General features: G+C 64.9%; 51 protein-coding genes (2 of these 51 only partly in view). 31 read left to right on the top strand and 20 right to left on the bottom strand.

The features are described from left to right. The 8 genes from NLM31_RS41860 to NLM31_RS41895 form a co-directional block, all read left to right on the top strand. Positions 1–380, top strand: the final stretch of a protein-coding gene (locus tag NLM31_RS41860) for a shikimate dehydrogenase (protein WP_254195985.1). 499 nt of this gene lie to the left of the window's left edge; 380 of the gene's 879 nt are visible here — the last part of the coding sequence; its start codon lies off the left edge, out of view; its stop codon occupies positions 378–380. Positions 381–435: 55 nt separating this feature from the next. Continuing rightward, positions 436–1,566, top strand: coding sequence for an ABC transporter substrate-binding protein (locus NLM31_RS41865; RefSeq protein ID WP_254134980.1), 1,131 nt, complete (start codon positions 436–438; stop codon positions 1,564–1,566). Positions 1,567–1,782: 216 nt separating this feature from the next. After that, complete coding sequence (locus tag NLM31_RS41870; RefSeq protein ID WP_254195986.1) at positions 1,783–2,658, top strand: branched-chain amino acid ABC transporter permease; 876 nt, start codon at positions 1,783–1,785, stop codon at positions 2,656–2,658. Further along, on the top strand, positions 2,655–3,653 hold the full coding sequence (locus tag NLM31_RS41875; protein WP_254195987.1) for a branched-chain amino acid ABC transporter permease: 999 nt from the start codon (positions 2,655–2,657) through the stop codon (positions 3,651–3,653). The genes NLM31_RS41870 and NLM31_RS41875 overlap by 4 nt, the downstream gene beginning before the upstream one ends. After that, positions 3,650–4,393 carry an ABC transporter ATP-binding protein gene (locus NLM31_RS41880; protein ID WP_254195988.1) on the top strand — a complete coding sequence of 248 codons (744 nt, stop codon included), beginning with the start codon at positions 3,650–3,652 and terminating at the stop codon, positions 4,391–4,393. Before NLM31_RS41875 ends, NLM31_RS41880 begins: the two co-directional genes overlap by 4 nt. A gap of 12 nt (positions 4,394–4,405) precedes the next feature. Beyond that, the gene (locus tag NLM31_RS41885; RefSeq protein ID WP_254134984.1) at positions 4,406–5,143 is read left to right on the top strand and encodes an ABC transporter ATP-binding protein; all 738 of its coding nucleotides are present in this window, start codon (positions 4,406–4,408) and stop codon (positions 5,141–5,143) included. Beyond that, entirely contained in the window at positions 5,140–6,198 is a 1,059-nt protein-coding gene (locus NLM31_RS41890; protein ID WP_254195989.1) for a Gfo/Idh/MocA family protein, read from the top strand. Before NLM31_RS41885 ends, NLM31_RS41890 begins: the two co-directional genes overlap by 4 nt. Beyond that, positions 6,195–8,066 (top strand): bifunctional sugar phosphate isomerase/epimerase/4-hydroxyphenylpyruvate dioxygenase family protein, encoded by a 1,872-nt coding sequence (locus tag NLM31_RS41895; RefSeq protein WP_254195990.1) that lies wholly within the window; start codon positions 6,195–6,197, stop codon positions 8,064–8,066. The genes NLM31_RS41890 and NLM31_RS41895 overlap by 4 nt, the downstream gene beginning before the upstream one ends. A gap of 42 nt (positions 8,067–8,108) precedes the next feature. On the opposite strand, the gene NLM31_RS41900 is transcribed toward NLM31_RS41895, so the two are convergent. Continuing rightward, positions 8,109–9,281 (bottom strand): ABC transporter substrate-binding protein, encoded by a 1,173-nt coding sequence (locus NLM31_RS41900; RefSeq protein WP_254195991.1) that lies wholly within the window; start codon positions 9,279–9,281, stop codon positions 8,109–8,111. A gap of 298 nt (positions 9,282–9,579) precedes the next feature. Here NLM31_RS41900 and NLM31_RS41905 point away from each other — a divergent pair, with 298 nt between their 5' ends. Further along, complete coding sequence (locus tag NLM31_RS41905) at positions 9,580–10,842, top strand: NAD(P)/FAD-dependent oxidoreductase (protein ID WP_254195992.1); 1,263 nt, start codon at positions 9,580–9,582, stop codon at positions 10,840–10,842. A gap of 241 nt (positions 10,843–11,083) precedes the next feature. On the opposite strand, the gene NLM31_RS41910 is transcribed toward NLM31_RS41905, so the two are convergent. Then, the gene (locus NLM31_RS41910; protein ID WP_254134989.1) at positions 11,084–12,295 is read right to left on the bottom strand and encodes an ABC transporter substrate-binding protein; all 1,212 of its coding nucleotides are present in this window, start codon (positions 12,293–12,295) and stop codon (positions 11,084–11,086) included. 37 nt (positions 12,296–12,332) lie between these two features. Beyond that, entirely contained in the window at positions 12,333–13,541 is a 1,209-nt protein-coding gene (locus NLM31_RS41915) for a cytochrome P450 (protein ID WP_254134990.1), read from the bottom strand. Between the two features lie 83 nt (positions 13,542–13,624). Between NLM31_RS41915 and NLM31_RS41920 the strand changes: the two genes are divergently transcribed. Then, positions 13,625–14,128: a MarR family winged helix-turn-helix transcriptional regulator gene (locus tag NLM31_RS41920; RefSeq protein ID WP_254134991.1), complete on the top strand. Its 504-nt coding sequence runs from the start codon at positions 13,625–13,627 to the stop codon at positions 14,126–14,128. Positions 14,129–14,513: 385 nt separating this feature from the next. Here the strand turns inward: NLM31_RS41920 and NLM31_RS41925 are convergent, their stop codons facing one another. After that, positions 14,514–16,364: a feruloyl-CoA synthase gene (locus NLM31_RS41925; protein ID WP_254195993.1), complete on the bottom strand. Its 1,851-nt coding sequence runs from the start codon at positions 16,362–16,364 to the stop codon at positions 14,514–14,516. Positions 16,365–16,512: 148 nt separating this feature from the next. On the opposite strand from NLM31_RS41925, the gene NLM31_RS41930 reads away from it, so the two are divergent. Both NLM31_RS41930 and atzF read left to right on the top strand, forming a co-directional pair. Then, complete coding sequence (locus NLM31_RS41930; RefSeq protein WP_254134993.1) at positions 16,513–17,007, top strand: MarR family winged helix-turn-helix transcriptional regulator; 495 nt, start codon at positions 16,513–16,515, stop codon at positions 17,005–17,007. A gap of 194 nt (positions 17,008–17,201) precedes the next feature. Continuing rightward, positions 17,202–19,007: an allophanate hydrolase gene (gene atzF, locus NLM31_RS41935; protein ID WP_254195994.1), complete on the top strand. Its 1,806-nt coding sequence runs from the start codon at positions 17,202–17,204 to the stop codon at positions 19,005–19,007. 145 nt (positions 19,008–19,152) lie between these two features. On the opposite strand, the gene NLM31_RS41940 is transcribed toward atzF, so the two are convergent. The 9 genes from NLM31_RS41940 to NLM31_RS41980 all read right to left on the bottom strand — a co-directional run bounded on the left by NLM31_RS41940 (position 19,153) and on the right by NLM31_RS41980 (position 29,088). Next, positions 19,153–19,875 carry a GntR family transcriptional regulator gene (locus tag NLM31_RS41940; protein ID WP_254134995.1) on the bottom strand — a complete coding sequence of 241 codons (723 nt, stop codon included), beginning with the start codon at positions 19,873–19,875 and terminating at the stop codon, positions 19,153–19,155. A 4-nt stretch (positions 19,876–19,879) separates the two neighbouring features. Beyond that, positions 19,880–20,272, bottom strand: a complete 393-nt coding sequence (gene hpxZ, locus NLM31_RS41945; RefSeq protein ID WP_254195995.1) for an oxalurate catabolism protein HpxZ — start codon at positions 20,270–20,272, stop codon at positions 19,880–19,882. A gap of 12 nt (positions 20,273–20,284) precedes the next feature. Next, complete coding sequence (locus NLM31_RS41950; protein ID WP_254195996.1) at positions 20,285–21,679, bottom strand: AtzE family amidohydrolase; 1,395 nt, start codon at positions 21,677–21,679, stop codon at positions 20,285–20,287. A 7-nt stretch (positions 21,680–21,686) separates the two neighbouring features. After that, positions 21,687–21,866: a DUF4089 domain-containing protein gene (locus NLM31_RS41955; RefSeq protein WP_018316853.1), complete on the bottom strand. Its 180-nt coding sequence runs from the start codon at positions 21,864–21,866 to the stop codon at positions 21,687–21,689. Between the two features lie 30 nt (positions 21,867–21,896). After that, a complete protein-coding gene (locus NLM31_RS41960; RefSeq protein WP_254195997.1) occupies positions 21,897–23,615 on the bottom strand; it encodes an ABC transporter ATP-binding protein in 1,719 nt (572 codons plus the stop codon). A gap of 97 nt (positions 23,616–23,712) precedes the next feature. Continuing rightward, on the bottom strand, positions 23,713–24,612 hold the full coding sequence (locus NLM31_RS41965) for an ABC transporter permease (RefSeq protein ID WP_254195998.1): 900 nt from the start codon (positions 24,610–24,612) through the stop codon (positions 23,713–23,715). Between the two features lie 3 nt (positions 24,613–24,615). Further along, the gene (locus tag NLM31_RS41970) at positions 24,616–25,629 is read right to left on the bottom strand and encodes an ABC transporter permease (RefSeq protein ID WP_254195999.1); all 1,014 of its coding nucleotides are present in this window, start codon (positions 25,627–25,629) and stop codon (positions 24,616–24,618) included. A gap of 237 nt (positions 25,630–25,866) precedes the next feature. After that, complete coding sequence (locus tag NLM31_RS41975) at positions 25,867–27,489, bottom strand: ABC transporter substrate-binding protein (RefSeq protein ID WP_254196000.1); 1,623 nt, start codon at positions 27,487–27,489, stop codon at positions 25,867–25,869. Between the two features lie 222 nt (positions 27,490–27,711). Beyond that, positions 27,712–29,088, bottom strand: a complete 1,377-nt coding sequence (locus NLM31_RS41980) for a caspase domain-containing protein (protein WP_254196001.1) — start codon at positions 29,086–29,088, stop codon at positions 27,712–27,714. Between the two features lie 376 nt (positions 29,089–29,464). Here NLM31_RS41980 and NLM31_RS41985 point away from each other — a divergent pair, with 376 nt between their 5' ends. Then, entirely contained in the window at positions 29,465–30,013 is a 549-nt protein-coding gene (locus NLM31_RS41985) for a hypothetical protein (RefSeq protein ID WP_254135003.1), read from the top strand. A 13-nt stretch (positions 30,014–30,026) separates the two neighbouring features. After that, positions 30,027–30,488, top strand: coding sequence for a hypothetical protein (locus NLM31_RS41990; RefSeq protein WP_254135004.1), 462 nt, complete (start codon positions 30,027–30,029; stop codon positions 30,486–30,488). A 170-nt stretch (positions 30,489–30,658) separates the two neighbouring features. On the opposite strand, the gene NLM31_RS41995 is transcribed toward NLM31_RS41990, so the two are convergent. Then, positions 30,659–31,600, bottom strand: a complete 942-nt coding sequence (locus tag NLM31_RS41995; protein ID WP_254196002.1) for a phosphotransferase — start codon at positions 31,598–31,600, stop codon at positions 30,659–30,661. Positions 31,601–31,890: 290 nt separating this feature from the next. Between NLM31_RS41995 and NLM31_RS42000 the strand changes: the two genes are divergently transcribed. After that, positions 31,891–32,823 (top strand): IS110 family transposase, encoded by a 933-nt coding sequence (locus tag NLM31_RS42000; RefSeq protein WP_254130737.1) that lies wholly within the window; start codon positions 31,891–31,893, stop codon positions 32,821–32,823. A gap of 71 nt (positions 32,824–32,894) precedes the next feature. On the opposite strand, the gene ugpB is transcribed toward NLM31_RS42000, so the two are convergent. Beyond that, a complete protein-coding gene (gene ugpB, locus NLM31_RS42005; protein WP_254196003.1) occupies positions 32,895–34,220 on the bottom strand; it encodes a sn-glycerol-3-phosphate ABC transporter substrate-binding protein UgpB in 1,326 nt (441 codons plus the stop codon). 202 nt (positions 34,221–34,422) lie between these two features. On the opposite strand from ugpB, the gene NLM31_RS42010 reads away from it, so the two are divergent. The 10 genes from NLM31_RS42010 to NLM31_RS42055 all read left to right on the top strand — a co-directional run bounded on the left by NLM31_RS42010 (position 34,423) and on the right by NLM31_RS42055 (position 45,683). Next, a complete protein-coding gene (locus NLM31_RS42010; RefSeq protein WP_254196004.1) occupies positions 34,423–35,418 on the top strand; it encodes a TRAP transporter substrate-binding protein in 996 nt (331 codons plus the stop codon). A 6-nt stretch (positions 35,419–35,424) separates the two neighbouring features. Further along, positions 35,425–37,503 carry an ATP-binding protein gene (locus NLM31_RS42015; RefSeq protein WP_254135008.1) on the top strand — a complete coding sequence of 693 codons (2,079 nt, stop codon included), beginning with the start codon at positions 35,425–35,427 and terminating at the stop codon, positions 37,501–37,503. Continuing rightward, positions 37,473–39,218 (top strand): DUF3369 domain-containing protein, encoded by a 1,746-nt coding sequence (locus tag NLM31_RS42020; protein WP_254135009.1) that lies wholly within the window; start codon positions 37,473–37,475, stop codon positions 39,216–39,218. The genes NLM31_RS42015 and NLM31_RS42020 overlap by 31 nt, the downstream gene beginning before the upstream one ends. Before the next feature lie 25 nt (positions 39,219–39,243). Then, the gene (locus tag NLM31_RS42025) at positions 39,244–39,981 is read left to right on the top strand and encodes a response regulator (RefSeq protein WP_254135010.1); all 738 of its coding nucleotides are present in this window, start codon (positions 39,244–39,246) and stop codon (positions 39,979–39,981) included. 326 nt (positions 39,982–40,307) lie between these two features. Continuing rightward, the gene (locus NLM31_RS42030; protein WP_254135011.1) at positions 40,308–40,919 is read left to right on the top strand and encodes a sigma-70 family RNA polymerase sigma factor; all 612 of its coding nucleotides are present in this window, start codon (positions 40,308–40,310) and stop codon (positions 40,917–40,919) included. Between the two features lie 496 nt (positions 40,920–41,415). Next, positions 41,416–42,114 carry a cytochrome c biogenesis CcdA family protein gene (locus NLM31_RS42035; protein WP_254196005.1) on the top strand — a complete coding sequence of 233 codons (699 nt, stop codon included), beginning with the start codon at positions 41,416–41,418 and terminating at the stop codon, positions 42,112–42,114. A gap of 30 nt (positions 42,115–42,144) precedes the next feature. Next, the gene (locus NLM31_RS42040) at positions 42,145–42,711 is read left to right on the top strand and encodes a thioredoxin family protein (protein ID WP_254196006.1); all 567 of its coding nucleotides are present in this window, start codon (positions 42,145–42,147) and stop codon (positions 42,709–42,711) included. A gap of 80 nt (positions 42,712–42,791) precedes the next feature. Beyond that, positions 42,792–43,787 carry a hypothetical protein gene (locus tag NLM31_RS42045; RefSeq protein ID WP_254196007.1) on the top strand — a complete coding sequence of 332 codons (996 nt, stop codon included), beginning with the start codon at positions 42,792–42,794 and terminating at the stop codon, positions 43,785–43,787. A gap of 177 nt (positions 43,788–43,964) precedes the next feature. Further along, positions 43,965–44,558, top strand: coding sequence for a L,D-transpeptidase (locus NLM31_RS42050; RefSeq protein WP_254135015.1), 594 nt, complete (start codon positions 43,965–43,967; stop codon positions 44,556–44,558). An 87-nt stretch (positions 44,559–44,645) separates the two neighbouring features. After that, positions 44,646–45,683, top strand: coding sequence for an amino acid ABC transporter substrate-binding protein (locus tag NLM31_RS42055; protein WP_254196349.1), 1,038 nt, complete (start codon positions 44,646–44,648; stop codon positions 45,681–45,683). A 224-nt stretch (positions 45,684–45,907) separates the two neighbouring features. On the opposite strand, the gene NLM31_RS42060 is transcribed toward NLM31_RS42055, so the two are convergent. Together NLM31_RS42060 and NLM31_RS42065 are read right to left on the bottom strand one after the other, a co-directional pair. After that, positions 45,908–47,047 (bottom strand): acyl-CoA dehydrogenase family protein, encoded by a 1,140-nt coding sequence (locus tag NLM31_RS42060; protein ID WP_254196350.1) that lies wholly within the window; start codon positions 47,045–47,047, stop codon positions 45,908–45,910. 147 nt (positions 47,048–47,194) lie between these two features. Continuing rightward, a complete protein-coding gene (locus NLM31_RS42065; protein WP_254135016.1) occupies positions 47,195–48,394 on the bottom strand; it encodes an acyl-CoA dehydrogenase family protein in 1,200 nt (399 codons plus the stop codon). A gap of 132 nt (positions 48,395–48,526) precedes the next feature. Between NLM31_RS42065 and NLM31_RS42070 the strand changes: the two genes are divergently transcribed. Continuing rightward, the gene (locus tag NLM31_RS42070) at positions 48,527–49,072 is read left to right on the top strand and encodes a carboxymuconolactone decarboxylase family protein (RefSeq protein WP_254196008.1); all 546 of its coding nucleotides are present in this window, start codon (positions 48,527–48,529) and stop codon (positions 49,070–49,072) included. A gap of 91 nt (positions 49,073–49,163) precedes the next feature. Further along, complete coding sequence (locus tag NLM31_RS42075; RefSeq protein ID WP_254196009.1) at positions 49,164–49,655, top strand: VOC family protein; 492 nt, start codon at positions 49,164–49,166, stop codon at positions 49,653–49,655. Positions 49,656–49,747: 92 nt separating this feature from the next. Here the strand turns inward: NLM31_RS42075 and NLM31_RS42080 are convergent, their stop codons facing one another. After that, entirely contained in the window at positions 49,748–50,986 is a 1,239-nt protein-coding gene (locus tag NLM31_RS42080) for an MFS transporter (protein ID WP_254196010.1), read from the bottom strand. A 183-nt stretch (positions 50,987–51,169) separates the two neighbouring features. Further along, positions 51,170–52,417: an MFS transporter gene (locus NLM31_RS42085; RefSeq protein ID WP_254135020.1), complete on the bottom strand. Its 1,248-nt coding sequence runs from the start codon at positions 52,415–52,417 to the stop codon at positions 51,170–51,172. Positions 52,418–52,604: 187 nt separating this feature from the next. Here NLM31_RS42085 and NLM31_RS42090 point away from each other — a divergent pair, with 187 nt between their 5' ends. Further along, positions 52,605–54,680 carry a prolyl oligopeptidase family protein gene (locus NLM31_RS42090; RefSeq protein ID WP_254135021.1) on the top strand — a complete coding sequence of 692 codons (2,076 nt, stop codon included), beginning with the start codon at positions 52,605–52,607 and terminating at the stop codon, positions 54,678–54,680. 241 nt (positions 54,681–54,921) lie between these two features. Here NLM31_RS42090 and NLM31_RS42095 read toward each other — a convergent pair whose 3' ends face one another. Continuing rightward, the gene (locus tag NLM31_RS42095; RefSeq protein WP_254135022.1) at positions 54,922–55,596 is read right to left on the bottom strand and encodes a DUF938 domain-containing protein; all 675 of its coding nucleotides are present in this window, start codon (positions 55,594–55,596) and stop codon (positions 54,922–54,924) included. A gap of 225 nt (positions 55,597–55,821) precedes the next feature. Here NLM31_RS42095 and soxX point away from each other — a divergent pair, with 225 nt between their 5' ends. The 3 genes in view from soxX to soxZ are tightly spaced (at most 51 nt apart) and all read left to right on the top strand, a layout consistent with a single transcriptional unit that may run on beyond the window. Further along, positions 55,822–56,178, top strand: coding sequence for a sulfur oxidation c-type cytochrome SoxX (gene soxX, locus NLM31_RS42100; RefSeq protein WP_254135023.1), 357 nt, complete (start codon positions 55,822–55,824; stop codon positions 56,176–56,178). A 51-nt stretch (positions 56,179–56,229) separates the two neighbouring features. Further along, positions 56,230–56,715, top strand: coding sequence for a thiosulfate oxidation carrier protein SoxY (soxY, locus tag NLM31_RS42105; protein ID WP_254196351.1), 486 nt, complete (start codon positions 56,230–56,232; stop codon positions 56,713–56,715). Positions 56,716–56,734: 19 nt separating this feature from the next. Next, a protein-coding gene (gene soxZ / locus NLM31_RS42110) for a thiosulfate oxidation carrier complex protein SoxZ (protein WP_254135025.1) crosses the window boundary here: on the top strand, positions 56,735–56,878 show its start. Its footprint extends 168 nt past the window's final position; the window shows 144 of its 312 coding nt (coding positions 1–144); the start codon lies at positions 56,735–56,737; the stop codon falls past the right edge of the window.

Raw genomic sequence — 56,878 nt, forward strand, 5'->3', positions numbered from 1 at the left:
CCGAAAAACTCGCCGCGCTGCTGACCAAGCATGGTGGCGCGCGGGTCGCCAGGAGCGTCGAGGACGCGCTCGACGGCGCAACCGGCCTCGTCAACGGCACGCCGGTCGGCATGCTGCCGAACCGCGACACCCCGGTCCCGCCCACGCTGCTGCGCGAAAGCCTGTGGGTCGCCGACGCCGTCTATTCGCCGCTGATCACGCCGCTCCTTGCCGCAGCGCAGGAGAAGGGCGCGCGGATCATGACCGGGCGCGAGCTTGCGATCTACCAGGCTGCCGACGCCTTCGAACTGTTCACAGGCCTTGCCCCGTCGACCGAAGTCATGGGAGAGGCTTTTGACGCCGTGATGGCCGCGCGCAGCGCCGCCTATCAGGCAGCTTGAAGCGAAGCGGCCGGACACAAGGCCGCTTGCAAAATTGAAACGGGAGGAGAGGACGATGAAATCAACGCTACTGGTGGGCGCGCTGCTCACCGCAATCACGACATCGGGCGCCTATGCGCAGGCGATCAAGCTCGCCGACGTCGCCGAACTCTCCGGTGGCGGCGCCACCGTCGGCACCAACTGGAAGAACGGCATCGATCTCGCGATCGAGGAGATCAACGCCAAGGGCGGCGTGCTCGGCCGCAAGCTCGAGGTCACCCATGCCGACTCGCAATCCAACCCCGGCGTCGCCCGCGCTCAGGTGCAGAAGGCGCTCGATGCCGAACCCTATGTACTGCTCGGACCCGGCTATTCCGGCTCGGTGAAGGTCACCGCCCCACTTGCCGCCGAAGCCGGCATCGCCCAGATCATGGGTGGCGAAGCCGCCGAACTGACCCAGGCCGGCAACAAATTCCTGTTCCGCACCTCGTTCGGCCAGCAGTCCTCGATGCCGAAGGTCGCAAAATACATCCACGACGACATGAAGGCGAAGTCGGTCGCGGTGGTCTGGGTCAACAATGACTTCGGCCGCGGCGGACGCGACGTCGTCGTCAAGGAGCTGGAGCGGCTCGGCTCCAAGGTCGTCGCGGATCTCTCCACCGAGGCGGGCCAGGCCGATTTCGCCGCCGACGTCGGCAAGATCAAGGCCGCCAATCCCGACGCCGTGTTCGTCTATCTGAACGAGGAAGAGAGCGCGCGTATTCTCAAGGAGCTGAAGCGCCAGGGCGTCACCGCGCCGCTGATGGGCGAGACCACGCTGATCGGCCAGAAGGTGATCGAGCTCGCCGGCGACGCCGCCAACGGCGCGCGCGGCCATGTCGGCCTCACCACGGATGCGCCGGTCGACCTGATCAAGGGTTTCCGCGACCGCTTCTCGAAGAAGTACAATTACGTGCCCGACCATAACGGCCTGAAGGGCTACCTCGCCGTCTACATGGTGAAGGCCACCACCGAGAAGATGGGCAAGGTCGATTCCAAGGCTTTTGCCGATACGCTGCACGGCCTGACCATCAAGGCCGCGGACGAGCCGGGTATTTTGATGGACGTCACCTTCGATGCAAACGGCGACATCGACCGGCAGAGTTTTCTGGTCGAGGTGGTCGAAGGCAAGCAGGTCGTGAAGCAGGTGCTGCCGAAGGTGAAGTGAGGCGGTCTTCGCCCTTCTCCCTCGCCCCGCCTTTTGCGGGGAGAGATCTCTCTTCCCCTTCTCCCCGTTCTTACGAGGAGAGGGTTGGGGTGAGGGGCCGCTTCCGCAAAAATGGTGAGAGTTAGGCTCGCGGAGAGAGCCCCTCACCCCACCCTCTCCCCGCAAGCGCGGGGCGAGGGAGATGATAGAGCCGGACGTGGGACACGAGAGGGGAAAATGTCCAATCTGTTCGATCTTCTGGTCGCGGGACTGGCCACCGGCGCGATCTATGCGCTGGTCGCGGTCGGCTTCACGCTGCTGTGGCAGACCTCGCAGACCATCAATTTCGCGCAAGGCGAGTTCGTGATGCTGCCGGCATTTTTGATGCTGGCGGCGATGCATGTCGGCGCGCCGTTCTGGCTCGCGATCATTCTCGGCATCCTCTTGTCGATGATCCTGCTTGGGCTGGCCTTCAAGATGCTGCTGGTCGATCCGATGATGCGCCATGGCGTGCTGCCGCTCGCGATCGCGACCATGGCGCTGGCGATCGGGATCAAGGAAGCCGTCAAGCAGTTCTTCAGCGCGGAGGCGTCGCCCTTTCCGTCGATCGTGCCGACCGGCGACATCTCCATCCTCGGCCACGCCGTCTCGCTGCAGAGCATTGGCGTCCTGGTCGTCGCCATCCTCGCCGTGTTCGGCCTGACGACGCTGCTCAACCGCACCTCGTTCGGCCACCAGATGCAGGCGGCAGCCCAAAACCCGACGGTGGCGCGCATCATCGGCGTGCCCGTCGAGCGCATGATCCTGCTGACCTTCCTGATCAACGCCTTCCTGGTCGCCCTTGCCTCGCTGCTGATCACGCCGATCTATCTGGCGAAGTTCTCCTCCGGCGAAGTGCTGGGCCAGGCCGCCTTCATCGCCGCGATCGTCGGCGGCTTCAACCAGGTGCGGGGCGCCATCGCCGGCGGCCTGTTGATCGGCGTGCTCGACAATCTCGCGGCCGCCTATGTCTCGACGCAGTACCGCGCCGCCGTGCCGATGATGTTCCTGATCGCCGTCATCCTGTTCCGGCCGCAAGGATTGCTCGGCCGCGCCGAGGAGCGCACGGTATGAGCGGTTTTGCCAAACCCCTGAAGATCGCGCTCGGCCTCATCGTCATTGCCGGCCTGATCGTCGTCCCCATGAACTTCAACCGCTACGGCCTGTTCATCCTGAGCCAGTGGGCGGTGATGACCATCGCAGCGATGGGACTGAATCTCACGCTTGGCTATGCCGGTCAGGTCTCGCTGGCGCAGGGCGCCTTCGTCGGCATCGGCGCCTATGCGTCCGCGATCATGACGACGCATGGCTGGCCGCTGCCCGCGGCGATCCTGGTCGCAATCGTGCTTGCTTTCGCGATCGGCTGGGTGCTCGGCTATCCGGCGTTGCGGGTGCAGCATCACTACCTCGCCTTCGTCACGCTCGCCTTCTCGACCCTGGCCTTCCTGGTGTTCCGCAACGAGAGCTGGCTCACCGGCGGCATCTACGGCATCTCCAACATTCCGCGGCCGCACTTCTTCGGCATCGCGACCAACAAGCCGCTGCCGTTCTACTATGTCTGCCTCGGCTCGCTCGCGATCGTGTCCGTCGCGGTCTGGTGGCTGATTCGCTCGCCCTGGGGCCGCGCCTTCATGGCGCTGCGCGAGAATCCGCTGCGTGCGCAATCGCTCGGCATCGACACCCGCCGCTACACGCTGATGGCATTTGCGATCGGCTCGGCGCTCGGCGGCATCGCCGGCGCGCTCTATGCGCCGCTGACGCAATATATCGACCCTGTGCCGTTCAACCTGTCGCTCTCGCTCGATCTCCTGATGATGGTGATCGTCGGCGGCGCCGGCTTCTACTTTGGTCCGTTCCTGGGGGCGATGATCGCGGTGCTGCTGCCGGAATGGCTCCGCTTCACGGAGGGGTATTATCTGATGCTCTACGCGATCGCAGTGATGGGACTGCTGATCTGGTCGCCGACAGGCATTCTGGGAATTCTTGATCGCTACATGGCCGCACGCCGCACCAAGGCGGCCTCCGCATTGCGCGCCGTCGCAAAATCCCGGCTGGAGACGGCGCAATGAGTGCGGTCCTCGAAGTCACCAACATCAAGAAGAGCTTTGGCGGCATCACCGCGGTCGACGGCGTCTCCTTCGATGTTCGCGAGGGCGAGATCCTCGGCCTGATCGGCCCGAACGGCTGCGGCAAGTCGACGCTGTTCAACTGCATCCTCGGCCAGCTCACGCCATCAGGCGGCGAGGTCAAGCTCGACGGCAAGCTCGTCACCGGCTTGCGCCCCTCCGAGCTCAACAAGCTCGGCGTCAGCCGCACCTTCCAGCTCCTGCAGGTGTTTCCAAAACTCTCGGTGCGCGAAAACCTGATCCTCGCCGGACAGGAGCATCAGGGCAACATGGCCTCGCGCCTCGTCGGCCGTTCCGACGCCGGGCTGACGGACGCCGCCAACCAGATGATCGGTTTCTTCAAGCTCGATCATCTCGCCGCGGAACCTGCCGGTGGTCTCTCCTACGGTCAGCAAAAGCTGCTCGATGCGGCCATGGCCTTCATGGGCGGGCCGCGCCTGGTGCTGCTCGACGAGCCCGCGGGCGGCGTCAATCCGACCATGCTGTCGGATCTGAAGGAGCGCCTCGTCGCGATCAACCGCGAGAAGAACGCGACCTTCGTCGTGATCGAGCACAACACGGAGTTCGTGATGTCGCTGTGCTCGCGCGTGATGGTGATGGCGGAAGGCAAGGTGCTGGCGATGGGGCGGCCGGACGAGGTCCGGAAAAACCCCGCCGTGATCGAAGCCTATCTCGGACATTAGGGACAACGAGCCATGAGCGATCCGATCCTCTCGGTTCACAACCTCGTCGGTGGCTACGGCAAGATGACGATCCTGAACGGCACCACATTCTCGGTGCCGCCGGCGACCATCACCACCATCATCGGCCCCAACGGCGCCGGCAAGTCGACCGTGTTCAAGGCGATCTTCGGCCTGCTGAAGCTGCGCGACGGCAAGATCAGCTTTGCGGGCCGCGACGTCACGAATTTGAGCCAGCGCGCGCTGCTTAATGCCGGCATCTGCTACGTGCCGCAGGGCCGCAACATCTTTCCCGAGCTCTCGGTCCGCAGCAACATCGAGCTCGGTGGCGTCTCCGCGGGGAAAGGCATCGACCTGCCGACGCGGATCGAGGCCGCCCTCGATCTGTTCCCGGCGTTGCGGCGAAAGTCGACGCAACAGGCCTCGACCCTCTCCGGCGGCGAGCAGAAGCAGCTCGAGATCGCCCGCTCGCTGCTGCTCGAACCAAAGCTCGTGCTGATCGACGAGCCGTCGATCGGCCTGTCGCCGCTGATGGTGCAACAGACCTTCGATATTCTGAAGAGCCTGCGTGACCGCGGCGTCACCATCCTGATGATCGAGCAGAACGCACGCTCGGCGCTGGAGATCTCGGACATCGGCATCGTGCTCGAGCTGGGCCAGACCCGCATGGTCGACAAGGCTGAGCGCATCCTGAACGATCCGCGCATCGGGCAGCTCTTCCTCGGTGGCGCCATGGAGGAGAGTGCAGCATGAATGCAAAATTGCGCATCGGCGTTGCCGGCGCCGGCCTGATCGGCCGCCGTCATATCGAATTGATCGAGGCGTCCGGGGATTGCGTCCTGGCAGGGATCGCCGATCCCTCGCCCGCGGCAAAGGATTACGCGCTGGCGCACAACGTGCCCTGCTATCCGGACCATCGCGCGCTGCTGGCGCAGGAGAAACCCGACGGCCTCGTCATCGCCTCGCCCAACACCCTGCACCTGCCGATGGCGCTCGACTGCGCCGAAGCCGGCGTGCCGGCTCTGATCGAGAAGCCGGTGACCGAGACGGTCGCGGCCGCGCAGCGCCTGTGCGCAGCGACAAAGCGCACCGGCGTGCCGATGCTGGTCGGCCATCACCGCCGGCACAATCCGATCATCAAGTCGGCCCGCGAGATGGTGACGAGCGGCAAGCTCGGCCAGCTCACCGCCGTGGTCGGGCTGTGGCTCCTGAAGAAGCCCGACGATTATTTCGAGGTCACCTGGCGACGCGAGCAGGGCGGCGGGCCGCTGCTGATCAACCTGATCCACGACATCGACAATCTCCGTTTCGTCTGCGGCGAGATCACCGAGGTGCAGGCGCTGACGTCGAACAAAGTGCGCGGCTTCGCGGTCGAGGACACCGCGGCCCTGTTGCTGCGCTTCGCCAATGGCGCGCTGGGAACGGTGACGGTCTCCGATGCGACGCCGGCGCCGTGGAGCTGGGAACTGACCGCGGGCGAGAACGCGGTCTATCCCAGGCAGGATCAGCCTTGTTACGTCTTTGCCGGAACGAACGGCTCGCTCTCGGTGCCGACCATGGAGCTGTGGTCCTATCCGCAAAATCCGGGCTGGCATGCACCGCTATCGCGCAATCCCGTCGCACTCGCAGGATATGATCCCCTCGCCGAGCAGCTGCGGCACTTCCTCGCCGTGATCGCCGGCCACGAACAACCGCTGATCTCCGTCGAAGACGCGATGGGCACGCTCGCGGTCGTCGAGGCCGTCAGCGAGGCAGCACGTACGGGCCAAAAAATATCGCCGGGCCACATCATGGAGCAGGCAGCATGAACAAGCGCTCGATCGCAACCGTTTCCCTCTCAGGGGCGCTGGACGAAAAACTTCGCGCCATCGCATCCGCGGGCTTCGAGGCGGTCGAGATCTTCGAGAACGATTTGCTGTCGTTCGGCTCTGGCCCGCGCGACATCGCAAAGCTCTGCAAGGACCTCAATCTCGAGATCTGCGCGTTCCAGCCGTTCCGCGACTTCGAAGGCATGCCCGAGCCGCAACGCGCGCGCAACTTTGCCCGCGCCGAGCGCAAGTTCGACCTGATGCAGGAACTCGGCACCGATCTGCTGCTGATCTGCTCCAACGTGTCCCCGAGCTCGCTCGGCGGCATCGACCGCGCGGCTGACGATTTCCGCGAGCTCGGCGACCGCGCCGCCAAGCGCGGTTTGCGCGTCGGCTACGAGGCGCTGGCCTGGGGGCGGCATGTCAACGACTATCGCGATGCCTGGGAGATCGTCCGCCGCGCCGATCATCCCGCGATCGGCGTCATCCTCGACTCTTTTCACGCCCTGGCGCCCGGCTTCCCGGTGCGCGCGATGGCCTCGATCCCCGGCGACAAGATCTTTCTGGTGCAGCTCGCCGATGCTCCCAAGCTCGAGCTCGACATCCTCTCCTGGAGCCGCCACTTCCGCTCCTTCCCCGGCCAGGGCGATCTGCCGGTCGGCGAGTTCATGCAGGCGATCGCGGCAACCGGCTATTCCGGTCCGTGGTCGCTGGAGATCTTCAACGATCAGTTCCGCGCCGGCTCGGCGGCACAGACCGCGGTCGACGGCCTGCGCTCGCTGATCCTGTTGCAGGACCAGCTCGCGCCGGATTGGCCGAAGCTCGTCGGCGAGCCTCTGGCGCCGAAGGCCAAGAGCAGCGGCACGGGCTTCATCGAGTTCGCCGTCAACGAGACCAAGGCCGGCGAGCTCGCGCATCTGTTTTCGCAGCTCGGCTTCCGCAAAAGCGGCAAGCATCGCAGCAAGGCCGTCGAGCGCTGGTCGCAGGGCAAGGTCGAGCTCGTGATCAATTCCGAGACCGACGGTTTTGCGCATTCCCACTACGTCACCCACGGTCCGGGCGTCTGCGCCATCGCGCTGGATGTCGACAATGCCGGCCTTGCGATGCAGCGGGCGGAGACGCTGAAGGCGCGCACCTTCTACCAGCCGGTCGGACCGGGCGAGCTGGAGATCCCCGCGATCCACGGCGTCGGCGGCAGTCTCCTGTATTTCCTCGACCAGGCCGGCAAGAACTGGGACACGGATTTTGCGCCAGTCGCGAGCGATGCCAGCACCGATGCGCTGCTCGCCATTGACCACATCGCGCAGTCGATGCCCTATGACGAGATGCTGTCCTGGCTGCTGTTCTACACCGGCATCCTCGACCTCAAGCGGCTGCCGCAGATGGAGATCGCCGACCCCAGGGGTCTCGTGCAGAGTCAGGCCCTCATCAATGGCGACCAGAGCCTGCGCTTCGTCGTCAACGGCTCCTCCGCCAACCGAACGCTGCCGGCGCGCTTCATCTCGGAGTTTTTCGGCTCAGGCGTGCAGCATGTCGCGTTCGCGTGCCAGGATATCTTTGCCGCCGTCGCCGCGATGCGCGCCCGCGGCGCGGACTTCCTGGATATCCCTGGCAATTACTACGACGACATCGAAGCCAAATACGACCTCGCGCCCGACGTCATGGCAAAACTCCGCGCCAACCACATCCTCTACGACCGTGAGGGCGATGGCGAATTCTTCCAGGTCTACACCCACATCTTCGACGAGCGGTTCTTCTTCGAGATCGTGGAGCGGAGGAATTATCAGGGCTTTGGTGCGGCCAATGCCGGGATCAGGCTCGCGGCGCAGGCCCGCGAGGTGCGGCCATCGAGCGTGCCGCGGGTGTAGTTTCCCTCTCCCCGCTTGCGGGGAGAGGGAGAGGCTAAGACCTCACTTCATCGTGCACTTGTCGTGGAAACGATCCTGGTCGTTCTCCACGATCGTCGCCACGGTCTTCAGAGAGAGCTGGCCTTCGCCGTCCTTGACCACGTCCTGCAGATAGAAGCTCTGCACCGGGATGTGGTTCTTGCCGTATTTGAACGGGCCGCGCAGCGACTTGATGTTGGCCTTCTCCATCTCGGCCTTCATCGCGTCCTTCTTGCTGGTGTCGCCCTTCACCGCGACGACCGCGCTGTTGATGAGCTGGGCCGCGTCATAGGCCTGGGCCCCGTAGTAGGTCGGACGCAAGCCGGTATACTTCTTGCGGTAGTCGGCGACGAAGCGCTTGTTCTGCTCGTTGGGGAGGTCGTTGACCCATTCCTGCGCGCCGGGAACGCCGAGCGCGTTCTCCTTCTGCAGCGGCAATGACAGCTCGTCGACGGTGAACGCCGTGTAAAGCGGCATCGTGCTCTTCAGGCCGGCCTGCGCATATTGATTGAGGAACTGCACGCCGGCAGGACCCGGATAGAACACGAAGATCGACTCCGCGCCCGAGGCGCGCGCCTTGGAGAGCTCGGCGGAGAAGTCGAGCTGGCTCGGCCACACCGTGTATTCCTCGCCCTTCACCTCGCCCTTGAACGTGCTCTTCACGCCCGCAAGCATGTCCTTGCCGGCCGCGTAGTTCGGCCCGATCAGGAACACGCTCTTGACGCCCTTCTGGTTCATGTAGAGGCCCATGGCGGCCGGCGTCTGGTCGTTCTGCCAGGAGGTCGAGAACACGTAAGGCGAACACAGCTCGCCCGCGAGCTGCGACGGGCCGGCATTGGCCGAGATCAGGAAGGTCTGCGAATCTACTGCGGTCTTGAGCGAGGCGAGCAGCACGTTCGACCAGATATAGCCGGCGAGGAAATCGACCTTGTCGGACTGCACCAGTTTTTCGGTCTTCTGCTTGCCGACATCGGGCTTCTGGCCGTCGTCCTCGTAGATCACCTCGACCGGCTTGCCGTCCATCTTGCGGCCCATGTGATCCAGCGCGAGCTCGAAGGAGTTGCGCATGTCGTTGCCGATCACGGCGCCCGGGCCGCTGAAGGTCGAGACGAAACCGATCTTGATGGTGTCGCCGGCGAAAGCCGGGCTCGCCAGCGCGAGCGCAGCCGCACCCGCCAGCCAGAATGCTGTCTTCATAACCACTCCCCTCCTTATTATTGATCCCGGAAACGGGGTGATCGCCGCCCCGGGTCTGTCTCTATTGAACGCAAAATCTGTCGCGCCGCCAATGGCTCAGCGCCCGCCCTGCACCATATTTCGCCCCAATCGCCGATGGCAAGAAATATAATTCTACTCACTTCGGCCGAGGCTGCGGCGCTTTTTCGCGGCCAATCGATACATCGGGCCTATTCCCCGATTGATGACGGCTATTGGACCACGGCGCCCAATCCGCACTTAAATGAGGAAAGTGAGCAGCGAGATTCGAGGGCACATCATGACCACGACACCGCATCGCGTCGTCATCGTCGGCGCAGGCTTCGGCGGATTGGAGACGACTTACCGGCTGGCGGGCGCGCCGGTCGAGATCACGCTGATCGACCGCCGCAACCATCATCTGTTTCAGCCGCTGCTGTACCAGGTCGCAACCGCCTCGCTCGCGACCAGCGAGATCGCCTGGCCGGTGCGCCATTTGATGCGCGACCGGCGCGAAGTGACGACGCTGTTTGCGACCGTCAGCGGCGTCGATGCCGACAGGCGCTGCGTGCTGATCGACGACGGCAGCGAGGTGCCCTACGACACGCTGGTGCTCGCCACCGGCGCGCGCCACGCCTATTTCGGCCACGACGAGTGGGAGGCTTGGGCGCCGGGCCTGAAGACGCTGGAAGACGCGACCACGCTGCGCCGTCACATCCTGGTGGCGTTCGAGCGCGCCGAGCGCGAGACCGATCCGGCCAGGCGCGCGGCGCGGCTGACTTTCGTCATCGTCGGCGCCGGCCCGACCGGCGTCGAGCTTGCCGGCACCATCGCCGAGATGGCGCACCACACGCTGCCTGCAGATTTCCGCAACATCGACACCCACAAGGCCCGGGTGGTCCTGATCGAGGCCGGCCCGCGCGTGCTCGCAGGCTTTCCCGACAATCTCTCGGCCTATGCGCAAGCCTCGCTGGAAAAGATCGGCGTCGAGGTCGTGCTCGGGCAGGCCGTCACCGAGATCAATCGTGAGGGCGTCGTGTTCGGCGGCAAGCTGCTCGAGGCCAAGACACGAATTTGGGCCGCCGGCGTGCGCGCCTCGCCCGCCGCCGAATGGCTCGGCGCACCGGCTGATCGCGCCGGGCGCGTGCAGGTCGCAGACGATCTCACCATCCCGGGCCATCCCGAAATCTTCGCGATCGGCGACACCATCAATATCAACGCCTGGGAGGGCAAGCCGGTGCCCGGCATCGCGCCGGCCGCGAAGCAGCAGGGCCGCCACGTCGCCGAAACCATCAAGGCGCGGCTGCGGGGCGAGAGCAAGGGCGCATTCCGCTACAAGCACTCCGGCAGCCTCGCGCAGATCGGCAAGCGGCTCGCGGTGATCGATTTCGGCAAGGTGCAGCTGCGCGGCACCATCGCGTGGTGGATCTGGGGCATCGCCCACATCTACTTCCTGATCGGCCTGCGCCACCGCCTCAGCGTGGCGCTGAGCTGGCTCTGGATCTACGCGCGGGACCAGCGGGCGGCGAGGCTGATCACGCAAGGGAGCAGCAAGGTGGCGTGAGAGAGGCTTCGCTTACCCTCCCCTGGAGGGGTCCGAGACGAGGGTAGCTCGCTCGTGGGTCGCTACGCATGCAGCGAAGCGAAATGCGTAGCGGGGTGGGGTGACAGTCTCTCCACCGATGCGCTGCCCGAGTTGAGAGATCACCCCACCCCGCTCGCGCTCCGCGCGATCGACCCACGAGCGAGCTACGCTCGTCTCGGACCCCTCCAGGGGAGGGTGAAGAAGCACTTGCAGCTACGCCCTACTTCACCAACTCGCACCCACCCTCTGCCATCGGGCGAAATGCTTGCTCCGCGGGAATCGTCGAGACCAGCTTGTAATAATCGTACGGATATTTCGACTCCTCCGGCTTCTTCACCTCGAACAGATACATCGGATGCACGACGCGGCCGTCCTGGCGGATTGCGGTGTCGCCGAACAGCTTGTCCTTGCCTTTGAACTTCTTCATTTCAGGGACGACGTCCCTGGCATTGTCGCTGCCGGTCGCGGCAACCGCGTTGAGATAAGCGAGCGTGGACGCATAGACACCGGCCTGGTTGCCGCTCGGCATCTTGCCGTTCATGCCGGGCCGCGCGGCAAACCGTTTTGCAAACGCACGGGTGTCGTCGTTCATGTCCCAGTAAAAGGCTTCCATGAGCTGCAGGCCCTGTGCGACCTTGATGCCCATGCCGTGGACGTCGTTGATGAAGAGCAGGAAGGCGACGAGTTTCTGGCCGCCCTGCTGGATGCCGAACTCGGCCGCCTGCTTCACGGCGTTGATGGTGTCGCCACCGGCATTGGCAAGGCCGATCACCTGCGCTTTCGAGCCCTGCGCCTGCAACAGGAACGAGGCGAAGTCCGACGTCCCGAGCGGATGCTTTGAGGAGCCGAGCACCTTGCCGCCGTGGCCTTCGATATATTTTTGCGCTTCCGCCTCGATGCCCTTGCCGAGCGCATAGTCGACCGTCAGGAAATACCAGTCCTTGCCGCCGCGCGACATCATTGCCGCGGCCGTGGTGTTGCCGGTCGCCCAGGTGTCGTTGACCCATTGGATGGTGTTCGGCGAGCAGGCTTTGCCGGTGAGATCGGCGCTCGCGGTCGACGACGCCAGGAACGTCATGCGGCTGTCGCGCAACAACGTGTTGATGGAAAGGCCAACCGCCGAATTCGGCACGTCGACGATGGCGTCAACGCCCTCGACGTCGAGCCATTTGCGCGCGATGGCGTTGCCGACATCGGCCTTGTTCTGGTGGTCGGCATAGACGATCTCGACCTTGATGCCCTTGCCGCCGCCGTTGAAATCCTCGGCCGCCATGCGCGCGGCCTCGACCGAGCCCATGCCGTTGGTGTCCTGGAAAATACCGGAGATATCGTTGAGCACGCCGACGCGAACGACGTTGTCGGATATCTCGGCGCTCGCCGCGCCGCCGATCAGGCTCGCAGCGAGCGCGAGCGTCCATTTCAAGTTCTTCATGGGTCCCTCCCCTTTATTGTTTTCGTCGCCGGCGGTGTCAGGCCGGCGTGATCGTCACCGGCAGGCTGTCGAGCCCACGCAGCGTGTTGTTGAAGCGGCGCTTTGGCTCGCCGGTGATCTCGATGCTGGCAACGCGGCGGGCCAAGGCCGAGAGCATCGTCTCGCCTTCGAGCCGCGCTACCAGCTGGCCGACGCACATGTGGATGCCCGAGCCGTAGCCGACATGGCCGGAGGTGCGGCGCGTGATGTCGTAGCTGTCAGGCTTGTCCCAGCGCCTGGGATCGCGGTTGGCGGCGGCGAGGAACATCAGTACTTTCTCGCCTTCGCCGATGGTCGCACCTGACAGCTCGACATCGCGCGTGGTGGTGCGAAAGAAGGTCTGCACCGGGCTCTCGAACCGCACGGCCTCCTCGAACGCGTTGCGCGCGAGCGTGAGATCACTGCGCAGGCGCTGCCACTGATCGGGGAAGCGAGCCAGGCAATAGACGGCGGCACCGATCCCGTTGACCGTTGTGTCGAGGCCGGCCGACAACAGCGAGCGCACCAGCAGCGGTGCTTCCGTCGCCGTGATGGCACCCTCGTCGACATGGGCGTGAATGCAGGCGCCGATGCCGCCCGGCGTCAGGTTCTCGCGTTGGCACTGCGCGGTGACATAGGCCTGGTGCGGCGCCGAGCGCTCGATCGCGTCCTGGCGTAGCTGGTTTGGCGGGCCGAAGGCATTGAACACAAGGCTCGCATAAGGAATGAGATTCTCGCGGCCTTCCGGTTTCAACCCAAGCGCATCCGGGAAGATCGAGAGTGGATACGCCTCCGCAAGATCCGCAATCGCATCGAAGCTGCGCTTTTCCAGCAGAGTATCGACGCGCGCCTCGGCCGCCGCGGCAAAGCGGTCGCGGAGCCCCTTCATCACGGTCGGCGACAGCACGCTCGCGAGCACCGCGCGGGTGCGGGTGTGCTCGGGCGGATCGGCTTCGAGGATCAGGCTCTGCGGCCGCCACGGCGTCTCCTTCTTGAAGTCGGACAGGCCGACGCCACGGCTGGAGCAGAACGTCGCGGGATCGTTCAGGACCGCATGAACCTCAGCATAGCGCGCCACGCCATAGAGCTTCCATTTGTCGAGATAGACGACCGGACCCGTCTCGCGCAGCAGCTCGTGCGTCGGATAAGGGTCGGCGAAAAAGTTCATGTCGAAGGGATCGACGTCGAGATGCGGGACGCCTGACATGGCGGAGCCGGGTGCGCTCATAAAAGTCCTCCCTCATTTTGATCTTGTGAAAGGGCGGCGCTTGCCCTTAGGTCTTCGGGCACGCCGCGAGACAGATTCCCGATATGCCGCCTTCGACCAGATCCCGCCAAAAGCCTGCGCCCGCTGAAACCGGGCCGACGCTCGATCTCGATCGTTACGTCCCGGCGTTCATCACCTTTATCGCCAACAAGCTCTCGAACAGCGCGACCGCGTTCTATCAGCGGCAATTCGGCGTCAACGTCACGGAGTGGCGGATCATGTCGCTGCTGGCGATCGAGCCCGGCATTCCCGCCTCGCGCATCTGCCACGTCATCGGCTTCGACAAGGGCCCGGTGAGCCGAACGCTCGCCGGCCTGGAGAAGCGCGGGCATGTGTCGATCCGCACCGACCCGAATGACGGCCGCACCCATTCGATCTCGCTGACCGCGAAGGGACGCACCACCCATGACAAGGTGATCGTCGCGGCGTTCGAGCGGGAGCGGCGTCTGCTGTCCTGCCTGAACAAGGACGAGCGCGAGGTGCTGATCGACCTGCTGCGCCGATTGCACGAGAATCTTGGCGCGGTGACGGGCGGCACCGAGGCCTGACAGGACACGCGCCGGGCGCGATCCTGCGTCACTCACGGGCATACGCTGGCGCTTGCCCGCGGCATCCATTCTGCCGAGCATAGTTTCCTCCAGGAACAGGCGCAGCGGTTCGACCCGCCGTCATCCTTGTCCGGAACGGTTCGCATAAATTAGTTGCTTAGGCAACAAAAGAATCATGCAAGATAATGCGGCAGAATGGCTGGCGTATTTGGAGAAAGCCGCTTCCGCTTCTCCCTCTCCCCGTTCTTACGGGGAGAGGGTTGGGGTGAGTGGCCTCTCTCCGCGCACGCGAGTGTCGCTGGACCTATACCCCCTCACCCGGATCGCAAGAGCGATCCGACCTCTCCCCGCAAGCGGGGAGAGGTTAAGAGCAGCGCGGGCTCAGCTACAGCCCGATCCACTCACCCGACGCCTCATCATTCAGCCGCGCCGCGGCATCGGCACGGCGCGTCAAAACCCCGCGCTGGTTGATGTAGCCCTTGTCGGTGATCTCGCCGCCATCGACCGACGGCGGCTCGGCGAGCAGCAGCGCGCGCGTGGCGTGGCCGGAGGAATTGGCGCCCTGCTGTTTCAGTTTTGAGAGCCCTTGCTTGATGGCCGTCCTGACCTTGTCGTGCGCCAGCACGTCATTCGCGCCGGCCGTCTCCGGCAAACCGGTATGCGCGCGACAGGCGACCATGTTCGGGAACACCAGAAACCGCACCTCGTCGCCGCCATGACCGGTCACGACGATATCCTGCGCGAGCGGCGCAAGCGCGGCGATCCCGGCGACGCGCAGCGTGCCGACGCTGACCCAGGTGCCCGAGTTGAGCTTGAAGTCTTCCGCAACACGGCCATCGAAGAACAGGCCGCGCTCCGGCCGATCGGCATCGGCGAGCTTCACGGCGTCGCCGATGAGATAGAAGCCGTCTTCATCAAAGGCCTGCCTGGTCAACTCCGGTGCCTTCCAATAGCCCGGCGTGACGTTGGGGCCGCGTACCCGCACCTCCAGCTTGTCGCCGGAGTTAACGAGCTTCAGCTCGGTGCCGGGAATCGGTACGCCGATATTGCCGGAACGCTCTGCAAGGAAATGGCAATCGGTCGCCAGCGGCGACGTCTCGGTCGAGCCCCAGGCCGAGACCATCGGCATGGCACGACCAACCGTCTTGATCGAAAGCTCCTCCAGCGCGTCCCACAGATTCTGCGGCAATGCCGCACCGGCATAGAAGGCGAACTTCACCTCGCCGAAGAAGCGGCGGCGCAGTTCCTCATCGCCGCGCAGCGCCGTAATCAGCATGTCAAAGCCGCGCGGCACGTTGAAATAGACCGTCGGCATCACGCTTTTCAGGTTCGCAAGCGACGTCGCAAACAATCCGGGCGCGGGCTTGCCGCCGTCGATATAGAGCGAGCCGCCGTTGCGCAGCACGAGATTAAAATTGTGGTTGGCCCCAAAAGTGTGGCTCCAGGGCAGCCAGTCGAGAATGACGAGGTCGCTTCCACCTTGCTCGAGGAATGTCCAGGTCTGCGCCTTGGCTTGTTGGCTGGAGGTCAGCATGCGCTGGGTGTTGACGACAGCCTTTGGCGTGCCGGTCGAGCCCGAGGTGAACAGGAATTTCGCGATCGTGTCGGGCGTCACGGCGGCGAAGGCCTTTGTGACGCCGGGAATTTCCGGCGTTGCCGCGATGGCGCGGAAGGCAAGCGCATCGGCGTCGCCGGCATTGCCACTGATGATCTGTGCCGTGTGCAGCGGCTTGATCGCGGCGAGCGCGGCAGCAAACGGCTTGGTGGCGGAAACGTAGATCGCACCGGGCTCAAGCAGCGCGATCATGCTCTTCAGCTTGTCAAAATCCCTGGACATCAGCGAATAGGCCGGCGAGATTGCGGCCGAGGGCACACCGACATGCTGGGCCGCGAGTGCAAGCAGCGCGTGATCGATGCTGTTGTCCGAGAGAATGACGACGGGGCGCTCCGCACTGAGCCCCTGCGCCAAAATCCACGACGCCGCGGCGCGTACGCGGCGCAAAGCACCCGCGTAGGTCACGGTGGCCCAGGGCGCATCGGCGCCGTCACGCTCGGCAAGGAAGATCGTATCCGGCGTCTGCCGCGCAAAATGCTCCAGCCAGTCGCCGACGCAGCGCGCGCAATCGCGCAAGGGGTCGCCCGAGCGCAGCACGATGCTGCCGTCGGCACGATGCTCGGCGACGGTCTTTGGTGCTGCGAACAGGCTCGAAGCGTCACCGTGTGCGGCTGAAATCATGGTTTCCTCCTCGCCCGTATCAGGGATCGGCCGCAGCCTCGTTCCGGGCCACTTTGATGATAATGTTGGGCGGGACAATTGTTGTCGTCAACAACAATCTTCCGCTGGAGCCATCGAGGCGCTAAGGTCGTGCGGCAGGAGATGCAATGTGACAGCCAGCGCAGCCCAGACTTCCCCCCGCAAACGCACCGGCAATGGCGCGGCGCGGCGGATCGACGCGGACGAGATCGGACTGGACGCGCTGGTCGGCCACGCCGGCTACGCGGTGCGGCGCTTCCAGATCTGGATCTTTCAGGATTTCATCAAGACGCTCGGCGATGTCGACATCCGGCCGACGCAATATTCGGTGCTGACGGTGATCGGCGCCAACCCCGGCCTGTCGCAGATGGCGGTGGCAAAGCGCCTCGGCATCGAGCGCGCCCGGCTGGTGCACCTGCTCGACAGCCTCGAGCAGCGCAAGCTGGTGAAGAGGATCAAGTCGAAAGAGGACCGGCGCTCGCACGCGCTGCATCTCACCGGCCAGGGCGAGACGGCGCTGGCCAAATTCAAGCGGCTCGCCGCCGAACACGAGCGGCATGTCGAGGAGAAGCTCGGCAAGGCCAACCGGGAGCGGCTGCTCCGGATCCTGGCTGACTTCACCTGATCCCGGACTGCACACGATTTGAGCAAATGCCCGGAACGGGGCGCAACGACCGCAGCCTGCTCACTAGCCAACGGATCTCTCAAGTCTATGATCTCACGATATTATCCGGGGCGACCGCGCTGCCCGGATAATGTACACAATGGCACATCGCTTGCTTCAATCCGGGTAAGACCTGTTGCCGGAGTTTTGTCACCATGGGGGCTGAGCAGCCTGAAACGATCGCCGAAATCGTGGCCGCGCATCGCGCGGGCACGATGACGCCGGCGCAGACAGTCGCGCGGACCTATCAGCGCATTCGCGACCACAACGATCCCGCGATCTTCATCAACCTGCGCGACGAGAAGGACGCGATCGCGGAGGCCGAAAAGCTTGCCGCGAAGGACGCCGCCAGCCTGCCGCTCTATGGCGTGCCGGTCGCCGTGAAGGACAATATCGACGCGCTGGGCTTTCCGACCACGGCAGCCTGCCCGGCTTTCTCCTTTACGCCGGCCCATGACTCGACCGCGGTGGAGCGGCTGCGCGCGGCCGGCGCCATCATCATCGGCAAGACCAATCTCGACCAGTTCGCGACCGGCCTCGTCGGCGTGCGTTCGCCCTATGGCATTCCCAAAAATGCGATCCGTGAGGATCTCATTCCGGGCGGATCGAGTTCCGGCTCCGCCGTGGCGGTCGGCGCGGGCCTCGTGCCGCTGTCGCTCGGCACCGACACGGCCGGCAGTGGCCGCGTGCCGGCGATGCTCAACAACATCGTCGGGCTGAAGCCGAGCCTCGGCATGATCTCGACCGCGGGTCTCGTGCCGGCGTGCCGCACGCTCGACTGCATCTCGGTATTTGCTTTGACGGTCGACGACGCCGCCCTCACCCTTTCCGTGATGACGGGTCCCGATCAGGCCGATCCGTTCTCGCGCGACCGGCCGCTGGGCGCGCTCACGCCGCTCCCGACGAATTTGCGCCTCGGTGTGCCGCGCAACGGGCAACTGATCTTCTTCGGTGACAAGAAGTCGGAGGCGGCCTATGCCGATGCGCTGAAGCGCTGGACCGCGCTCGGCGCGACGCTGGTCGAGTTCGACCTCGAGCCGTTCTACGAGACGGCGCGGCTGCTTTATGAGGGGCCTTGGGTCGCCGAGCGTTATCTCGTGATCAAGAACCTCCTGGCGTCCGCGCCCGATTCGATTCATCCGGTCACGCGCGAGATCACTGCAGCCGGCGCGCGGCTTACGGCGGCGGAGACCTTCTCCGCGCTCTACCGCCTGCAGGGCCTGCGCAAGATCGCCGAGCGGACATTTGCGAGTATCGACGCGCTGGTGCTGCCCACGGCACCGACGGCCTATACGACCGCGCAGGTGCTGGCCAATCCGATCGAGCTCAACAGCCGGCTCGGCACCTACACCAATTTTGTCAATCTGCTCGACCTCTGCGGTCTCGCCGTGCCGGCGGCGATGCGCGTGGACGGCATTCCGTTCGGCATCACGCTGCTGGCGCCCGCCGGTCGCGACGCGATGCTTGCGAGCATCGGCCGCGTCTTCCATGCCGATACGAAGTTGACAATTGGTGCGAAGAGCGTGGTGCAGGCACCGCTTGCGGCGCTTCCCGCAAACAGCGGTGACGAGATTCCGATCGCGGTGGTCGGCGCACATCTCTCGGGCATGGCGCTGAACGGCGAATTGAAGGCGCTGAATGCAAGGCTGATCGAAGCGACCAAGACCGCGCCGGACTACAAGCTCTATGCGCTGAAGACCACGCCGCCGAAGCCGGGCCTGCTGCGCGTCGAAGCTGGCAAGGGCGCGTCCATTGAGCTGGAGATCTGGTCGCTGTCGTCGTCCGCCTTCGGCAAGTTCGTCAACGCGATCCCTGCGCCGATGGCGATCGGGACGCTGCGGCTCGCCGATGGCCGCAGCCTGAAGGGCTTTCTCGTCGAGCCGGAAGTGCTGGGCGAGGCGCGGGATATCACGGCGTATGGCGGCTGGCGCGCGTATATGAAGGAAGCCGCGACAACGTAAGTCTCGTAGGGTGGGCAAAGCGGCTTGTCCGCCGTAGCTCGAAGAGCGAAGGCGGAAGCGTGCCCACCATTCCGTCCATCATGAAGAAGATCGTGGGCACGGCGCTTTGCGCCTTTGCCCACCCTACGGCACCAATTGCGCGGAGCTACACCGACACCGCGTAAATCTCGTACTCCCCGCGCACCAGCTCGATATGTGCGCGCATCGCAGCCGCGGCACCCTGCTTGTCGCCGCGCATGATGGCGACGACGACGCGGTCGTGCTCGGCTTGCGACTTGGCGAGACGGCCGAGATTGCGGAACTGGGCGCGGCGGAATGGTTGCACGCGCACCCGCGTCGCCAGCGTGATCTCGGCGATGTAACCGTTCTGCGATCCGGCATAGATCGCGTTATGAAAACGCTCGTTGACCTCGTGGAAGCGATCGGGATTGCCGGCGTAGCTGAGGACGCGGAGCTCCTCGTGGATGGCTTCGAGTCCATGACGCTCGGCGGCCGACATCCGCTCCGCGGCGAGGCCGGCGCACAGCGCCTCCAGCTCCGCCATCGCCTCGAACATGCTGGTCAGACGCTCGATCGACGGCTGCGCGACCACTGCGCCGCGATGAGGACGTGCCTCGACCAGGCCGCTCGCGACCAGCTGCCGCAGCGCTTCGCGCACCGGAGTGCGCGAGACGCTGAAGCGCCGCGCGATGTCGGTCTCGTCCAGCGGAGCGCCGGGCGCGAGAGTTCCCCGCACGATCTCGTCGGCCAACTGAAGACGCAGTTCCTCGGCGCGCGTGACCTTCTGCACCGATGGCGAGGCACGGTCGACGCGCGGCACGACCGGCTCGGCCGGCAGTGTTCCGGGCGGAAAATCGTCAAGCGTCATACGGTCAGGTCTCTTTCGACTCGTCGATGATGCTGACATGGGCGGCGACGACGCGCCAGCCCTCCGGGAAGCGAATCCAGGTCTGCATCTGCCGGCCGACCTTGCCGGGAGCCGTGTCGCGATAGAACAGGGTGGAGGCGACAGCCGTATCGCGGCCGTAGCTGGAGATCACCGTCTTCGCGGTGCGGCGATTAAGGCCGACCGGCGAGCGGCCGGCACGGAATCCGGAGATCGCCTCATAGCCGTAGAGGTTCTCGCCGATGCCGTAGCGCAGCGTGCGGGGATCGTTGCGGAACAATTCGCCGAGCACTGCAACGTCGTTGGTGACGAGGGCCTGCTCATAGCGTTCGAACGCGGCGTTGACTTCCGCGATCACGTCGGGGAGATCGATCTCCATCTCAAATTCCTCTCAAAGTCCCCTTGCCGACGGCGCGGCGACCACGCCCATCTTCTCCAATGCGTGCGCAACGCGCAACGCGATGTCCTCGCGCCAGGGCGCAGCAATGATCTGCACGCCGATCGGCAGCGGTTCGAGCGGCACGGGCACTGCGACCACCGGCAGGCCGATGAACGAGATCGGCTGGGTGTGGATGCCGATGTTGGCGCGCACCGGCAGCTCGACGCCGTCGAGGGTAAAGTTCACCTGACCGATCTTTGGCGCCGTGCAGGGTGTTGCCGGCGCGATCAGCACGTCGACGGTCTTGAAGATCTCGGCGAATTGCGCGCGATACCAGCGGCGGAACTTTTGCGCGCGGTCGACCAGCGGCGCCGGCACCATGGCGCCGGCGATCAGCCGGTCGCGCACGGCCGGATCGAAATCGTTCGGGCGCTTGCGCAGGCGATCGAGATGCAGCGAGGCACCTTCAGTGGTGGTGATGACATAAGCCGCCGCGCGAGCGCGCGCGGCTTCGGGCACGTCGACGACTTTCGTTGCGCCAAGCGCCTTGGCGACACGGCTGACGGCTTCGACGGCTTCCGGAAACACGTTCTTCTGGAAGTAGCCCCCGGCGATGGCGATGCGCAAATCCGAGACCGGATTGGCGAGCAACGGCAGTGTCGGCTCCAGCCCGCGCGTCGTGCAGGCGCCGTCGTCGGCATCCGGGCCCTGCATCGCGTCATAGGCGAGCGCGAGATCGGTGACGGAACGTGCGAACGGGCCGAGATGATCGAGGCTCGCGACGAACGGGAAGGAGCGCGCACGCGACAGCCGGCCATAGGTCGGCTTCAAGCCGAAGATGCCGCAGAACGAGGACGGCACGCGGATCGAGCCATTGGTGTCCGAGCCGAGCGCGATCGGCACCAGCGCGCCGCCGACGGCGCTGCCGGAGCCACCCGACGAGCCGCCGGTCATCCGCGTGGTGTCGTGCGGATTGCGCGAGGGACCGTCATGGACGTTCTCGCCCGTAAAATCGTAGGCGTATTCGCCCATGTTGAGCGCGCCGACCAGCACGGCACCGGCCGCTTCCATGCGCTCGATCAGCGCGGCGTCGCGCTTGGATGGCGCGAGGTCGCGATTGATCTTCGAGCCGGCGCGCGTAGGCAAGCCCGCGACGTCGAAGAGGTTCTTCACCGCAAAGGGCACGCCGGCGAGCGGACCGACGGTCTTGCCGGCCGCGATATCGGCATCGATCGCGCGCGCTTTCGCACGGGCGCGATCGGCGGTGACGTCGGTGAAGGAATTGAGAATCGTGTCGTGCTGCTTGATGCGCGCGAGCGCTGCTTCCGTGGCATCGAGTGCGGTCATCTTGCCGCCGGCAACCGCACCTGCGATCTCGGCCGCAGTCATCTCTGGCTTGGTGGTCATGGCAGCATCAGGCCGTGAAGATCGGCGCCGGCTCGGTCTCGTCCGGCAGCGCGAATTCGTCGACGAGGCGGGCGAGCCGCAGCGAGACTTCGAGATTGGCGCGTACCGCAGGCCTCCAGGCCTCCTCGACCGGCAGCGCCAGCGCTTTGGATACGGCGTCGATATAATCGTCCAGCGGCTCGGCCATCACGCTCCCAAACAGTCTCTCAGGGCACTCTCAGTGGACCTGCAACGGCGGATGCGGGATCGCCGTCAGCAGTTCCTTGGTGTAGTCGTCCTGCGGATCGCTGAGGACCTTCTCGGAAGTGCCTTCCTCGACGATCCTCCCCGCCCGCATCACAATGACACGATCGCACAACAAGCGCACTACATTCAAATCATGCGAGACGAACAGATAGCTCATACCTAGCCGTGCCTTGAGGTCCTGAAGCAGGTTCAGGACGACGGCCTGCACGGACACGTCCAGCGCCGCGGTCGGCTCGTCCAGGATGACGAGCTTGGGGTGCAGCGCGATGGCCCGCGCAATGCCGACGCGGGCCTTCTGGCCGCCGGAGAGCTGGTGCGGGAAACGATCCAGCAGATTGTGCGGCAGGCCGACCATGGTGGCCAGCTCCTCGCAGCGGGCGCGAAGCGCATCGCGTCCCCTGATGTCGCCGAGCTGCATGATCGGATCGGCGATGGCGCGCACCGCGGTGAAGCGCGGGTTGAGGCTGTCGGTCGGATCCTGGAACACCATCTGGATGCGGCTGCGCTGCGGCAGGCGGGCGAAGGAGGCGGGCTGAATGCCGCCGATGTCTTCGCCGTCGAACTGGATCAGGCCGGAGGTCTGGTCGAGGAGCCGCATCACCATCATCGACGTGGTCGATTTGCCGCAGCCGGATTCGCCGACCAGGCCGACGCTTTCGCCATGGCCGATCGAGAAGCTGATGCCATCGACCGCGCGGAACACATCGGGCTCCACGGGCGGCTTGCGCCCGAACAATTTTCCGAGCGTGGCGGTGGCGCCCTGGCGGGGATATTCCTTGATCAGCTTTTCGATGAGCAGGAGGGGCTTTTGGCGCTCCGCGCTAGCTGGGGCGGCGGGAGCAGACTCCGTGGCTGCGGCGCCTTCTTCTTCCGGCAGCAGATCCCGCAGCGACACACCGAGCCGCGGCGTCGCGCGCATCAGCTTCTTGGTGTAGGGGTGCTGCGGGTTGGCGAAGATGTCGGCGGCCTTGGCGGTCTCGACGACGCGGCCCTTCTCCATCACCACGACGCGGTCGCAATAGGCGGCGGCGAGGCCGAGGTCGTGGGTGATCAGGATGGTCGACATCGCCTTGCGTTTTGTGAGTTCGACGATCAAATCCATCACCGCCTTCTGGGTGGTGACGTCAAGACCGGTGGTCGGCTCGTCGGCGATCAACAGCTGCGGATTGCAGGCGAGCGCGAGCGCGATGACGACGCGCTGGCACATGCCGCCGGACAATTCGAACGGATAGGCGTGGTAGCGCTCGCGCGGGCGGGCGATCTTGACCTGCTCCAGCGCCTCGATCGCCTTTTCTCCGTGGTCCGAAACCATCGCTTGCTGCACATGGGTGCGCAGCACGTCCTCGATCTGGTCGCCGACTTTACGGATCGGGTTCAGCGCCGCGCGCGGGTTCTGAAAGATCATCGAGACTTCGCGGCCGCGCAGATCGCGCATCTGGGCCTCAGACGCGGCCTTGACGTCGATGCCGGAAAACATCACCGAGCCCTCGGCGATCTTGCCGGCGCGATCGAGGATGCGCATCACCGCGTAGGACGTCACCGACTTGCCGGAGCCGGACTCGCCGACGATGGCGAGCGTCTCGCCCTTGGCGACGGAGATGTTGACGTGCTGCACGGCTTTGACGATGCCGCGGCGGGTGGTGAATTCGACGGTGAGATCCTGGACGTCGAGCAGCGGTTGGGCGGTCATGCGGGTCCCCCGCGGCTCAAAGAGCTCGAAAACAACCCCATGCACAGTAGAGCGACATTGGAATCGTTGGAGAATTTTTGCCAAAAAGCTGCAGCCATCACGTCCTCCGCTGGGGGTCGACGATGTCGCGCAGGCCGTCGCCGAGGAGGTTGAAGCAGAACACGGCGATCATCAGGGCGAGGCCGGGGAAGAGCGCGATCCACCATTCGCCCGAGACCATGAAGCCCGCGCCCTCGGCGACCATGATGCCCCATTCGGCGGTGGGCGGCCGGACGCCGAGGCCGATGAAGGAGAGACCGGCGGCATTCAGAATCGCGTAGCCCATGGTCAGCGACATCTGCACGATCATGATCGGCATGATGTTCGGCAGGATGTGCACCAGCAGGATGCGGAATTCGCCGTTGCCGGAGAGACGCGCCGCCTGCACGAAGCCGGCATTGCGGCGCACGTTGGCTTCCGCGCGCGCGACGCGGGCATAGAGCGGGAAGTTCACGATGGCCGTGGCCAGGATGATGTTCTGCACGGTGTTGCCGAGCGCAGCGACAATGCCCATCGCCAGCACGAACAGCGGGAACGCCATGATGGTGTCGGCGATGCGGCCGACGATGCGGTCGGTCCAGCCACCGAAATAGCCGGCGGCGATGCCGGCGAGGCCACCCATCAGGAACACCAGCACGACGGAGGCGACCGCGATGAACGTATCGAGCCGCGTCGCCACCACGACGCGGCTGAAGATGTCGCGGCCCAATTGGTCGGTGCCGAACCAATGCGCCGCCGACGGCGGTTTCAGAGCCGCGGCGGTGTCGGACGCCAGCGGATCATAAGGCACCACATAAGGACCGAAGATCGCGGCGATCAGGATCACGACTAACAAGGCGAAGGAAAAGCCCGTGACCTTGTTCTCGCCAAGCACATAGCGGGTCTGTTCGAGGATCGCGACGAGTCCCGAGGTTCGCGCAGGCCCGGCGGGTTCGACAGCAGGCGCAACGGAGCTCATGATTTAGCCCTCCAACCGCACGCGTGGATCGATCACGCCATAGAGAATGTCGATCACGAGATTCAAAAGCACGTACATCACCGCCATGGTGAGGACAAAACCCTGCACCGGCGCGAAGTCCGACGAGATCAGCGCTTCCACCGCGTAGGAGCCGATGCCGGGCCAGGCGAACACTTTTTCGACCAGCACGTTGGCCCCGAGCAGGAAGGAGAACACCATGCTGAGCGTGGTGATGACGGGCAGCATCGCATTCCGGAACGCGTAGGTGACGATGACGGTGGCCGGCGACAGGCCGCTGGCGCGCGCGGTGCGGACGAATTCGGATGCGAGCACCGCAAGCATCGAGGCGCGCGTCATGCGCGCGATCGGCGCCAGCGAGAAGATCGCGAGCGTCGTCGCGGGCAGGATCAGCTGGCTCAATGCGGAGCGAAACGCCTCGAAGTCGCGCGCGATCAAGGTGTCGATCAGATAGAAGCCGGTGACCGTCGGCGGTGCGCTGTAGAAGACGTCGAGCCGGCCGAGCGGCGCGGGCGACCAGCCGAGCCGGAAATAGAAGACATAGACCAGCACGAGGCCGGTGAAGAATACGGGCAGCGACACGCCTGCTGTCGTCGTGATGCGACAGAGATGGTCGATCCATGACCCTGGTCGCGTTGCCGCGAGCACGCCAAGCGGAATGGCGATGACGATGGAGACGATGAGGCCTAGCAGCGTCAGTTCGGCGGAAGCCGGCAGGCGGCTGCGGATTTCGGCGGCGACCGGCTGGCCAGTCGTCAGCGAATTGCCGAAATCGCCATGGGCGAGATCGTTGGTGTAGCGGAAGAACTGCTCGATCAGCGGCTTGTCGAGGCCGAGTTTTTTACGGATCTGCTCGACCGCTTCCTTGGTGGCGGCGGGGCCGGCGAAATATGCGGCCGGATCACCCGGCAGCGCGCGCGTCAGCAAGAAGGTGACGATGACGACGCCGATCAGCGAGGGAATCGCGAACATCAGGCGCTTGCCGATCATGGTGAGCATGGTGACCTCGTGCACGTTGCAAGAGAATGAAGTCGCGCCACTTGCTCCGCTGCGTTCCCTCCCCCCTTGCGGGGGAGGGCTAGGGAGAGGGGTGGCCGCGGGAGAGGTTTGAGTTTGTGGCTACCCCTCTCCCCGCCCCTCCCCCGCAAGGGGGGAGGGAGTGAGAGGCCTGTGCCCGCCTCACTCAAATCAACAACGTCACCCGATGCCGATGCGTCGCCGACGATCAGCATCCCCTCACCCCTTCGCCATCGCGCGGTAGTCGAGGCGGCGGTGGAACCAGTACTGATAGCCCGAGATGTTCTTCTGCATCGCGACGTTGACGAAGGGCTGGTACAGCGGGATGCGCGGGATGTCGGTGTAGGCGAGATCGACGAAGCCTTTCACGTCGGCGTCGTAGGCCGCCATGTCGCCGGTCGCAGCCGCCGTGCGCGCGCCGTCGATCAGCTTGTCCATCTCCGCCGACTTGTAGCTCATGGTGTTGAAGACGGAATTGTTGCCGTGATAGCACCAGTAGAAGAAGTATTCGGGGTAATCGAGCCAGCCCGAGAACACGTTGGTGAAGAGCGGCATCTCCTTCTTGTTCAACTCGGTGCGCCAGTTGGCGCCGGGCACCTTGTTGATGGTGGTCTTGATGCCGATCTGGGCGAGGCTCTCCTGCACCAGCACGCAGAGCGGCTCGTTGACGCCGGCAAAATTCAGGTCGAACGAGATCGTGGTCTCGAAGCCGCCGGCGAGGCCGGCTTCCGCCATCAACGCCTTCGCCTTCTCGATGTCGGTGTTGTATTTGTGCGGCTGCGGCCAGGCGACTTCGGTCGGCTTGTCCTTGGGCGCACCGAACATCGGGTTCGCCAGCCCGAACATCACGGCGTCCATGATCTTCTGATAGGGCAGCGCGTAGGCGACGGCCTGGCGGACCTTCGGATTGTCGAAGGGAGGCTTGGTGACGTTCATGCCGATATACTGGATGCCGTTGGAGAACGGCAGCGACACCACGTTGAGCTTGCCGTTGGCCTTCATCTCCTGGAAATCCTTGTTCGGGAGTTCGTAGGAGATGTCGGCGTCGCCGCGCTCCAGCAGCGCGCGACGGTTGCCGGCCTGCGGCACCATGCGCCAGATCACGCGCTTGATCTTCGGCAGCGGACCGCACACCCAATCCTCGTTGCGCTCCATGACGACTTCGGTGCCGGCGGTCCACTTCGTCACCTTGTAGGCGCCTGAGCCCGCGGTCTGCTGCTTGGTGAACTCGAGGCCCCAGGGATCCTTCTCGCTCGCGTTCTTCTTCACCAGCTCGGAGTTGACGATGCACGGCACGATCACGGCGAGATCGGGGACCGTCAGCCTGTCCTTCTTCAGGAAGTCGACGCGCACGGTGGTGTCGTCGATCACGACGAACTGCTCCGGCTTGGTCAGCGAGCCCGCGCTCATCTGGAAGGTCGGGAAGCCGCCGACGCTGACCGCGCGGTCGAGCGACCACTTCACGTCCTTGGCCGTGACCGGCGTGCCGTCGTGGAATTTGGCGTTCTTGCGCAGCTTGAAGGTGACCGACATGTCGTCGATCTTGAACTCCTCGGCGAGCTCGCCCTTGAACTTGTCGCGGTCGTAGTAGGGCACTCCGCCTGGACCGGTCTTCATCTCGTGGCTGATCAGCCGGTCGTAGCAATTCCAGGACACTTCATAGCCGGGCACGTTGGTGCCGACGCCGTGGATGTCGAGATTGTTCGGCCCGCCTTCCGAGACGATCAGCAGCGTCTCCGAGCGGGCGTCGGCATAGGCCGAGGAAATGACCTGCGGCGCGATGGGGAGCGCCGCGCCGGCGGCCAATCCGGACACGGACTTGAGGAAATCGCGGCGCTTCATGAGGATGCTCCAACTCAAAAGTTTCTCGTTGGAACTGGATTCGCAAGGTTCGTGCCAGACCTTAACGAAGCCTTACTCGCGGCTTAAGTATTAGATATCATGACGGAAACTCTAACGAAGGCACGACAACGCCTTTGCTCAGAGCTCGGACATTGCATACAAAGATGCGTCTTTGCACATAAAATAATCCGAACGGAGCGACGGCCCAATTCATGGGCGACGCTACTGGCAAAAGTCCTCGTTGTTGACCCGCAGGCAGCGCGGCGCCGCGACGGTCCTCTGCCGCGCGCAGCCGTCGCGGCTGTCGACCTTCTTCAGGGCCCGCAGCGCGGCCATGGTCGGACGGTGCCAGAGATAATGCTCGTCGGAGAGCAGCGAGGCCCGGCGCAGACCCTGAATGGTGGCAGCATCGAACGCGCCGCCCTGCTCGCCGACAAAGCAATCGAGCCGCGTCAACTCGGCCTGGATGAGCTGCACCAGCTCGCGGCCCTCATAGGTCGGCCCGGCACTGTCGAGCACCGTAATCTCGCGCAGGCGCGAGGCGGCGGCGCGCGCCTCGTCCGCCTCGGGCGTATCCGGAAACAGCGCGGCGACGAGATCGTAGGCCTCCGGCGTTCTGGTCTGCCGCGCACGATCGAGCACCAGGGACGCCGCGGACGCAGCCGCGGGCCCGCTCGCGGCCGCGCTCTTTCTCAATTCAGCCGCGGCGGTGCGGGCCACACCGGCTTCCGGGCTCGTCGGGAAACGATCGACCAGGAGATCGTAGAGCGCGACATTGCCTGTCTCCCTGGCCGCCGCGAGCAATTGCGCGGCCTGGCTCGGCGGCGGCGGTGGCGGCACGAAGAAGAAGTCGAGCTCGAGCGAGGTGGATTCCCAGGGGATCTGCTGCTCGCCGGTGGACAGCCGCACCTGGCGGCGCACGCTCTTGAACACGTCCTCCAGCCGCTCGCCGGGCACGATCATCGCGTCCGCCAGCGCCCTGGTGTAGGGGCTGTGGCCGTCGTCACCATCATAGGCCGTCTTGCCCGAGCCCGTCGCCGAGGCGATGAACACGCCATAGACGGCGCCCATCGGCACCAGTCCGGGCGCACTTGCCGCCACGCCCGGCGGAAACGGATTATCGCGGCAGGCATCGACGATGAGGATGTTGAGCGCATTGCCTGAAGACGACAGGCGATCGGCGACGCGCTTGACGCTCAGCGATTGCGGCACGATGTCGGCGCGGCGCTTGATGTCGGCATTGACAGGCACGAGGTAGTTGGCGCCGTCGCTCTCGACGCCATGGCCGGCATAATAGAGCACGGCGACGGTCGCAGGGCCCCGCGCCTTGATCTTCTGCGCGAACGCGTCGACGTCCTCCGACAGGCTTTTCAGGTCGCGGTCGGCGACCGCCGTCACCTCGAAACCGGTCTGCCGCAGCCGATCCGCGATCAATTGCGCATCGTGTCCGGGATTGGCGAGCGTGCCGAGTTTTGCGTAATTGGCGTTGCCGATCACCAGCGCCAGCCGCGGCGCGGAATCTGCGACCGATTTTCGCGTATCTGGTGCGGCGCGCGAGGCGCCGGCGGCGAGCGCCATGAGCGCTGCTGCCAACAACACGGCAAGACGACTTCTTAGCAACTGCATCATCACACTGCCCCCACAGGACGTTACGCAAACGATGTTGCGCTGTCATGTTGGGCGACACCATCGTGAGGACGTACACTCTTTCATTCCCTCCCCCCTTGCGGGGGAGGGGCAGGGAGAGGGGTGGCCACGAACTATGACGTCGCCCGGAGCCACCCCTCTCCCCCGCCCTCCCCCGCAAGGGGGGAGGGAGCGCAGCTGAGCACATCGCCACACCTTTGTTTACGACGAAGCTCCCTCGACGCGCGACCGGCTTCTATCTAGAATTGAGCTTTTCAAGACTCCTTTTCCGCCCCTCATGCCTGATCAAAATCCCCGCTCGATATCCGGCTCCGTCCTGCGCGTCGCAATGGCGATCGCGCTGATAGCCTTTCGCGCAGCGCCCGTTTCGGCCGGCGTCCTGAGCGGCCGTGAATTCCAGAACCTGATTGCCGGCGGGCCCGAAGGCACGACCATCGTGTTTCAGGGCGGCACCGACAAGATCTTCTACTCGCCGAGCCTGAAGAACCGGCTGCGCCAGAGCGCCGAGCTCGGGCCCGACTTCCTCAAGCAGAAGATTCTCCAGAACACCGTGACCGAGGGCACCTTCATCGGCGCCACCATCGAGGGCGGCAAATGGCGCACCATTTCGGGGATCGCGGGCGTCGCCGCCGACGTCGATAGCGGTCACGGCGTGCTGACGCTGCTGCAGACCTTTCCTGAAGACACCAGCATCAAGGCATTCCAGAAACGCGACCGGCTTTATGCCGTCGTCATCGTCGAGGACGCACCGAGCGGCGTCGTGTGCCGCAGATCACAGTGGGAGCGGCTATTCGCGCTTAAGGGTGAACCGAGGCTGACGACGGTGCCGTGCGAATTCACGGTGGGCAATGCGGTGACACCAACGGCACCGCGATAAGAGGGGGAAAGACATGACGACACTGATTCTCGGGGCCTCCAGGGGCCTCCGTGCGACGGGCCTGCGGGTGATCATGGCCTTGCTGCTGTTCGCAGCGATGCCACTGGGTGCAGGCCCAGCGCAAGCGGGCGGCGGATCCGGCGCGGCCGCCGCGGTTGGCAATGCTGGTCTCGACGCGTGCAGCAACAACGCCGGCAAGGCGCTCTACAACTGCGTCGCAGACGTGCTCGACCGGATGAACGGCACCCTGACGCGGAACGCGAAGCCGGAAGCACGAAGCGCCCTGCAGACCGCGGCTTCGCAATTGAGAGCAGCCGGCACCAAGGCCCAGGCCCTCTCCGCCATTACGCAGTGCCGCGCGGTATTCTCCGGCATCGTGTCGGCGATCAAGAGGGACGGGGCAGAACCGACCGGATATGCCGCCGTCATCAGCGTCCTCAGCAAGGCAGCCGCGCTGATCCAGCGGAAGGGATAGGCTCCCGTCGTCCCGGCGAACGCCGGGACCCATACCGCGTGATCCATCCGGTCAGCGCAGGCGATTGTACCAAGCGGAGAACTGGTAAGTGCTGGTCTCCGTCAAACTACTCCCTGAGGTTATGGGTCCCGGCGTTCGCCGGGACGACGGCGGATCTTGAGGCCGCGCCATCACTCCGCCCAGATCAATTCCTGAAGCTCGACCAGATCGTTCACCTTGTCCTGCCAGCCTTCGATACAGATGTGGCTGTTGAGGTCGCTGGCCTGGTGCAGCAGCATCAGCGCCATCAGGCGGCGCTTGAGCGCGAAGTCTGGCTTCTCGTAGCCAAAACCCTCGAGCAGGCTGCGCACCCTCCCCGGCCGGCCCGCCGACATGAAGGCGCTCGGGCCGAGCAGATCGTAATCGCGCCAGCCCGCCCTGACGTCGCCGAAATCGAACAGGCCGGCGAGCGACCAGTCGCCGTTACGGGACGCGAGCAGGAAGTTCTCCGGAATGTATTCGCCGATCAGGATCACCGGCGGCGCATCCATCGGAATCAGCGTGGCGGCATCACGCAGGAGATCGTCGAGGCCGGCCAGGAATTTCGGCGCGAGGCCGAGACGGGTGTGCCGCGCACGGCAGCCCAGCATCTGCGTGCGCATGAAGTCGCTCCAGCGCGGCTCGATTTGCGCGAGCGGGCCGAGCGGCGCGCGCTGCACGGCAGCAATGGTCTCGCCGATCTGGCGCAGCACGCGCTCCTTCTGCGCTTCGGGCAATGAGGGCCAGATCTCCGAGCCGAGCGTACCGGCGAGGCGCGTGATGATCAGATAGGGCCAGCCGTCGCGTATCCCCTCCGCGACGATCTCGGGGATCGGCAGATGCAGCCGGCCTTTGAGCTGCATCAGCGACCCGCGCTCGGAAACGAATTGCGCATGCAACAGCGGCGGAAAGATTTTCAGGATCAGCTTCTCGCCGAGCCCGACGACGAGGTTGGTGCCGGTCGAGAACACGTGCGGCGCGCTGGTGTCGACGCCGTGGCCGCGCGCGATGTCGAGCGCGATCGGCAGCCATTGCGCGGAAGCGGAGCGCCAGCCGCGAAAGGTCTGCGCGTCGGCGAAGTGAGGCAGTGTCATCGAAGGCAATGTCCCTGCGGCTGATCCTTCGAGACGCCCGCTTTCGCGGGCTCCTCAGGATGAGGGCGGAGTTTGTGGTCTCGGGGGCCGCCGTCGGTGCTTAGCCTCATCCTTGTAAGTCAGATCGCGCCAGATCGGCTAAGATAGCCGGTGCGGTAACGGACGGGAGACCGCTTCATCCAAGGGCTATGAAGCCCGTGCCTCAGCGCGGCGCCCCGTCCGTTGTTCCATCGAACCCGAACAGTCGCGAGGGCCGCCTGGCGAGCCCGGTTGCGCAAGGATGGGTGCAGATGGACGCGATCTATGTTGGCATAGATGTATCTAAGGACCGGTTGGATGTTCATATGCGTCCGAGCGGAGAAGTGTTTGCCGTGGCGCGCGACGGCAAGGGCTTGGAAGATCTTGTTGCGCGGCTTGCGGCCTGTTCGCCGAGCCTGATTGGGCTGGAGGCGACTGGCGGCTTCGAGACGGTGGTCGCGGCAGCACTGGCCGGCGCCCAGTTGCCGCTGGCGGTCATCAATCCGGCCCAGATCCGGCACTTCGCGCAGGCGATTGGCCAGCGCGCCAAGTCCGATCCGATCGATGCCGCGGTGATCGCACGGTTCGTTGAGGCGGTGAAGCCCGCCCTGCGTCCCGTCCCGGACGAGCAAGCTCGCTTGCTGGCCGAACTGGTTGCCCGACGCCGGCAGATCATCGAGATGATCGTCGCCGAACGCCAGCGCGAGAAGCGGGTGGAGAATGTTCGCGTCCGCAAGAGCCTTGCCCGCCACATCAAGGTCCTCGAGAAGGAGCTGCCGGACATCGACAACGACATCGACACGCTGGTACGGGGCTCGCCGGCCTGGCGGGACCAAGAAGATTTGCTGATCACCTTCCCGGGGGTCGGCAATACACTCGCACGCACCTTCCTTGCCGAGGTGCCCGAACTCGGCACCCTCAACCGGCGTCAGATCGCAAGCCTTGCCGGCCTTGCTCCCTTCGTTCGCCAGTCCGGCCGATGGAAAGGCAGGAGCAAGATCGGCGGTGGACGAACTGCCTTGCGGGCGGCCCTCTACATGGCTGCCCTCTCGGCGATCCGATGCCACCCGCAGCTCAAGCTTTTCTACCGTCACCTCGTGAGCGCCGGTAAGCCGAAAATGGTCGCCCTCATCGCGGTCGCCCGCAAGCTCCTCACCATCCTCAACGCCATGCTCAGGGATCGAAAACCATGGCAACCCGCTTGACGAAGAACACAGTCGCTGAGGAGACCGCAAAGCGGTCGTCTCGAAGGACGAGGCGCGCGCTCCGGCCGCGACTACCTATCGGGGCTGGCGCGCTCGAACTGGCGCAGCAGCTTGTTGCCGCGCTCGACGGCGGTATCGAGCGCGGCTTGCGCGCTCTTCTGGCCGCCAAAGGCCTGCTCCAGCTCCTCCTCGATCGTGCCGCGAATCAGGTTGAAGGAGCCGAGCCGGATGCCTTTGGAATTCTCGGTCGGCGGATGCAGCGTGATCTCCTCGAACGAGATCGCCGAGCCGGGATTGCGCTCGTAAAATCCTTGCGCGCGCGTCAACTCGAAGGCGGCGCGGGTAATCGGCAGATAGCCGGTGTTCTGGTGCCAGGCGGCCTGCACGCCGGGCTGGGACAGATAGGCGAAGAACCGTGCCACGCCCTTGTATTCCTCGCGCGGCCGGTCGCGCAGCACCCACAGCGTGGCGCCGCCGATGATGGAATTCTGCGGCGCGCCCTTCACGTCGGGCCAATACGGCATCATGCCGTAGCCGATCTCGAATTTCGAATTCGCCCTGATGTCGGCGCGCGTCGCCGAGGAGCCGATGAAGATGCCGCATTCGCCGTTCTGGAAGCGCGGCTCGGCCGATTGCCCGCGACCGCTATAGTCGAACAGTTTTGTCTTCTGCCATTCGGCGAGCTGGGCGATGTGCTTCACGACGACCGGATTGTTGATGGTCAATTCCGCATCGAGGCCAGCAAAGCCGTTCGCACGCGTGGCCAGCGGCAGATTGTGAAACGCCGACAGATTCTCGACATGGATCCAGGACGGCCAGGACGTGGTGAAGCCGCAGACGGCGCCGCGGTCGCGCAGCCGTTTTGCAGCGGCGCCGAGCTCGGGCCACGTCTTCGGCGGAGTCTCCGGATCGAGCCCGGCGTCGCGGAACATGGTCTTGTTGTAATAGAGGATCGGCGTCGACGAGTTGAACGGGAATGACAGCAGATTGCCGCTCGCATCGGTGTAATAGCCGGAGACGGCCGGAAGATAGTCGTTGAGCGAGAACGGCTCGCCCATGTCGCGCATCATGCTGTAGACCGGATAGATCGCGCCCTTGGCTGCGGTCATGGTCGCCGTGGCGACCTCGTTGACCTGCACGATCGCGGGCTGGCTGCGCGAGCGGAAGGCGAAGATCGCGGCCGTCACCGTCTCGGTGTAATTGCCCTTGTAGGTCGGCACGACGCGGTAATCGGATTGCGAGGCGTTGAAATCGGTGGCGAGCTTTTCAAGCTGCTTGCCGAGCTCGCCCGACATGGCGTGCCACCATGCGATGTCGGTGGCGGCGCGCGCCTCGCAGCTCAAGGCGAAGGCCAGAGTGGCGGCGGCGACCTGCAAAAAGCGCAATGATGAAGTCACGATGGCTCTTCCCGGATCAGGCGGCAAAAGGCGACTATACCCTGCTTAAGGCGCGGTCCCCGGCGTTTCAACCGGGAATGAAGCCGGACCGCGCCGCACAATCGCCCGAGGGCGCGGCCCGGGATGGCCTTCCCTTTACCATCTGCTAGATTGCATTGAACCTTTTGGTCCCGCCATAGACTCCATCTCTGAGGGGTTGAGTGTGCCAGTGCTAAACCGTGCCGAACTCTCTCGGGCCGGGGTGATCTTCGTCGCGCTTCTGTTCGCGATCTGCGCGACGGGGGCTGCAGCGCGTGAATTCCGCGCCGCCGACACCCAGACCGAGGATTATCCGACCGTCCAGGCGCTGCGCTACATGGGCGCGCTGATCGCCGAGCGCACCGGCGGGCGGCACGAGGTCAAGGTGTTTCACTCCCGCCAGCTCGGCGAGGAGAAGGAGACGATCGAGCAGACCCGCGCGGGCGCGATCGACCTCAACCGGACCAATGTGGCCCTGATCGGCAACTTCGTTCCGGCGATGAACGTGCTCGCCATGCCGTTCCTGTTCCGGTCCATCGAGCACATGCAGAGGGTGCTGGACGGGCCGATCGGCAACGAGATTTTGGGCAGCTTCGAGCCCTACGGCTTCGTCGGGCTCGCCTTCTACGATTCCGGGGCGCGCTCGATCTACAATGCCGTCCGCCCGGTGAAGAGCATCGCCGATCTCAAGGGCCTGCGGATCCGGGTGCAGCAGTCGGAGTTGATGAGCCAGATGATCCGCTCGCTCGGCGCCGAGCCGGTCGAATTGCCCTACGGGCAGGTGCTCACGGGGCTCGCGACCCATCTGATCGACGGCGCCGAAAACAACTGGCCATCGTTTGTGACGACAGACCATTACAAATATGCCGGCTACTACACCCTGACCGAGCACACGATGAGCCCGGAGGTGCTGGTGATCTCGCTCAAGGCGTGGCGCAGCCTGTCGGCCGACGACCAGCGGATTTTCCGCGAGGCCGCGCTGCGCTCCAGCCAGTTCATGCGCGAGAAGTGGCGCGACCTCGAGGAGCAGTCGCAGCACAAGGCCGAGGCCGCCGGCATCACCGTCGTCAAGGACATCGACCGCAAGCCGTTCGAGGACGCGATGGCGCCGGTGTACGCCAAGGCCGCGAAGGATCCCGCCGCGGCCGCGCTGATCGAACGCATTCGCAAGGTGGAGTGAGCCGGATTGGCTGCACTTGGACACAGCGAGCACGTCGACAAGCCGCCCGGCCCGATCGGGCGGGTGCGCGCGCGGCTGGTCGGCCTGCTGCGGGCGGTGCCGATCCGCTGGCGCATCCTGTCGATCGCGGCGCTGAACTCCGCCGTGGTGATCGTGCTGGTCGCGATGATCTGGAACGGCGCGCAGGTGCTGGGTTCGGCCTGGGACGACGTCCGCCAGGTGCGCGAATCCGACCGCATCCTGGCGTTGCTCGAAAGCGAGACCGGGCGCCTGCAGAACCTGATCCACCGCTACATCAACCAGCCGAGCCCGGACCTGTTCGCCGAGATCCTGCTGCTGCGCGAGGCCGTGCTGGGCACGCTGACCGACCGCGCCGCCAAGGACCCGATGCTGGCAGGCTCGGTCGAGGAGCTGGAGCGCACCACCGACCGCTTCCTCAACGGCTTCGGCGAGCTGCGCAGCGTGCAGGCGACCATCGCCAAAACCTATGAAGAGCAGGTGCAGGGCCCGGCCAAGGACATGGCGGGCCTGTACTCCATCATCGAGGGCGCCACCGGCCATCGCGACGCGCTGATCTGGCCCTCGCTCGGCAAGTCGCGCGAGGCCTTCACGGCGATGCTGGTCGCGGCCAATTCCTACTATCTGTCGCTGTCGCCGGGCGCCGCCGACGATGCGCGCCGCAACACCGAGACGATCGAGAAGACCATTCCGGTGATGATCGATCTCGCCGACAATGATTTGCAGCGCATGGCGCTGCAAAAGCTCGGCGCCCGCACCACGGCGCTGCGCGAGGGCTTCGCAAAGCTGTCCGAGCAGCTGACCAGCCGCACCGAACTCCTACGCAACACCATCGACGCCAGCCAGGCCGAGGCGATCGGCGCCATCGACGACCTCTCGACCAAGATGCGCCAGCGCGAGCAGAAGGCGCAGGAGACGTTCGATCGCACGCTGGCGGACATCTCCCGTCGCGTTCTCTCCATTGCGGTGATCTTCCTCGGCATCATCCTCTCCGCAGGCGTCCTGATCGCGCTGTCGATCCGGCTGCCGCTGCAGCAGATCATGGCCGCGATGCGCGCGATCACGCTCGGCGATCTCGGCCGCGAGGTGCAGGGCACCAAGGCCCGCGACGAGGTCGGCGCCATGGCGCGCGCGGTGGAGGTGTTCCGCGAGAATGCCATCGCCAAGCGCGAGACCGAGGACGAGCTGCGCGCATCCAAGGAAAGGGCCGAGAGCGCGCTGCTCGAGCTCAACACCGCACAGCAGAATCTGATCGATGCCGAGCGGCTCGCAGCCCTCGGCGGCCTCGTCGCCGGCGTCGCGCACGAGGTCAACAACCCCATCGGCATCAGCCTGACGGTGGCCTCGAGCTTTGCCCGCCGCAGCGAGATCTTCGAGGCCCAGCTCCGGGGCGACGGCGGCTTGCGCCGCTCGCAGCTGGAAGAGTTCGTGCAGTCCTCGCGCGACGCCTCGCAGCAGCTCGTCGCCAACCTCACCCGCGCCGGCGAGCTGATCCAGTCGTTCAAGCAGGTCGCGGTCGACCGTTCGCACGCCGAGCGGCGGCAGTTCTCATTGAGCGAAGCAACCGACCAGATCATCGCGAGCCTGCGCCCGGTGCTGAAGCGCTCGCCGATCACCCTCCAGGTCGACGTGCCCGAGGGGCTGTTGCTCGACGGCTATCCCGGCTCCTACGGCCAGATCCTGACCAACCTGTTCCTCAACGCCGCCAACCATGCCTTCGCCGACGGGCGCGCCGGCACCATCACGATCTCGGCGCGGCCGCGCGGCGCCGACGACATCGAGATCATCTTCGCCGATGACGGGGCCGGCATGACCCCCGACGTGCAGCGCCAGGCCTTTGACCCATTCTTTACCACCCGGCGCAATGAAGGTGGCACGGGACTCGGGCTTCATATCGTCTATAACCTCGTCACCCAGCAGCTGGGCGGGCGGATGATGCTGGAATCCAAGCTGGGACAAGGTACTACTTTTCGGATTATCATGCCGCGGATCGCCAAGGGCGGCGCGCAAAGCACAGAAAGTGACGGGACTTCGCAATGGCCGAACAGGACGATGTCCTCCACCTGATCGACGACACCGGTACCGCGTCGGAGGATATGGACGCCCGGAAATGGAAAATCGCCGTCATCGACGACGATCCGGCCGTGCATGATGGCACCCGCTTCGCGCTGTCCGACTACACCCTCAACGGCCAGGGCCTGGAGATCCTCTCCGCGCATTCCGCGGCGGAAGGTCGCAAGCTGATGGCGGCGCACAACGACATCGCCGCGGTGCTGCTCGACGTCATCATGGAGACCGACGTCGCCGGCCTCGAGCTGGTCGAATACATCCGCAACGTGCTCAAGAACGAGACCGTGCGTATCATCCTGCGCACGGGCCAGCCGGGCCAGGCGCCGGAGCGGCGCGTGATCGTGCAGTACGACATCAACGACTACAAGGCCAAGACCGAGCTCACCGCCGACAAGCTGTTCACCTCGCTGACCGCGGCGCTGCGCTCCTACCAGCAGCTCGAGCGCATGGTGCAGACAAGGCGCGGGCTCGAGATCATCATCGATGCCGCCTCCACGCTGTACGACTTCAAGTCGATGCAGCGGCTCGCCGAGGGCGTGCTGACCCAGCTCGCCTCGCTGCTCAATGTCGACTGCGCCGGTATACTGGTCCTGCGCGACAATGGCGGCGTCGATCCCGAGCTCTCGGTGCTCGCGGGCAGCGGCTGCTACAGCCGCTTCATCGGCACGACCTCGTCGAAGGCGCTCGACCCCGATCTGCGCGAGATGGTCGAGGCCGCCTTCCAGCGCCGCAAGAACGAATTCGCCGACCATCGCAGCGTGATCTACCTGCGCACCGGAAGTGGCCGCGAGGTCGTGGTGCTGCTGCAGTCCGAGCGCGATCTGTCCGAGACCGACCGCTCGCTGGTCGAGATCTTCTCCTCCAGGCTCTCGATCGCGTTCGACAACGTCATCCTCTACCAGCAGCTCCAGGACGCCAACACCCAGCTGGAAGACCGCGTCGCCCAGCGCACCCGCGCGCTGATGCAGGCCAACCGGCGGCTCTCGGCGCAATGGCTGCGGCTGCAGCGCGCCAACGGCTTCAAGAACGAGATTCTCGGCACCGTCGCGCATGACCTGAAGAACCCGCTCGGCGTCATCCTCGGTCGCACCGAGATGCTGAAGGAGCTGATCTCGACCGGCGCCTCGTCGAACGGCGTGGTCGCCCAGGTCGATCACATCCGCGACGCCACCAAGCGCCTGACCACGATGGTCGACCATCTGATCTCGGACGCCATGGCGGATGCCTTCGACATCACCATCCGTCGCGAGCCGGTCGACGTCGCGGCGCTGGTGAAGGAGGTCGCCGAGGCCAACCAGCCGCTCGCGGTCAACAAGCAGCAGGCCATCCATGTCACCGCGCCGGCCAATATCGTCACCATGTGCGACACCGACCGCATCCGCGAGGCGATCGACAACCTCATCAGCAACGCCATCAAATACTCGCCAATCGCCGGCAAGATCACCGTGGCGGTCACCCATGAGGGCAACGACACCATCATCCGCGTCAGCGACGAGGGCGCCGGCCTGTCGCCGGAGGATCTCGGCCGCCTGTTCGGCCGGTTCCAGCGGCTATCCGCAAAACCGACGGCAGGTGAGAGCTCGACGGGGCTTGGGTTGTCCATCGTCAAGCGTATTATCGACATGCATGGCGGCGACGTAACCGCCGACAGCGACGGCCCGGGCAAGGGCTCCACTTTCACCATCACCCTGCCCGCGACCGAACTATCGTAACCTTGAGTGCCGAGATCTCTGTGACATGACACAAAGCCAGCACATCATGATCGTCGACGACGAGGCCCCGGCCCGGGAGATGGTCGGCGATTACCTCAAGATGCACGGCTTCACCGTGACGCTGTGCGACGGCGGCAAGTCCTTGCGCACCGCGATCGACGGCAGCATGCCCGACCTCGTCGTGCTCGACCTCAACATGCCCGAGGAAGACGGCCTCTCGATCATCCGCGACCTCAAGAGCCGCATCAACGTGCCGGTCATCATGCTCACGGCGACCGCGAGCCCGATCGACCGCGTGGTCGGCCTCGAGCTCGGCGCCGACGATTACGTCGCAAAACCCTGCGAGCTGCGCGAGCTGATGGCGCGCATCCGCTCGGTGCTGCGGCGGAGCACGCCGGTGAAAGCCGCTGCGGCTGACGCTACGCCCGCGAAATCGGACAAGGATCAGCTTGTACGGTTCGGGACGAAGTGGCTCGACCTCGAAGCCCAGGCGCTGCGCGACGACGAAGGCAACGAACATCCTTTGACCGCGTCCGAATTCGGACTGCTGAAAGTGTTTGCGGCCAATCCGAAGCGCGTGCTGTCGCGCGAGCGGCTGCTCGAACTGGCCAATGCGCGCGACGCCGAAGCCTTCGACCGCGCGGTCGATCTCCGCATCATGCGCATCCGCCGCAAGATCGAGCCCGACCCGACCAAGCCCGCCGTGATTCGCACCATCCGCGGTGGCGGCTACCTGTTCTCGCCCGCAGGCGAGAAGGCGTAAGGGCGGCGCCGCCTGCGGGACCGCCGTCCCGGCGATCCGCACGCCCGGGGACGACGCCATTGTGCGTGGTGCGCCGCGAACGCAAGGCCCCCAAATACGTTCCCACCCGTTCGGCCTAGTCCGAATCCACACTCCCGTATTTTCCGTACATTGAAATTCCACGCTTTTTTGGTCCGAATGTTTCGTCGCGCCTTGTCCGACGAAACAATTTGGCGGCGCACGAAACCATTTTCCCCTTTTCGTGCAGACGTCCCGAAACGTTGGCTCATTAACACTTTGATCCAAGGAAACGCCGCTCGGTTGCGGCGCACCGGGGAGCTAAGTCAATGCCGAACGTCATCGCCATCAACGCCCAAGCCAGCCAGAGCATCATTGCCGCTCAGGCGACCTCGGACGATATGCTCCTTGAGAGCATTGCCGACGGCAACCGGACCTCCATGCACATCCTCTATTGCCGTCATAACGTGCGGGTTTACCGCTTCATCCTGCGCATCGTGCGGGACGCGACCACGGCGGAAGACCTGGTCAGCCAGGTGTTCCTGGACGTGTGGCGGACCGCCGGACAGTTCCAGGGCCGCTCGCAGGTCTCGACCTGGCTGCTCTCGATCGCCCGCTTCAAGGCGCTGACCGCGATGCGCCAGCGCCGGTTCGAGGATATCGATCAGGAGGACGTGCGGCAGATCCCGGACGGTAATGACACGCCCGAGACCTCGCTCGACCGCAGCGACACCAGCGCCATCCTTCGCGCCTGCGTGCAGAAACTGTCACCCGCGCATCGCGAGATCATCACCCTCGTCTACTACCATGAGAAGTCGGTGGAGGAGGTCGGGCAGATCATCGGCATCCCCCAGAGCACGGTGAAGACCCGGATGTTCTACGCCCGCAAGCAGCTCGCCGATCTGCTTAAGAATTGCGGCGTCGACCGCTTCGCCGCCTAAGGCAAAGGATTTCAATGGGATAGGGCCGGATGACCGGCCCCACCCCGGGACACGAAAGCGTTACCGCCGACGAAACAAATGAAACAAACCACAACATCCGGCGGAAAAACTTCGTCCCTATAAGGATCACATACGGTTTCGTTAAACCTCCCAAGACCTCCAACGACCCGGACGGGATGCCCCCCCCCGGGTCGTTTTTATTTGGGGTTTCCTGAGTGGGGGCGGCCCCCGCTCTCTCATTCCCTCCCCCGTTGCGGGGTCCGAGGCGAGCGAAGCTCGCTCTCGAGGGCAGGGAGAGGAGTAGCCACGAACTCCGATCTCTCCCGGGGCCACCCCTCTCCCCCGCCCTCCCCCGCAAGGGGGGAGGGAGCGCAGTGCCGCTGTGGCCCGCACGGTTGTCCCGCGGAACAACCACCCCGTCACGAGCGCGTGACGCCGCGTAACGATCCCCGTCTCCATCCCGAACTGCCCTCGTGACATCAATCACGAGTGCCCCATGCTCGAACTCCTCTTCGCTGTCCTCGCCGGCATCCTCACCATTGCGGCGCCCTGCACGCTGCCGATGTTGCCGATCCTGCTCGGCGCCTCGATCGGGCGCACGTCGCAATTGCGGCCCGCGATGATCGCGCTCGGCTTCGTCGTGTCCTTCTCCGCGGTGGCGCTGCTGCTCGGCGCGCTGACGCGGCTGTTCGATTTCGATCCGAATGTGCTGCGCGAGGCGGCGTCGATTCTGCTGCTCGGCTTCGGACTGTTGATGCTGTGGCCGGCGCCGTTCGAATGGCTGTCGATCCGGCTCAATGGCTGGCTCAGTCTCGGCAATGCGGGCGGCATGCAGCGCGAAAGCGCGCTCGGCGGTCTCCTGCTCGGGACCACGCTGGGCCTGGTCTGGACACCCTGCGCCGGCCCCGTGCTCGGCTCGATCCTGACGCTGGTCGCGACCTCGAAGAACCTCGCCTGGGCCGGCACGCTGCTGGTCGCCTACGCGATTGGTGCTGCGATCCCGATGCTCGGGATCGCCTATGGCGGACAGGCCGCGACCACGCGTGTGCGCAGCCTCGCGCGCATCTCGCCGCGCCTGCAGCAGGGCTTTGGCGTCGTCGTGATCGCCTTCGCGCTCGCCGCCTACTTCCAATACGACACGCTGATCGTGGCGTGGCTCACCGGCTTCTATCCCACCGGCCAGATCGGCCTGTGATCGTTTCACCCCTCAACGGAGAACACATCCATGACCTTCAAACTGCTCGCCGTCTCCGCCGCGCTGATCGGCTTCGCCGTCACCGGCGCCGTCATCCCCGGCATCTGCGACGAGGTCTCGCCCGCAGCGCCGGTGAAGGTCGCGGCCGCGCGCCAGGCGGTGACCGCGCCCGACTTCGCCGGCATCAGCAACTGGTTCAACTCGAAGCCGCTCAACATCGCCGACCTCCGCGGCAAGGTCGTGCTGGTCGACTTCTGGACCTATGGCTGCGTCAACTGCGTCAACACGCTGCCGCACGTCACCGACCTCTATGCAAAATACAAGGACAAGGGCCTCGTCGTGGTCGGCGTGCACACGCCGGAATTCCCGTTCGAGCGTTCGGCTTCGAACGTGCAGGCCGCACTGAAGCGTCATGGCATCACCTATCCGGTCGCGCAGGACAATGAGTCCAAGACCTGGAACGCCTACAGCAACCAGTATTGGCCGGCGCAATACATCATCGACCAGAACGGCAAGATCGTGTTCCAGCACGAAGGCGAAGGCCGCTATGACGAGATCGACCGCACCGTGGCCAGGCTGCTGAACGCCGAGAGTTGATCCCGCAGGCGGCGGTGTGCTGCTTGACTCCACGGACCCGTCCGTGGAGTTTCGCGCGCCAACGCAAATCAGCCGCCGCAATGAACGACGCGACCACCAGCAACGACATCCGCCTTCGCGAAGGCTCCTCGATCGCGCAGCGGCTGGTCGTGGCCGGGTCTGCCGCGGCTGTTGCGCTCTGCTTCACGCCGGGACTGTTCACGCACGACGTCCTCGAAATCATCATTTCCGTGGTCGCGCTGCTGGCGGGCGCCGCGTTCGTCGGCGTCGTCATGCTGGCGCCGGCGGTGGTGTGGATCATCACGCCGGCTGAAATCCTGATCGGGAAGCAGCGTCCATTCGGGAAGCTCCAGACACGGATCGTCGCGAAAGAGGACATCACGGGACTTCAGGTTCCCGGCAGCAAAACCGCGAAAGCCCGCTTCCAGCTCGCCTTCACGCTTGCTTCGGGCGAGCGCCTGACCTCCCCGCCCCTCTCCGACGTCACGCATGTGCGTGACACCGTGGCGCGGATCGCGGCGCAATTCGACGTTCCCGACGTCGAAGCCCCCGTCAACCCGCTCGACGCCAGCAATCCCGAGATGCGTCTTGGCGACCCCGTCGAGCCGTTTTCCCAAAGAGACATCCGGATCGCGGCCTTGATCGCCGTCGCCCTGAGTGTCGCACCCTATGCCTACAGGCTCTGGCGCGGCCTGCAGCCCCAATGGATCGACTACACCCTGCTGCCGCTTGGCGTCCTCGCCGCGTTCGGCGTCTATCGATTCGCCAATCTCGTCACCGGCGCCTTCTGGGTGATCCGCGAAGGCGACATCCGCGTCGAACGGCTCTGGGGCAACGGCCAGCCGCGCGAGGACACGATCGAAGGGCCCAACGTCAAGGCGATCACCGTCGACCGTCGCGGCCGATCCGAGGATGAGCACTGCATCCTGACGATCCGGCTGCGCTCGGGGCGACGGTTTCGCAGCCCCCGCATCGGCTCGCGCAACGAGGCCCGTGCCGTGGGCATGGAGATCGTCCGGCGGCTCGGGATCGAGGCGGCGGCCAATCAAATCCAGGACGCCTCAACCCGTGGGTGAGACAGCAGACGCGGCTTTTCGCGCCAATCTACCCTGTTCCTGGGTGTTGATTCCCGTCAAAAAACCAAAGCATTCTCGTGACATATCAGTCAGGCGCGCCTTTAACTTGCCACGAAGCTGCCCCTGAGTTCAGATGGTTCCTAACGATTTGCGCTGTGGCAGCGGGGAGAGCTTGAAATGACGGATGTTCGTCGCCTGACCGGGGCGCTTGTGGCTGCGATCGGCCTGATCCTGTCCGCACCGCACGCCTTCGCCCAGCAGCCGGACCGCGGCGACGAGCCCGGACTGATTGCCGACGACAGCTATCAGCTCGATCCGGAATGGCAGAAGCAGGTCGTGTACTACCGCACCACCGAGCCGCCCGGCACCATCATCATCTCGACCACCGAGCGCCACCTTTATCTGGTGCAGCCCGGCGGGCGCGCGATCCGCTACGGCATCGGCGTCGGCCGCGACGGTTTTCAGTGGCAGGGGCTGGTGAACATCACCAACAAGAAGGAATGGCCGGACTGGACGCCGCCGCCGGAAATGATCCAGCGCCAGCCCTATCTGCCGCGCTTCATGGCCGGCGGCCCCGGCAACCCGCTCGGCGCCCGCGCCATGTATCTCGGCACCACGGTCTACCGCATCCACGGCACCAACCGTCCCGATACGATCGGCACCAAGGTGTCCTCGGGCTGCTTCCGCCTCGTCAACAATGACGTCGCCGATCTCTACGATCGCGTCCCTGTTGGCACCAAGGTGGTCATCCGGCAGAAGCCCGAGCTCTAAGTCCATCGTTCGAGCACGATCCCTTTGGATCGTGCTTCCCGCCTTCGCCAGAATTCCATTTCCCGATTTTTTCGAGAGAGCAACATGATGCGCACATTTCGAGGCGGCCTGCTGATCGGGCTCGCGGTCGCCGTGCTGGTCGGCGCCTTGGCCGTCGTCTACGAATTCTACGACACCCGCACGCTGAAGCGCACGGTGCGCCGCGGCGAAGTGCTGTGCGGCGTCAACAAGGGCCTGCCGGGCTTCTCGATCCCCGACGACAAGGGCAACTGGACCGGCTTTGACGTCGATTTCTGCCGCGCAGTCGCCGCGGCAATCTTCGACGACCCGAGCAAGGCGCGCTTCGTGCCGCTCGACGCCAGCGAGCGCTTCAAGGAATTGCAGAGCCGCAAGGTCGACATCCTCTCGCGCAACTCGACCTGGAGCATGTCGCGTGAGCTCGACTACGATCTCTATTTCCCGGCGGTGGCCTATTACGACGGCGAAGGTTTCATGGTGCCGCGCTCGCGCAACAAGGAGACCTCGCTCGATCTCGCCGACAGCAAGGTCTGCGTGCAGGCCGGCACCACCACGCTGCTCAACCTCGCCGACTACTTCAAAGCCAACAACATGAAGTACGAGCTGGTGAAGTTCGACAAGCTCGAAGACGTGGTGAAGGCCTACGACACCGGCAAGTGCGACACGCTCACCGCCGACGTCTCGCAGCTCTATGCGCTGCGGCTGAACATGTCCAAGCCCGGCGACCACATGATCCTGCCCGACATGATCTCCAAGGAGCCGCTCGCCCCCGTCGTGCGCCAGCGCGACGACGACTGGATGATGATCGTGAAGTGGACGCTCTACGCGATGATCAACGCCGAAGAGCTCGGCATCACCTCGGAGAACATCGACGACGCGCTGAAGTCGAAGAAGCCGGAAGTGATGCGGCTGGTCGGCACCGAAGGCAATTACGGCGAGCAGCTCGGCCTGACCAAGGACTGGGCCGTGCGCATCATCCGCCGCGTCGGCAATTACGGCGAGATGTACGAGCGCAATATCGGCGAGAAATCGCAGCTGAAGATCCCGCGCGGCATGAACCAGCTGTGGAACGCCGGTGGCGTGCAGTACGCGCCGCCGATGAGGTAGGGTCAGCGCTTCGCACCGCTGCCATTGCGTTGATGGTGCTAACGACGTGTGCGGTGCGTTCCCTCCCCCCTTGCGGGGGAGGGCTAGGGAGAGGGGTTCTCACGGGGACTCCATCGATCGCGCTTCCTCGCGACGGACAGACCTTTTCCTGGGCTACCCCTCTCCCCCACCCTCCCCCGCAAGGGGGGAGGGAGCGCAGGGTACCGTGTTGCACAAGCGACTGCTCAATACCCCCGCGCGCGCGCCAGCTGCTCGGTGTGGTAGTTCGCATCGCCGAACAATTCCTCGCACACGCGTGCGCGCTTCATGAAGAAGCCGATGTCGAACTGGTCGGTCATGCCCATGCCGCCATGCATCTGCACGCCTTCCTGCACCGCGCGGGTGGCGGTGGCGCCGGCGCGCGCCTTGGCGACGGCAACGGCTGAGGCGGCCTTGGCGACATCTGCGTCCAGCGCCTGCAGCGCCTTCATGGTGGCGGCGCGGGTGATCTCGATGTCGACATAGAGCTCGGCGGCGCGGTGCTGCAGCGCCTGGAATTCGCCGATCAGCTTGCCGAATTGCTTGCGGTTCTTCAGGTACTCGACGGTGCGATTGAAGACTTCCTCGCTCAAGCCCACCATTTCGGCGGCGACCGCGCCGCGGCCGACGTCGAGCACACCGTCGAGCAGGGCTGCCCCCTGATCGACCTCGCCGAGCACGCTGTCGGCGTTGACCTCGACATTGGCCAACTCAATCCGCGCCGCGTTGTGCGCGTCGACCATGATGGTGCGCTCGATCGCAACGCCCTTGGCTTTGGGATTGACCAGGAAAAGCGTCAGGCCGTCGCGCTCACCGGCCGCGCCGGCGGTACGTGCAGCAACGATGAAGAGATCCGCGACATGACCATCAACCACCAGCGCCTTGGTGCCGGACAATTTAAAACCGTTGCCGGCGCGCACGGCCTGCAAATTCGTCTGCAGCGGGCGATGCTTCGCGCCCTCGTCGATCGCAAGCGTCGCGAGCAGCGAGCCGTTGGAGATCTTCGGCAGATACTCCGACTTCTGCGCGGCATTGCCGCCGCGGTTCAGCGCCGAGGCCGCGACCACGCTGGTGGCGAGGAACGGCGACGGCATCAGAGTGCGGCCGATCTCCTCCATCACGATGCCGGCTTCCATGACACCGAGGCCGCTGCCGCCGAACTCTTCCGGCACCAGCAGGCCGGCAAAGCCCATCTCGGCGAAGGAATGCCACAGCTCCTTGGAGAAGCCGGTGGGATCCTTGCTATCGCGCAAGCCGCGCAGGTGCGACACCGGCGCCTTATCGCTGATCAGCCCGCGCGCGCTGTCGCGGAGCATTGATTGTTCTTCGGTGAGGACGAGGGCCATGACGGGCTCCAACAGAATTATTGTTCGTTTGAATTCAATGGTGACCCTCATGGTGAGGAGGCGCGCTAGCGCCGTCTCGAACCATGAAGGCCGTGGCCATCCTTCGAGACGCGGCCTTGCGGCCGCTCCTCAGGATGAGGACCTTCCCTAGGCCCCCGGCAAATCCAGGATGCGCTTGGCGACGATGCCGAGCATGACCTCGGACGTGCCGCCCTCGATCGAGTTGGCCTTGGTACGCAGCCAGGCGCGCGGACGGGCGCCCTGCCGCGAGCGCTCGCTCTCCCATTCCAGCGCATCGACGCCGCCGGCCGACATCAGGATCTCGTAGCGGCGCTTGTTGAGCTCGGTGCCGTAATATTTCATCGCCGACGAGAACGCCGGATGCGCCTGGCCGGCCTTGGCGAGATCGACCGCGCGCTCGGCGCAGGCCGCAAGCGCGGCCTCATCGACGTCGAACGTCGCGATCCGGCCGCGCAGCATGGAATCATCGAGCTTGCCTTGCGCATCGGAGCCGACGGAATCCGCGGCGATCTGGCCGAGCGGACGGCCGACGCCGCGCTCGCCCATGCCCGAGATCATCGCGCGCTCGTGCTGGAGCAGATATTTGGCAACGTCCCAGCCGCGGTTGACGGTGCCGACCACATGCGATTTCGGCACGCGGACGCCGTCGAAGAAGGTTTCGCAGAACGGCGAATAGCCGGAGATCAGGAGGATCGGCTTCGTCGTCACGCCCTTCGAGGTCATGTCGAACAGGATGAAGCTGATGCCATCGTGTTTCTTCGCAGCCGAATCGGTGCGCACCAGGCAGAAGATCCAGTCGGCGTAGTTGGCGTAGGACGTCCAGATCTTCGATCCGGTGATGACGAAATCATCGCCATCGCTCTCGGCGCGGGTCTGCAGCGAGGCAAGATCGGAGCCGGCGTTCGGCTCGGAATAGCCCTGGCACCAGCGGATCAGGCCCGCCGCGATCTTCGGCAGGTGCTCTTTCTTCTGCGCCTCGTTGCCATACTTGAGCAGCGCCGGCCCGAGCATCCAGATGCCGAAGCTCGACAGCGGCGGGCGCGCGCCGATTCTTCCCATCTCGGAACGCAGCACCTTGTGCTCGGCAGCGCTGAGGCCGCCACCGCCATACTCCTTCGGCCAGTCCGGCACGGTCCAGCCCTTGTCGCGCATGCGCTCGAACCAGATCCGCTGCGGCTCGGACGAGAACTTTGCGTTGCGTCCGCCCCAGAACACGTCGGTGTCCGCCGTCGCGGGCTTGCGCATCTCCGGCGGGCAGTTCGCTTCCAGCCAGGCGCGCGTCTCGCTGCGGAATTGTTCGAGATCAGCCGTCTCAGATTCGCTCATGGTCGTTTCCATCAATCACAACTTGTTGGCGGCGACTCTGGGCCATCGCACTGCGGAATTCAACCACTTCCATTGAGCGCATCGGCTATAGTCGCAACCGCGACGATGCTTGAAAACAAAGAGGAAACGCGAATGCGCCTGAAACTTCTTTCGCCTGGCGAAATGAACGAGAGCCAGCGGCAGACCTATGACGAGTCGATTGCCGGCAAACGCGGCAAGCCGCCGGCGCCGATGATGGCCTGGCTCAACAGCCCCGACATGGCCCGTCACGCCACGCGGCTCGGCGAAGTCCTGCGCTACGACACGATCTTCCCGGCAAAGCTTTCGGAGATCGCGATCCTGGTGACGGCGCGGCACTGGACCGCGCATTACGAATGGTATGCGCACAAGCGCCTCGCGCTCGCCGGCGGCATGAACCCGAAAATCATCGACGCGATCCGTGACCGCCGCACCCCCGAGTTCGACGACCCCAAGGGCAAGATGATCTACGATCTCGCGAAATCGCTGCATGAGGGCCACGGCGTCGAGAAGGGGCTTTATGATGCGGCCGTTGCGCTGCTGAGCGAACGCGGCGTCGTCGAGGTGATCGGTCTCTGCGGCTACTACACGATGGTGTCGATGACGCTGAACACGTTCGAGTTCGAGCTGCCGGAGGGCGAAGTGCCCGAGCTGTACTAGGTTTCACGTATGGAAACGCTGCGTTTCGGGATCGGCCAGTAGCGCTGTCCCGAAGCCCGGCTTAAGTGGGGTTCAGTCACGGAGCAGCCACATGTCGCAATCACCCGTCGCCGCCGGCACCAGGATCGGCCACGTCCATCTCAAGGTCGCCGATCTCGATCGCGCGCTCGGCTTCTACTGCGGCGTGCTCGGCTTCGAGCTGATGCAGCGCATGGGCTCGGGCGCGGCCTTCATCTCGGCGGGCGGCTACCATCACCACATCGGTCTCAACACCTGGGAGAGCAAGGGCGGCTCACCGCCGCCGCCGGGCACGACCGGGCTGTTTCACACCGCGATCCTCTATCCGACGCGGCCGGCGCTGGCGGACGCGCTGCACCGGGTGCTGACGGCCGGCATTGCGCTGGACGGCGCCAGCGACCACGGCGTGAGCGAGGCGCTTTATTTGCGCGATCCCGACGAGAACGGCGTGGAACTGTATTGGGACAAGCCGCGAGAGCAATGGCCGTTCGGGCCGGACGGGAAGCTCGCGATGTTTACCAAGCGGCTGGACGTGGAAGCGCTGCTGAGGCAGCGGGAGGCGTAGGTCTCGTAGGGTGGGCAAAGCGAAGCGTGCCCACGGACTCTTGCTGACTCATCGAGAAATCGTGGGCACGGCGCGGTGCGCCTTTGCCCACCCTACGAGAGTTTTGATCTTGGCTTGCCCCGCACCATGATCAACGCGGCCGCGGCCACCTCCAGCGCGATGCAGAGATAGAACGGCAACGCGTAGCCGCCGGACCAATCGCGCAGAAAGCCGACCACGCCAGGGCCGAACGCATACGTGACCTGGTTGATCGCGGTGTTGAGGCTGATCAGCACGCCGAACGAGGCGCTGTCGAACTCCTGCTGCACGATCAGCGACGGCAGCGTGATGAGATTGCCGACGGAGAAGCCGAACACCGCGCAGGCCGCGATCAGCACGTAATCATTGTGCAGATTGATCACGACGAACAGCGCCGCCGCCTGGCTCAGGAACGACAGCGCCGAGGCGAGGCGCTGGTTGAGGCGATCGATCACCATCGAGAACAGCACGCGGCCGATCACCGCCATCGCGGTGAGCACCGCAACGGCTACGGCGGCACGCTCGCGCCCGATCACGGGATCGAGGAACGAGATCAGGTGCACGATGAAGCCGACCTGCGCGAACAGCACCAGCGCGAACGCAATCGTCACGGTGAGGAAGCCGACATCGCGCAGCGCGCGCGAGCGGATCTCCGCCGAGGATTGCGGCTTTGCTGTCGTCGCCCCATGCCAGCCATGGAGATCGGGCGGCCGGCCGACGACCAGCAGGATCACCGGCACGAGCAGCACCAGCATGGCGCCGGAGGTGGCGAACATCGCGCTGGCGAAGCCGATATGGCTGATCATCATCACCAGCAGCGGCACGCCGACGATGCCGCCAAAACTGGCGCCGTTCAGGGCCAGGCTGATCGCCATGCCGCGCTTCTGGTCGAACCAGAGACTGATGGTGTTGGTGATCATCGCGAGGCTGGTGCCGGCCCAGCCGAAGGCGAGCACGGCATCCGCGAGATAAAGCTGCCAGGGCTCGCGCACCGCGCCGATCGCGACGCTGGCGGCTGCCATCGCCAGCGTTCCGGCGATGAGACAGATGCGCGGGCCATATTTCCGGACGGCTTCGCCGACGAAGACGACCAGCAGCGCGCCAAAGAGATAGAAGAACGTGGTGCCGGATGAGATCAGCGAAGCCGGCCAGCCCCGCGCGCGCTGCAGCTCGGCGACATAGACGCTCTGGCCGTAGAAGCCGAGCCCCCAGCCGAAGGTCGCAAGCAGGAAGCAGACGGCGACGATGCGCCAGCCTTCGTAGCGGAGGGAGGATTCGTCGATCGGCGTGGCGTGGTGGGGATTGTCGAGCATTTGCGCTTCTCCTTCGTATCCCCCGCGTTGTGATTTTCTGTCCATGACGACCATCATGTATCGATGCGCGAGCAGAAAATCACTTCGATCGGGATCGAAGTATCAACGTTGCTGACAGCCTCCTGCCACTCTGTTGCGCATGATCTTGTCGGAAAACCGCTGCACACTTTTCCGGATCATGCGTCAGATCGCGTCCGGGAACTCGCCCATGGCCGCATCCAGCTGCGCTTTGCGGCGGCGGGCCCACGACGCCAGCGAGAGCACGGCGAGACCGAGTACGACCGGCGGGAACACCACCATGTTCACGGCGGACCAGCCGTAATTCGCAAGCAGCTGCCCGGAGGAGAACGAGCCGATCGCCATCATCCCGAACACCAGGAAGTCGTTGAAGGCCTGCACCTTGTTGCGCTCCTGCGGACGATGCGTCTCCAGCACCAAAGCGGAGGCGCCGATGAAGGAGAAATTCCAGCCCACGCCGAGCACGATCAAGGTCGCCCAGAAGTGCATCGCGGTGATGCCGGAGAGACCGATGCCGGCGGCGCCGGCTTCCAGCAGCAGGCCGCAAGCGACGATCTTCGGCGCGCCGAAGCGGGCGATCAGCGCGCCGGTGAAGAAGCTCGGGCCATACATGGCGACGATGTGCCATTGAATGCCGAAATTGGAATCGGAGAGACTCAAGCCGCACATCTTCATGGCGAGCGGCGCCGAGGTCATCACCAGGTTCATCATGGGGTAGGAGATGACGCCGCACAATGCGGCCGCGATGAAGCGCGGCTGCGTCACGATGGTGAGCAGCGGACGTCCGCCATGCAGATCGGCCGGTGCCGGCTTCGGCATGTCGACGCCGGCGACGATGCCCATCGCAACAAGCGCGACGGCCGCCTGCACCAGGAAGCTGAAGGCGAACAGATAGGGCGACCAGATGTCCATGGTCCATTGCACGAGCTGCGGACCAAGCACGCCGGCGAACACGCCACCCGCCATCACCCACGACACCGCCTTGGGGCGGTAGGCCGCGCTGGCGCCGTCGGCTGCGGCGAAGCGATAGGATTGCGCCACCGAGCCGTAGAGACCGCCGAGAAAGGTCGCGAGGCAAAACAGCGCGAACGAGGCGTGCAGGATCGCGAACGAGCCGATCAGACCGGTGAGCGTGCCGAGACCGGTGCCGATCACAAAAGCCCAGCGGCGGCCGAAGCGGCGCGAGATCGCGCCGGTCGGCAGCGTGCCGGCCGCAAGGCCTACGACGTACATCGAGAGCGGCACGGTCGCGAGCGACATGTCGGGGGCGAGCGTGGCGCCGACGATCGAGCCGGTGGCGAAGATCACCGCCGAATTGGCGCCGGTCAGCGCCTGGGCTGCAGCAAGGCGCACCACGTTGCCACGCACGCGAGCGTCGTCGGCGATCTCATTGGCTGCAGTCACGTCAATCATCGGCATTTCCGCCCAAAAGGCTTGGTGATTCCCGGCACTATGGAGGGGCCGAAAGAGCCGGGCAACCGGCGCAAACGGGCGCAGGCCATGCCTCTGACGCAATCGGCCCGATGATACCCGGCCCACGCTCTTGACGGCTTGCGCTCGATCAAATCCTATCCGCCGCCGATCTCAGGGAGTTTCGTTCATGTCCGTCGACGACAGGCCTACACTCAGCGCTCCCGACGACGATCCCTGGCTCTGGCTGGAGGAGGTCGAGGGCAGCCGCGCGCTCGATTTCGTCGAGCGGCAGAACCGCCTGACGCTGGACCAGTTTGGCGGCGCGGCGTTCGAGCGTGACCGCGATATCCTGGCCGCAATCTATGACCGATCCGACAACATCCCCTATGTCGGCCGCAGCGACGGCCTGCTCTACAACCTCTGGAAAGACGCAACGAACCCGCGCGGCCTGTGGCGGCGAACCACCATGGCGGAGTTTCGCAAGCCCGAGACGTCCTGGGAGACGCTACTCGATATCGACAAACTCGCAGCAGGCGAAGGCGAAGACTGGCTGCTGAACTGGTCGAGCTCGTTGCCCGGCGATGCGCCGCAGACGATCCTGAGCCTGTCGCGCGGCGGCAGCGATGCCGTCACCATGCGCGAGTTCGACCTCAACACGAAGAGCTTCGTTGCCGGTGGCTTCACGCTGCCGGAAGCCAAGGGCAGCGTCGACTGGGTCGATGCCGACACGGTGCTGTTGTCGAGCGCGTATGGCGGCGCGGACATGGCGACGACCTCCGGCTATGCGCGGACGGTGCGGTTGTGGCGGCGCGGCGAGCCGGTCGAAAATGCGCGAGTGGTGTTCGAGACCACGCCGGATCGCATGAGCACCTCCTGCGACGTCGACCGGACCGGTGAGACGCCGCGGTTCTGGTTCATCGACCGGCTCGACTTCTTCAATTTCGACCTCTGGCTCGGCACCGAGACCGGCGCGACCGTCAAGCTCGACCTTCCCTCCGACATCTGGCTGCAGGCTCACCGTGACTGGTTCGCCATCAAGTTGCGCTCGGCCTGGAGCGTCGGCGGCACCACCTACGCTCCAGACAGCGTGCTCGGCATCTCGCTCTCGGCCTTTCTCGCCGGCGATCGCAATTTCGCTATCCTGTTCGAGCCAGGCGCACGCCGCGCGCTGCAGGGATTTTCCTGGGCCGACGGCAAGCTGCTGCTCTCCATTCTCGACGAATTGCGGCCGGTGTTCGAGATCTGCACGCCGTCCGCCTCAGCCTGGAGCCGCGAGATGCTGCGCGGCCTCCCCGACATCGGTGTCGTCGATGTCTGGCGCTTCGATCATCATGAGTCCGAGAGCAATGGCGACCTCCTGGCCAATGTGCAGGACCCGCTGACGCCGCCGTCGCTGATGCTGATCAAGCGCGGCGTCGAAAGCCCGACGGTCCTGAGGCAAGCGCCGAAGACGTTCAACGCCGACGGCCTCGTGGTGACGCAGCACGAGGCCATCTCGGTCGACGGCGAGCGCATTCCCTATGTGCAGACCGGCCCGGCGGGCGAGACCGGCGATGCGCCGGTCTACATGACGGCCTATGGCGGTTTCGGCGTCACGATTCGCCCGGAATACAATTCGTCGCTCGGCAAGCTGTGGCTGGAGCGTGGCGGCACCACGGTGCAGGCCAATCTGCGCGGCGGCGGCGAGTTCGGCACGCGCTGGCACGATGCGGGGCGATACGCTGGCAAGAAGCTGTCGCATGATGATTTCGCGGCCGTTGCCGCCGATCTCGTGCGACGCGGCGTGACGCAGCCGAAACGAATCGCCGCGCAAGGCGGATCGAACGGCGGCATCCTCATCACCAACATGCTGGTGCGATACCCCGAGCGTTTCGGCGCGCTGTTCTGCACCATCCCGCTGATCGACATGCGCCGCTACACAAAGCTGCTCGCGGGCGCGAGCTGGATCGCGGAATATGGCGACCCCGACAAGCCGGAAGAATGGGAGTGGCTGAAGACCTACTCGGCCTATCACAATGCAAAGCCCGGTCAGTCCTATCCGCCGATCCTGATCGCGACGACGCGACGCGACGACCGCGTTCATCCGGGCCATGCGCGCAAGATGGCGGCCAAGCTGCAGGCGATGGGCTATGAGGCCTGGTTCTACGAGCCGGCCGCCGGCGGCCACGGCTACGGCAAGGACAACAAGGAGCGCGCCGGCTTCCAGGTACTCGGCTTTCAGTTTCTGAAGGAGAAGATCGGGTGGCGGGACGGACAGGTGTGAGGGCCGAGCACTCTCGTCGTATCGCGACGTGAGGGACGCACCGCTCTCTCATTCCCTCCCCCCTTGCGGGGGAGGGGCAGGGAGAGGGGTTTACACGGGGACTCTCTCGAAGAGTGCACGCTGTACGATCACAGATGGATAGACCGTTTGCTGGGCTACCCCTCTCCCCCGCCCTCCCCCGCAAGGGGGGAGGGAGCGCACCGCCGTCTTGGCGCAAACCAAGACCTAAGCTGGCAGCGCTTTACGAACGCGCAAACACCAGCGTCAGATTGTTCGCGGGCATCTCGATCGTGTCGATGAGACGAAGCCCAGCAGCCTTCGCCAGCGTCTCGACATCGCCGACGTCGCGCACGCCCCATTCGGGGTTGCCTTCGCGCAAGGAGGTGTCGAACACGGCGTTGCTGAGTGCGGTGTGCTTGCCGTCGCGCTTGAACGGGCCGTAGAGGAACAGCCGGCCATCGGACCGCAAGTAACGGCCGGCGCCGGCGAACAGGCCCTCGGCCACGGTCCAGGGCGCGATGTGGATGACATTGGCGCAGAACACGGCGGCGAGATTGTTCGGCCCCTGCCCGCTCTTCAACTCCGGGCACCAGTCGGGATCGACAAGATCGATCCGCAACGGCGAGCGGACGTTCGACAGGCCCGAATGCACGCGCCAGGCCTCGATACTCTTCACATGGCGCTGATTGAGGTCGCTGGGCCACCAGACGAGCTCAGGCGTATGGCGGGCAAAATGGACCACATGCTGGCCGGTTCCACTGCCGACCTCGACCACGTCGCCCGATCGTCCGGCGAGATGCTTTTCGAGCGCCGCCCAGAGCGGCTCGTGATTGCGATGGAAGGCCGGCGCATCGAGACGGCCGTCGGATTCGACCCTCCCGCCGTCCCTGCCAAATTCAACGACATATTCAGCCAATTGATGTCCCCGGAAAATGAGAAAGCACACGAAAACGCAACAAGGGCCAAACGCCCCCAGCCAGGCGCCGGTTAATGCCGGCTTGATGAACGATTTATCTCTTCAGTTGCAATGCGGAAGATATTAACGGCATTTTGCGCCCTGCATAGTCTTGATTGTCACGGCATGCCCTTTGTGCTTTTGAAACACTATCTTTTGCAGACATATAAGCCTCGGAACGACGCCGTGACCGCCTTTCCTCGCAAGCCCGCCCTGCTCCTCGCGCTGGTCGTCCTCACGGGCCTCGCCGCGCGCCCGGCGTGGGCACAGTCGGCCATCGCCGAGGGCCAAAAACTCGCCTTCGACCGCGGCAAGGGCAATTGCCTGACCTGCCACGTCGTCAAGGGCGGCGATCTGCCGGGCACGATCGGGCCGGAGCTGAAGGACATCAAGTCAAAATACCCCGACCGCAACGAGCTGGTCGCGATCCTGTTCGACGAGACCAAGCGCAATCCGCAGACCATGATGCCGCCGTTCGGCCGCAACCGGCTTTTGACCGATCAGGAGATCAGCGCGATCGTTGATTTCCTGCAGACGCTGTAACGGCGGGCCCGGAAAACCCAGATGAGATTTGAGATGACCAAGAGATTTGAGATGAACACGAACACCGATCCTCATCCGACACGGCGCCTGATCCTTCAGGGCGCGGCTTGCGTCGCTCTGATCGGCCTCGGCGATCTGCCGTTCGCGCCCGCGCGCGCCGCGGCCAACGACAAATATCCCGAAGAGGCGTTCAAGCTGAAGAACGAGGCCGACGCGATCAAGGCGCTCTATGGCAGGACCGCCGAGCCCTCCGACAAGGTCAAGCTCGATGCGCCCGAGATCGCCGAGAATGGCGGCGTGGTGCCGATCTCGGTGACGACGACGCTCGACAAGGTCACGTCGATCTCGTTCTTCGTCGCCGAAAACCCGAGCGCGCTGGCCGCGTCCTACAAATTTCCCGACGGCACGATCCCCGCCGTCGCCAATCGCCTGAAGATGGCCAAGACCAGCAACGTGACCGCGATCGTGGAAGCCGACGGCAAGCTCTACAGCGCGACCAAGGAAGTGAAGGTCACCGTCGGCGGCTGCGGCGGCTAAGGCGCGAAGGAGAACAATCATGGCATCCAGCATTCGCGTACGCGCAACATCCAACGGCGACATCACCGAGGTGCAGACGCTGATCCAGCACCCGATGGATACCGGCCTGGTGAAGGACGCCAAGGGCGAGTTGATCCCTGCGCACTACATCCAGGAACTGAAG

The organism is Bradyrhizobium sp. CCGUVB4N, assembly GCF_024199945.1.
GTDB lineage: Bacteria > Pseudomonadota > Alphaproteobacteria > Rhizobiales > Xanthobacteraceae > Bradyrhizobium.

What these genes read in the sequence shown, in the direction of transcription:
- NLM31_RS41995 (WP_254196002.1), bottom strand. Translation starts at nt 31,600, where the DNA reads ATGACACTGCCTCACTTCGCCGACGCGCAGACCTTTCGCGGCTGGCGC.
- NLM31_RS42030 (WP_254135011.1), top strand. Translation starts at nt 40,308, where the DNA reads ATGCCGAACGTCATCGCCATCAACGCCCAAGCCAGCCAGAGCATCATT.
- NLM31_RS41865 (WP_254134980.1), top strand. Translation starts at nt 436, where the DNA reads ATGAAATCAACGCTACTGGTGGGCGCGCTGCTCACCGCAATCACGACA.
- NLM31_RS42025 (WP_254135010.1), top strand. Translation starts at nt 39,244, where the DNA reads ATGACACAAAGCCAGCACATCATGATCGTCGACGACGAGGCCCCGGCC.
- NLM31_RS41975 (WP_254196000.1), bottom strand. Translation starts at nt 27,489, where the DNA reads ATGAAGCGCCGCGATTTCCTCAAGTCCGTGTCCGGATTGGCCGCCGGC.
- NLM31_RS42090 (WP_254135021.1), top strand. Translation starts at nt 52,605, where the DNA reads ATGTCCGTCGACGACAGGCCTACACTCAGCGCTCCCGACGACGATCCC.
- NLM31_RS41970 (WP_254195999.1), bottom strand. Translation starts at nt 25,629, where the DNA reads ATGCTCACCATGATCGGCAAGCGCCTGATGTTCGCGATTCCCTCGCTG.
- NLM31_RS42085 (WP_254135020.1), bottom strand. Translation starts at nt 52,417, where the DNA reads ATGATTGACGTGACTGCAGCCAATGAGATCGCCGACGACGCTCGCGTG.
- NLM31_RS42000 (WP_254130737.1), top strand. Translation starts at nt 31,891, where the DNA reads ATGGACGCGATCTATGTTGGCATAGATGTATCTAAGGACCGGTTGGAT.
- atzF (WP_254195994.1), top strand. Translation starts at nt 17,202, where the DNA reads ATGGGGGCTGAGCAGCCTGAAACGATCGCCGAAATCGTGGCCGCGCAT.
- NLM31_RS42080 (WP_254196010.1), bottom strand. Translation starts at nt 50,986, where the DNA reads ATGCTCGACAATCCCCACCACGCCACGCCGATCGACGAATCCTCCCTC.
- NLM31_RS41915 (WP_254134990.1), bottom strand. Translation starts at nt 13,541, where the DNA reads ATGAGCGCACCCGGCTCCGCCATGTCAGGCGTCCCGCATCTCGACGTC.
- NLM31_RS41895 (WP_254195990.1), top strand. Translation starts at nt 6,195, where the DNA reads ATGAACAAGCGCTCGATCGCAACCGTTTCCCTCTCAGGGGCGCTGGAC.
- NLM31_RS41965 (WP_254195998.1), bottom strand. Translation starts at nt 24,612, where the DNA reads ATGAGCTCCGTTGCGCCTGCTGTCGAACCCGCCGGGCCTGCGCGAACC.
- NLM31_RS41990 (WP_254135004.1), top strand. Translation starts at nt 30,027, where the DNA reads ATGACGACACTGATTCTCGGGGCCTCCAGGGGCCTCCGTGCGACGGGC.
- NLM31_RS41890 (WP_254195989.1), top strand. Translation starts at nt 5,140, where the DNA reads ATGAATGCAAAATTGCGCATCGGCGTTGCCGGCGCCGGCCTGATCGGC.
- NLM31_RS41985 (WP_254135003.1), top strand. Translation starts at nt 29,465, where the DNA reads ATGGCGATCGCGCTGATAGCCTTTCGCGCAGCGCCCGTTTCGGCCGGC.
- NLM31_RS41950 (WP_254195996.1), bottom strand. Translation starts at nt 21,679, where the DNA reads ATGACCACCAAGCCAGAGATGACTGCGGCCGAGATCGCAGGTGCGGTT.
- NLM31_RS41875 (WP_254195987.1), top strand. Translation starts at nt 2,655, where the DNA reads ATGAGCGGTTTTGCCAAACCCCTGAAGATCGCGCTCGGCCTCATCGTC.
- NLM31_RS42050 (WP_254135015.1), top strand. Translation starts at nt 43,965, where the DNA reads ATGACGGATGTTCGTCGCCTGACCGGGGCGCTTGTGGCTGCGATCGGC.
- NLM31_RS42055 (WP_254196349.1), top strand. Translation starts at nt 44,646, where the DNA reads ATGCGCACATTTCGAGGCGGCCTGCTGATCGGGCTCGCGGTCGCCGTG.
- hpxZ (WP_254195995.1), bottom strand. Translation starts at nt 20,272, where the DNA reads ATGGAGATCGATCTCCCCGACGTGATCGCGGAAGTCAACGCCGCGTTC.
- NLM31_RS41905 (WP_254195992.1), top strand. Translation starts at nt 9,580, where the DNA reads ATGACCACGACACCGCATCGCGTCGTCATCGTCGGCGCAGGCTTCGGC.
- NLM31_RS41960 (WP_254195997.1), bottom strand. Translation starts at nt 23,615, where the DNA reads ATGACCGCCCAACCGCTGCTCGACGTCCAGGATCTCACCGTCGAATTC.
- soxY (WP_254196351.1), top strand. Translation starts at nt 56,230, where the DNA reads ATGAACACGAACACCGATCCTCATCCGACACGGCGCCTGATCCTTCAG.
- NLM31_RS42020 (WP_254135009.1), top strand. Translation starts at nt 37,473, where the DNA reads ATGGCCGAACAGGACGATGTCCTCCACCTGATCGACGACACCGGTACC.
- NLM31_RS42070 (WP_254196008.1), top strand. Translation starts at nt 48,527, where the DNA reads ATGCGCCTGAAACTTCTTTCGCCTGGCGAAATGAACGAGAGCCAGCGG.
- NLM31_RS41910 (WP_254134989.1), bottom strand. Translation starts at nt 12,295, where the DNA reads ATGAAGAACTTGAAATGGACGCTCGCGCTCGCTGCGAGCCTGATCGGC.
- NLM31_RS41880 (WP_254195988.1), top strand. Translation starts at nt 3,650, where the DNA reads ATGAGTGCGGTCCTCGAAGTCACCAACATCAAGAAGAGCTTTGGCGGC.
- NLM31_RS41900 (WP_254195991.1), bottom strand. Translation starts at nt 9,281, where the DNA reads ATGAAGACAGCATTCTGGCTGGCGGGTGCGGCTGCGCTCGCGCTGGCG.
- NLM31_RS42035 (WP_254196005.1), top strand. Translation starts at nt 41,416, where the DNA reads ATGCTCGAACTCCTCTTCGCTGTCCTCGCCGGCATCCTCACCATTGCG.
- NLM31_RS42065 (WP_254135016.1), bottom strand. Translation starts at nt 48,394, where the DNA reads ATGAGCGAATCTGAGACGGCTGATCTCGAACAATTCCGCAGCGAGACG.
- NLM31_RS41925 (WP_254195993.1), bottom strand. Translation starts at nt 16,364, where the DNA reads ATGATTTCAGCCGCACACGGTGACGCTTCGAGCCTGTTCGCAGCACCA.
- NLM31_RS42040 (WP_254196006.1), top strand. Translation starts at nt 42,145, where the DNA reads ATGACCTTCAAACTGCTCGCCGTCTCCGCCGCGCTGATCGGCTTCGCC.
- NLM31_RS41955 (WP_018316853.1), bottom strand. Translation starts at nt 21,866, where the DNA reads ATGGCCGAGCCGCTGGACGATTATATCGACGCCGTATCCAAAGCGCTG.
- NLM31_RS41920 (WP_254134991.1), top strand. Translation starts at nt 13,625, where the DNA reads ATGCCGCCTTCGACCAGATCCCGCCAAAAGCCTGCGCCCGCTGAAACC.
- NLM31_RS41940 (WP_254134995.1), bottom strand. Translation starts at nt 19,875, where the DNA reads ATGACGCTTGACGATTTTCCGCCCGGAACACTGCCGGCCGAGCCGGTC.
- NLM31_RS41885 (WP_254134984.1), top strand. Translation starts at nt 4,406, where the DNA reads ATGAGCGATCCGATCCTCTCGGTTCACAACCTCGTCGGTGGCTACGGC.
- NLM31_RS42075 (WP_254196009.1), top strand. Translation starts at nt 49,164, where the DNA reads ATGTCGCAATCACCCGTCGCCGCCGGCACCAGGATCGGCCACGTCCAT.
- NLM31_RS42045 (WP_254196007.1), top strand. Translation starts at nt 42,792, where the DNA reads ATGAACGACGCGACCACCAGCAACGACATCCGCCTTCGCGAAGGCTCC.
- NLM31_RS42060 (WP_254196350.1), bottom strand. Translation starts at nt 47,047, where the DNA reads ATGGCCCTCGTCCTCACCGAAGAACAATCAATGCTCCGCGACAGCGCG.
- NLM31_RS41870 (WP_254195986.1), top strand. Translation starts at nt 1,783, where the DNA reads ATGTCCAATCTGTTCGATCTTCTGGTCGCGGGACTGGCCACCGGCGCG.